Raw genomic sequence first — 57,671 nt, forward strand, 5'->3', positions numbered from 1 at the left:
ACGAGGAGGCCGACGCCGACGGCGCCGCAGCAGCCGCCCGTACCGCAGGGCGCGCCGACCGCGCCCGCCGCGCCGGGCGTACCCCCGCAGGGGCAGCCGGCGTACGGCTATCCCCAGCAGGGCTACGGCTACCCGCAGCAGCAGCCCCCCGCCGGAGCCGGCGCCCCGCCGTCCTACGGGGCCCCCACGACCCCCATGTACGCGGCCCAGTCCCCGGCCCCGGCCGGCGCGGGCGGCGGCAACGACGTGCGCAACCAGCTGATGATCGTCGGCGCGGCCCTGGTGGCCATCGTCCTGATCATCGCGGGCGGCTTCTGGTACGTCTCCGGCGACGACGGCGGCAGCGACGAGCAGCCCGTCGCGAACGGCACCACCGGCGGCGACAAGCCCGGCTCCGGCACCCCCGGTGCGGAGAAGGCGCCCGCCAGCACCAAGTCGAAGCCGCTGTTCAACCAGCCGAACCCGACCCCGGAAGAGGTCGTCACGGTCGCGGGCTCCTGGCTCACCGACTCGACCTACATCAAGTCGGACGTGGCGAAGGTCGTCGGCTACAACACCGTCGACGGCGGCAAGAAGTGGGAGATCCCGCTCCCGGGCGAGCTCTGCGGCGCCACCAAGCACGTCAGCGACAACAAGACGGCGGTCCTCTTCCGGCCCACCAAGCCGACGCCCGACAACAAGTACCCGGCGTGCACCGAGGTCGGCGTCATCGACCTGAACGCCGGCAAGCTCGTCTGGTCCGGCAACGCCAAGGGTGCCACCACCGGCGACAGGCCCGCCTCCTACTACGAGGTCACGCTCAGCGGCCAGACCGTCGCCGCGGGCGGCACCAGCGGCGGCGCCGCCTGGAACCTCGCCGACGGCAAGTCCCTGTGGACCCCCAAGGTCGACGGCGAGGGCTGCTACGACAGCGGCTACGCCGGCGGCGAGGCCCTCGCCGTGATCCGCAAGTGCGGCCGCGGCGACAACCAGACGCTGTACGCGCAGACCCTGGACCCGGCCACCGGCGCCCAGACCTCCTCGTACAAGCTCTCACCGGGCATCGAGTGGGCGTCCATCGTCTCCACCAAGCCCCTGATCGTCGCCGCCGACGTGGGCAAGACCGCCAAGAACGCCACCGGTGTCAGCGACCTCTTCGTCGTCGACCCCAAGGGCGAGCTGAAGGCGCGCATCTCGCTCGCCTCCGGCAACTTCGGCGGCAAGTGCGGCGGCACCGAGGTCGAGAAGTGCGCCGGCTTCGTGGTCGGCAACGGCAAGGTCTACCTGCCCTCGATCGAGCACCAGGGCAAGGCGGAGGTGGGCCGCACGAACGAGCTGGTCTCCTTCGACCTGGAGACCGGCAAGCAGACCACCGACCGCGCCGACGCGGGCGAGCGGTACACCATGTTCCCGCTCCGCATGGACGGGCCGAACATCATCGCGTACAAGGAGCCCCCGTACGACAAGGGCGGCCAGATCGTCAGCATCGACGGTACGACGATGAAGGAGACCGTCCTCATGGAGAACCCGGCGGAGAAGGCGAGCCGCACCGCCGAGACCGGTTTCTCGCCGGACTACTCCGAGTACCGCTACCACAACGGCAAGCTCTTCATCTCCCGGACGACGGCCAGGAAGCCGTACTCCGACAAGGGCGACCCCGAGTACCTGTTCGTCTCCTTCAGCGCCAGCTGATCCCCGGCCGATCCCGGCCGTTCACCGCAGCGGGCGGAAGCCCCCGGAAGGTCCGCCTTCCGGGGGCTTCTGCGCGGTAACCGCCGCGCACCGTCGAACAAGCGTGTAGCTTGCCGGGTCAGAAGGGTCGGGGGTGGGTGCGCGATGGGCGTACGGGTCATGGTGCTCGACGAGCACCGGCTGCTGGCCGAGGCGCTGGCCTCGGCCCTCAAGCTGCGCGGACACCGGGTGCTGGCCGCGGCCGCCCCGGCCGCGGGCGCCGCCGAGCTGGTCATCAGCCGGGCGCCGGAGGTCTGCCTGCTGGGCACCGCGACGCCCGCCGAGCCGGGGGTCTTCGAGCCGGTCGTCCGCATCAAGCGGGAACGGCCGCAGATCGCCGTGGTCGTCCTCGGCCCGGTGCCGAGCCCGCGCGGGATCGCGGCCGCCTTCGCCGCCGGCGCCTCGGGGTACGTCCGCCACGACGAGCGGATCGAAGGGGTGGAGCGGGCGCTGGCCAAGGCCCGGGCGGGGGAGGTGGCGATCTCCCCGCAGCTGCTCCAGGGGGCCTTCGCGGAACTCCTCAACCCCGCGGCCCAGCCCGACGACGAGGGCAGCCGGCTGCTGCGGCTGCTCACCCCGCGCGAGGTGGAGGTGCTGGTCCGGGTCGCCGAGGGCGAGGACACCCGGCTCATCGCGGCGGGCATGGAGATCGCGCCGAGCACCGCCCGTACGCACGTGCAGCGGGTGCTGATGAAGCTGGGCGTCGGCTCCCGGCTGGAGGCGGCCGCGCTGGCCGCCCGTACCGGCCTGCTGGACCGGGTGGGGCTTTCGGCGGTGGCCGCCGATTTCCCCGCGGGCCCGTAATCCGGTAAGCCAGTGACCGGCATGTGCACGCGCCCGCGTGCATCCCCCCGCGAGAGGCAGTAGACGAGTGAGCAAGACGGCGACGTTCAAATACATGGTCACCGGCGGCGCCGGATACGTCGGCAGCGTCGTCGCGGCGCACCTCCTGGAGGCCGGGCACGAGGTCACCGTCCTCGACGACCTCTCCACCGGCTTCCGCGAGGGCGTCCCCGCCGGCGCCGCCTTCATCGAGGGCCGGATCCAGGACGCCGAGCGGTACCTGGACCCCTCCTACGACGCGGTGCTGCACTTCGCGGCCTCCTCGCAGGTCGGCGAGTCCGTCGCCAACCCGGGCAAGTACTGGGAGAACAACGTGGGCGGCACGCTCGCCCTGCTGGCCGCGATGCGCACCCACGGGGTGCGCAAGCTGGTGTTCTCCTCCACCGCCGCCACCTACGGCGAGCCCACCGAGGGCCTGCTCACCGAGGACTCGGTCACCAAGCCCACCAACCCGTACGGCGCCTCGAAGCTGGCCGTCGACCACATGATCGCCGGCGAGTGCGCGGCGCACGGCGTCGCGGCGGTCTCGCTGCGCTACTTCAACGTGGCCGGCGCGTACGGGGAGTTCGGCGAGCGGCACGACCCCGAGACCCACCTGATCCCGCTGGTGCTCCAGGTGGCCCTGGGCGAGCGGGAGTCGATCTCGGTGTTCGGCGAGGACTACCCGACCCCTGACGGCACCTGCGTGCGCGACTACATCCACGTGGCCGACCTGGCGGAGGCCCACCTGGCCGCCCTGGAGGCGGCCACCGCGGGTGAGCACCTGATCTGCAACCTCGGCAACGGCAACGGCTTCTCGGTCCGCGAGGTCGTCGAGACGGTCCGCAAGGTCACCGGCGCGGAGATCCCCGAGGTCGTCGCCCCGCGCCGGGCCGGCGACCCGGCGGTGCTCGTCGCCTCCGCGCGCGCCGCCCACGAGCGGCTCGGCTGGACCCCGGCCCGCTCGGACCTCACCGGCATCATCACGGACGCCTGGAACTTCACCCGCAAGCACCGTTCCTGACCCGCCGCCCCGCCCTCACCCGCGCCCCCCGCACCCGAGCGTGCGGGGGGCGCGGTGCGTACGGGGCCGTACGTGCCGAGGCGCGCGCGGGGGAGCGCGGACGGGCGGGGGGCGCCGTGGGAGGGCGCGGTGCGCGGGCGCCCGGCGCGCGCACGCCGGGTGAAATGCCCCCCGTGCAACTGCCCGCGGCACAGGCGTGCCGGAAACCCTCTTCCAGACCGTGCAGGTGGTCGAATTCAGGCCATCGAAAACCCGGTTCACGCCTGCCCAGCCGGAAAATCGCTCGGAAAACTTCTGCTATTCGGCCAACCGCGAGCCGTCACCCGTTCTACGCTGATGCGTGACACCGGTGGGGGCCGGTGTTGATTCAGGGGTCGAGACACGCCGGGTACGGCGTCCGGTCCGGGGTAGTGCAGAGATGTCTCGGCGGCGGCCGCGGCAGCTGCGGATCACCCGGTCCGGGCGCCGTACCCGCAGTCGTCCGTTCCCCGACCCTTGGGGGTTTTGTGGTTCGCATCCGGGTTCTCGTGGTCGACGATCACCGCATCTTCGCCGAATCGCTCGCAGCCGCGCTCGCGGCCGAGCCCGACGTGGACGTGTCCGCGGCGGGCAGCGGTCCCGCCGCGCTGCGCTGCCTCGAACGTGCGGTGGCCGAGGGCCGCCGCTTCGACGTCCTGCTCGTCGACGCCGATCTCGGCGCCGCCGCGGGGGCCGTGCCCGCCCAGCGCGAATCGGGCTCCGGCCCGCCGCCGGGCGCGGACGGGATCGCGCTGGTCGCCGGGGTACGGGTGTCCCACCCCGGGGTCCGTACCGTCGTGCTCGCCGAGCGCGACGATCCGCGCCGGGCCGCGCACGCCCTCCAGGCAGGGGCCTCCGGCTGGGTGGCCAAGGACTGCTCGCTCTCGCGGCTGCTGGCCGTCATCCGCGGAGTCCTGCGCGAGGAGACGCACCTGCCGCCCGCGCTGCTCACCGGAGTCCTGCGCGAACTGACCGCCGCGCGCAAGCACCGTACGGACAGCGAGCGGCTCGTCGAGTCCCTCACGCCGCGCGAACACGAGGTGCTGCGCTGCATGGTGGCGGGGCTGGGCCGCAAGGACGTGGCGGCGCGGCTGTTCCTGTCCCCGCACACCGTCCGTACGCACATGCAGAACGTGCTGGGCAAGCTCGGCGTGCACTCCACGCTCGCGGCGGTGGCGCTGGCCCGACGGGCCGGGGTGCGGCCGGCCGACCTAGCCGGGGATGTTGTCGAACGGAGCGGTCAACTGGCGTAGCAGCGCCGCCAGATCGCCGCGCTGGGCCTGGGAGAGCTGGGCGAGGATCGCCCTCTCCTGGGCCAGCAGGCCGGCCAGGGCCTGGTCGGCGCGGTCACGCCCCTCGGGGGTGAGCCGGACCAGTACCCCGCGGCGGTCGTTGGGGTCGGGCAGCCGCTCGACGAGGCCCTTCTTGGCGAGCCGGTCGATGCGGTTGGTCATGGTGCCCGAAGTGACCAGGGTCTGCGTCAACAGCTGGCCGGGGGAGAGCTGGTAGGGGGCGCCGGCGCGGCGCAGCGACGTCAGGACGTCGAACTCCCAGGGCTCCAGGCCGTGCTCGGAGAAGGCCAGCCTGCGGGCGCGGTCGAGGTGACGGGCGAGCCTGCTGACGCGGCTCAGCACTTCGAGCGGTTCCACGTCGAGGTCAGGGCGCTCCCGCCGCCATGCCGCGACCAATCGGTCGACCTCGTCCTCCATGCGGATCAGTGTAAGGGGTCTGTCGATGTGAAGTCTCTTCAAATCGAGGATCTCGGGCATGCACATCTCGATCTCATGAATCTTGACGTCGAGATATATTCTGGGTGACGATGGGCATGGAGCGTGCCGGAACGGCTTCCGCTTCCGCCCGCCCCGCCAGCAGGGAGGCTCGAACATGCATTCCGATACCGCGTCGGCAAGGACCCCCGCAGCACCCACCACCCATGCCGCGCCCACCTGGGACCCCCAGCAATACCTGCGCCACTCCGGACACCGGACCCGGCCCTTCCTGGACCTCCTGAACCGGATACCCGAACTCCCCACACGCCCCGCCCGTATCGCCGACCTCGGCTGCGGCCCCGGCAATGTCACCGCGCTCCTCGCCGAACGCTGGCCCGAAGCCGACGTCACGGGCTTCGACCTCTCCCCGGAGATGCTCCGCCGTGCCACCGACGAGTACGCGGGCCGGACCTCCCGCGGCGGCCGCCTCGACTTCCGCCACGGCGACCTCGCGAGCTGGCTCCCCGAGGAGCCGTACGACCTGATCGTCTCCAACGCGGCCCTCCAGTGGGTCCCGAGCCACCCCGGCTCCTTCGCCGCCTGGATCAACGGACTGCGCCCCGGCGGCACCTTCGCCTTCCAGATCCCCGCCAACTTCTCCGCCCCCAGCCACGCCCTGCTCGCCCGGCTCTGCGAGACCCCGCGCTGGCGCGGCCGCCTGGCCGGCCACGGCGCCCGCTACATACACATCCTCGAACCCGCCGAGTACCAGGCCCGGCTCATCGAGCTGGGCTGCGCCGTCGACATCTGGGACACCACGTACCACCAGCTGCTCACGGGCACCGACCCGGTGCTCGACTGGGTCAAGGGGACCGCCCTGCGGCCCGTCCTGACCGCGCTCGGGGACGACCGGGGGGCCGTGGAGGCCTTCCTCGCCGAATACCGCGACCTGCTGCGCGAGGCCTACCCGCCCGGGCCGTGCGGCACCGTCTTCCCCTTCCGCCGCATCTTCGCCGTCGCCCGCAAGGAGCTCTGACCGTGCTGAACGCAGTCGACCACGTCCAACTCGCCGCGCCGCCCGGCTCGGAGGACCGGCTCCGCGCGTACTACACGCACGTCCTCGGCATGACCGAGGTGCCCAAGCCGCCCGCCCTCGCCGCCCGCGGCGGCTGCTGGTTCGCCGCCGGCCCGGTGCAGCTGCACCTGGGCGTCGAGGAGGACTTCCGGCCCGCCCGCAAGGCCCACCCGGGGCTGCGGGTGACGGGGGTCGACGCGTACGCGCGGAGACTGGAGGAGCGCGGGGCCACGGTCGTCTGGGACGACAGCCTGCCGGGACACCGCCGCTTCTACTCCGAGGACCCGGTGGGCAACCGGCTGGAGTTCCTCGAACCCCTCGGCTGAGGGCCGCGACGCGACGGAGCCCCGCCACCGCATCTCCGGTGGCGGGGCGCCGTCGCGTCGCGCTTCGCGCCGCCGCTCAGCTCTTGCGGTGGCCCACCAGGCGGGGCTTCGACTCCAGCCCGTCCAGACCGTGCCAGGCCAGGTTCACCAGGTGCGCCGCGACCTCCGCCTTCTTCGGCCGGCGCACGTCCAGCCACCACTGCCCGGTCAGCGCGACCATCCCGACCAGTGCCTGCGCGTACAGCGGGGCCAGCTTCGGGTCGAACCCGCGCGCCTTGAACTCCAGCCCGAGGATGTCCTCGACCTGCGTGGCGATGTCGCTGATCAGCGAGGCGAAGGTGCCCGTCGACTGGGCGACCGGCGAGTCCCGGACGAGGATGCGGAAGCCGTCCGTGTACGACTCGATGTAGTCGAGCAGCGCGAAGGCCGCCTGCTCCAGCAGCTCCCGCGGGTGCCCGGCCGTCAGCGCGCCGGTCACCCCGTCCAGCAGCTGGCGCATCTCCCGGTCCACGACGACCGCGTACAGGCCCTCCTTGCCCCCGAAGTGCTCGTACACCACCGGCTTGGAGACCCCGGCCTTCGCCGCGATCTCCTCCACCGAGGTGCCCTCGAAGCCCTTTTCCGCGAACAGGGTGCGGCCGATGTCCAGCAGTTGCTGGCGCCGTTCGGCGCCCGTCATCCGGACCCGGCGGCCGCGCCGGGGCTTGTCGCTGCTGGAACTGCTGCCGTCGATCGCCACGTCCCCCATCATGCCGCGTTCGACGCGTTTTCCCTGCGCCGGGCGTCGACGCGGCCCTTGGACGGCCAGCGCACGTCCGTCGCCCAGCCCGCCAGCTCGAACCACCGGATCAGGCGGGCACTGGAGTCGACCTGGCCGCGCAGCACGCCGTGCCGGGCCGAGGTCGGGTCCGCGTGGTGCAGGTTGTGCCAGGACTCCCCGCACGAGAGGACCGCCAGCCACCACACGTTGCCCGAGCGGTCCCGGGACTTGAAGGGGCGCTTGCCCACCGCGTGGCAGATCGAGTTGATCGACCACGTCACGTGGTGCAGCAGCGCGACCCGGACCAGCGAGCCCCAGAAGAACGCGGTGAACGCACCCCACCACGACATCGTCACCAGGCCGCCGACCAGCGGCGGGATCGCCAGCGACACGATCGTCCACAGGACGAAGTCACGCGAGATCCGCCGGATCGCCGGGTCCTTGATCAGGTCCGGGGCGTACTTCTGCTGGTTGGTCTGCTCCTCGTCGAACAGCCACCCGATGTGCGCCCACCACAGCCCCTTCATCAGGGCCGGGACCGTCTCGCCGAACCGCCACGGCGAATGCGGGTCGCCGTCGTGGTCGGAGAACTTGTGGTGCTTGCGGTGGTCCGCCACCCAGCGCACCAGCGGGCCCTCCACCGCCATCGAGCCCATCACGGCCAGCGCGATCCGCAGCGGCCGCTTCGCCTTGAAGGAACCGTGGGTGAAGTACCGGTGGAAGCCGATGGTGATCCCGTGGCAGGTCAGGAAGTACATGAACACCATCAGGCCGAGATCCAGCCAGCTCACCCCCCAGCCCCAGACCAGCGGAATGGCCGCGAGAAGCGCCAGGAAGGGAACGGTGATGAACAACAGCAGGGCGATCTGCTCCACGGACCGTTTGCTCTCGCCCCCGAGCGTCGCGGAGGGCGCGGCGGAACCGGAATCGGAATCGGAGGCCGCCGAGGCGCCTTCGATCAACTCGGGACTGGTGGTCATGAGCATCCCCTGAGGGTGAGGAATCGGCAGGCACCTGGCGCCTGCCCAGGCTACGGATGCGTAACCTACGGCATCGTAAGTATGGCAAAGCCTGAGCCCGCGACAAGAGGAGCACGGCCGCGCCCGAGGCGCTCTCAAGGGCGCCCGCATCAACCCGCGCGCCGCCTGGTGAGACGTTTAGCGAGGCACGAGGCCCGGACACCTATCCTGGTGTCGTCGGACAGCGCGGTCCGCACGGGCAGCCGAGCTGCGCATCAGGTGGGGGACACCCCCCTGGGCCCTCCCAGCGACAGCCGGGGAGGAGTCCAGACGCCCCCGCGCACCCCGGAGCCCACCTCCCAGTAGCGCTCGAACACTGCAAGGAGCCGCACCTGTGAGCAGTGCTGACCAGGCCTCCTCCACCCCGGCCAAGGCCCCGGCCACCGCCGTCGCCGCCGCCAACGCGGAGCTGCGGGCGGACATCCGCCGCCTCGGCGACCTCCTCGGCGAGACCCTCGTCCGTCAGGAAGGCCAAGAACTCCTCGACCTCGTCGAACGAGTGCGCGCCCTGACGCGCACCGACGGCATCGCTGCCGCCGCACTGCTCGGCGACACCGACCTGGAGACCGCCGCCAAGCTCGTACGGGCCTTCTCCACCTACTTCCACCTCGCCAACGTCACCGAACAGGTGCACCGCGGCAAGGAGCTGCGCGCCCACCGCGCCGCCGAGGGCGGTCTCCTCGCCCGCACCGCCGACATGCTCAAGGACGCCGACCCCGAGCACCTGCGCGAGACGGTCAAGAACCTCAACGTCCGCCCGGTCTTCACGGCGCACCCCACCGAGGCGGCCCGCCGCAGCGTCCTCAACAAGCTGCGCCGCATCGCGGCCCTGCTGGAGGAGCCCGTCGCCGGCGCCGGCGAACGCCGCCGCCACGACCTGCGCCTCGCCGAGAACATCGACCTCGTCTGGCAGACCGACGAGCTGCGCGTCGTGCGGCCCGAACCCGCCGACGAGGCCCGCAACGCGATCTACTACCTCGACGAGCTGCACGCGGGCGCGGTGGGCGACGTACTCGAGGACCTCGCCGCCGAGCTCCAGCGCGTCGGCGTCGAGATCCCCGCCGGCACCCGCCCGCTCACCTTCGGCACCTGGATCGGCGGCGACCGCGACGGCAACCCCAACGTCACGCCCGAGGTCACCCGCGACGTCCTGATCCTCCAGCACGAGCACGGCATCACCGACGCCCTCGAACTGATCGACTTCCTGCGCGGACTGCTGTCGAACTCCATCCGCTACACCGGCGCCACCGAGGAGCTCCTCGCCTCGCTCCAGGCGGACCTGGAGCGCCTCCCCGAGATCAGCCCGCGCTACAAGCGGCTGAACGCGGAGGAGCCGTACCGCCTCAAGGCCACCTGCATCCGGCAGAAGCTCGTCAACACCCGCGAGCGCCTCGCCAAGGGCACCGCCCACGAGGAGGGCCGCGACTACCTCGGCACCGCCGAGCTCCTCACGGACCTCACCCTCATCCAGACCTCCCTGCGCGAGCACCGCGGCGCCCTCTTCGCCGACGGCCGCATGGACCGCACCATCCGCACGCTGGCCGCCTTCGGCCTCCAGCTCGCGACCATGGACGTCCGTGAACACGCCGACGCCCACCACCACGCGCTGGGGCAGCTCTTCGACCGGCTCGGCGAGGAGTCCTGGCGCTACGCCGACATGCCGCGCGACTACCGGCAGAAGCTCCTCGCCAAGGAGCTGCGCTCGCGCCGCCCGCTGGCCCCCACCCCGGCGCCGCTCGACGCCGCGGGCCAGAAGACCCTCGGCGTCTTCTCCGCCATCAAGGACGCCTTCGAGAAGTTCGGCCCCGAGGTCATCGAGTCGTACATCATCTCGATGTGCCAGGGCGCCGACGACGTCTTCGCCGCCGCCGTCCTCGCCCGCGAGGCCGGCCTCGTCGACCTCCACGCGGGCTGGGCCAAGATCGGCATCGTTCCGCTCCTGGAGACGACCGACGAGCTGCGCGCCGCCGACGTCATCCTCGACGCGATGCTCGCCGACCCCTCCTACCGGCGCCTCGTCTCGCTCCGCGGCGACGTGCAGGAGGTCATGCTCGGCTACTCGGACTCCTCCAAGTTCGGCGGCATCACCACCAGTCAGTGGGAGATCCACCGCGCCCAGCGCCGGCTGCGCGACGTCGCCCACCGCTACGGGGTGCGGCTGCGCCTCTTCCACGGCCGCGGCGGCACCGTCGGCCGCGGCGGCGGCCCCTCGCACGACGCGATCCTCGCGCAGCCCTGGGGCACCCTGGAGGGCGAGATCAAGGTCACCGAGCAGGGCGAGGTCATCTCCGACAAGTACCTCGTACCGTCGCTGGCCCGCGAGAACCTGGAGCTGACCGTCGCGGCCACCCTCCAGGCCTCCGCACTGCACACCGCCCCCCGGCAGTCCGAGGACGACCTCGCCCGCTGGGACGCGGCCATGGACACCGTCTCGGACGCCGCGCACACCGCGTACCGGGAGCTCGTCGAGGACCCGGACCTGCCGGCGTACTTCTTCGCCGCGACCCCCGTCGACCAGCTCGCCGACCTCCACCTGGGCTCCCGCCCCTCCCGCCGCCCCGACTCGGGCGCGGGCCTCGACGGCCTGCGCGCCATCCCGTGGGTCTTCGGCTGGACCCAGTCCCGTCAGATCGTCCCCGGCTGGTACGGGGTCGGCTCGGGCCTGAAGGCCCTGCGCGAGGCCGGTCAGGGCGACGCCCTCGCCGAGATGGGCGCGCGCTGGCACTTCTTCCGCAACTTCCTGTCCAACGTCGAGATGACGCTGGCCAAGACCGACCTGCGGATCGCCCGCCACTACGTCGACACCCTCGTCCCGGACGACCTCAAGCACGTCTTCGCCCGCATCGAGGCCGAACACGAGCTCACCGTCCGCGAGGTCCTGCGGATCACCGGCGGCCAGAGGCTCCTGGACTCCAACCCGGTCCTCCAGCAGACCTTCGCCGTCCGCGACGCCTACCTGGACCCGATCTCCTACCTCCAGGTCTCCCTGCTGGCCCGCCAGCGCGCGGCCGCCGCCCGCGGAGAGGACCCGGACCCGCTGCTGGCCCGGGCCCTGCTGCTCACGGTCAACGGCGTGGCCGCGGGCCTGCGCAACACCGGCTGAGCGCTCCCGGGGCCCGTACCGGCCCGGAACACGGGGAAGCCCCCGCACCGGCCGGTGCGGGGGCTTCCCCGTGTCGCGCCCGTCAGGAGTTGTAGGCGGACTGGGCCCGCTCCAGGCCCTCCGCGATCAGGCACTCCACGGAGTCCGCGGCCCGGTCCACGAACCAGTCGAGCTCCTTGCGCTCCGTGGACGAGAAGTCCTTCAGCACGAAGTCCGCGACCTGCATGCGGCCCGGCGGGCGGCCGATGCCGCAGCGCACCCGGTGGTACTCCGGCCCCATCGACTTCGTCATCGACTTCAGGCCGTTGTGCCCGTTGTCCCCGCCGCCCAGCTTCAGCCGCAGCGTCGGATAGTCGATGTCCAGCTCGTCGTGGACCGCCACGATCCGGTCCAGCGGCACCTTGTAGAAGTCGCGCAGCGCGGTCACCGGCCCGCCCGACAGGTTCATGAACGACATGGGCTTGGCCAGCACCACCCGGCGGTTCGCCGGTCCCGGCGGGCCCATGCGGCCCTCGACCACCTGCGCCCGTGCCTTGTGCGCCTTGAACTTCCCGCGCATCCGCTCGGCCAGCAGGTCCACCACCATGAACCCGATGTTGTGGCGGTTGCCCGCGTACTCCGCACCGGGGTTACCGAGGCCGACGATCAGCCACGGCGCCGCGTCGTCAGACATCCATGCTCCTTAAACGAGGACGACCGCCGTCCCGCTCCCAGTGGAGCCGGACGGCGGTCGGTCAGCAAGTGCTGAGGGGGAAGGGCGAGGCTCAGGCCTCGTCGCCCTCGGCGGCCTCGGCGGCCGGCTCCTCGGCCTGCGGGGCGACGACCTGCAGGACGGCGGTGTCGCCGTCGACGGCCAGCGTGGTGCCGGCCGGCAGGACCAGGTCCTTGGCGTGGATGGAGGCGCCGGCCTCGAGGCCCGCGATGGAGACGGTGACCTCGGTCGGGATGTGGGTGGCCTCGGCCTCGACCGTGATGGTGTTGAGGAGGGTCTCCAGCATGTTGTTGCCGGGGGCCAGGTCACCCTCGGTGACGACGGCGACCTCGACGGTGACCTTCTCGCCCTTCTTGACGATCAGGAAGTCGACGTGGGAGATCGAACGCTTCAGGGGGTGCTTCTGCACGGCCTTCGGGATGACCAGCTCGGTGCCGTCGCCCGCGATGTCCAGGGAGATCAGGACGTTCGGGGTACGCAGCGCCAGCGCCAGGCCGTGGCCCTCGACGTTGACGTGCTTCGGGTCGTTGCCGTGGCCGTAGATGACGCCGGGAACCATGGCGTCGCGACGGGCCTGGCGGGCGGAGCCCTTGCCGAAGGTGGTGCGGAGCTCGGCGGAAAGCTTGACCTCGGACATGCTCACTCCTCGTGGGGTGACGGAAATTGGACGACGGTCACCCGGCCTGAACGGCCTGCTACGAAGAGCGCGTCGATAACGGAGCACCGGCACCGAAAAGGTGCGGCCTCCCTCGCCGAGCAACTCGTGGAGTCTACCCGGCGCGGAGGCCGCACCCAAAAGGATCTCTGCGCTACCGGTTACTGCTGCTCTTCGAACAGGCTGGTGACCGAGCCGTCCTCGAAGACCTCGCGCACCGCGCGCGCGACCATCGGGGCGATCGACAGGACCGTGATCTTGTCGAGCTCCAGGTCGGACGGGTCCGGCAGGGTGTTCGTGAAGATGAACTCGCTGACCTTCGAGTTCTTCAGGCGGTCCGCCGCCGGCCCCGAGAGGATGCCGTGCGTGGCCGTCACGATGACGTCCTCGGCGCCGTGCGCGAAGAGCGCGTCGGCAGCGGCGCAGATCGTGCCACCCGTGTCGATCATGTCGTCGACCAGGACGCAGACGCGGCCCCGGACCTCACCGACGACCTCGTGGACCGTCACCTGGTTCGCGACGTCCTTGTCGCGGCGCTTGTGCACGATCGCCAGCGGCGCGTCCAGGCGGTCGCACCAGCGGTCGGCGACGCGCACGCGGCCGGCGTCCGGGGAGACGATCGTCAGCTTCGAGCGGTCCACCTTGGCGCCCACGTAGTCCGCGAGGACCGGCAGGGCCGACAGGTGGTCCACCGGGCCGTCGAAGAAGCCCTGGATCTGGTCCGTGTGCAGGTCGACCGTGAGGATGCGGTCCGCACCCGCGGTCTTCAGCAGATCGGCGACCAGGCGGGCCGAGATGGGCTCGCGGCCCTTGTGCTTCTTGTCCTGGCGGGCGTACCCGTAGGAGGGGATGATCACGGTGATGGAGCGGGCCGACGCGCGCTTCAGCGCGTCGATCATGATCAGCTGCTCCATGATCCACTTGTTGATCGGAGCCGTGTGGCTCTGGATCAGGAAGCAGTCCGCGCCACGAGCCGACTCCTGGAAGCGGACGTAGATCTCACCGTTCGCGAAGTCGAAAGCCTTGGTCGGCACGAGGGCGACGCCCAGCTGATGCGCAACCTCCTCGGCCAGCTCGGGGTGGGCGCGGCCGGAGAAGAGCATCAGCTTCTTCTCGCCGGTCGTCTTGATCCCGGTCACAGCACAGTCTCCTCAGACGTGTTGAAAGCTGCTCGCCCCCGTGTGCGTCCGTCCCGCACACGGTGAGCCAGCCGAATTGCGTGCACCTATCACGGTACGCCCTGCCGGGCCTACCTGTTTCCGGTCAGTTCACCTCAACGAGGCCTCAGCGGGGGTCGGAGTCTTCCCGGACCACCGACTGGGCCGCCGTCGCCGCGGCGCTTCCCGGACGCTTGCGGGCCACCCAGCCCTCGATATTGCGCTGCTGACCGCGTGCCACGGCCAGCGCGCCCGGCGGGACGTCCTTCGTGATCACCGAACCGGCGGCCGTGTACGCGCCGTCCCCGATGGTGACGGGCGCCACAAACATGTTGTCCGAGCCCGTCTTGCAGTGTGAGCCGACGGTGGTGTGGTGCTTGTGCTCGCCGTCGTAGTTCACGAACACGCTCGCGGCGCCGATGTTCGTGTATTCGCCGATCGTCGCGTCGCCCACGTACGACAGGTGCGGCACCTTCGTGCCCTCGCCGATCGTCGCGTTCTTCATCTCCACGTACGTGCCGGCCTTCGCCTTCAGGCCCAGGTTCGTACCGGGACGCAGGTACGCGTACGGGCCGACGGACGCCGACTCGCCGATGACCGCCGTGTCCGCCACCGTGTTGTCCACGCGCGCCCGCGGGCCCACCTGCGTGTCCTTGAGGCGCGTGTTCGGGCCCACCTCGGCGCCCTCGGCGACGTGCGTCGCGCCGAGCAGCTGCGTACCGGGGTGGATCAGGGCGTCCTGCCCGAAGGTCACCGTCACGTCCACGAACGTGCTCGCGGGGTCGACGACCGTCACGCCGGCGAGCATCGCCTGCTCGAGGAGGCGGGCGTTGAGCAGCGCGCGGGCCTCGGCGAGCTGGACGCGGTTGTTGATCCCGAGGATCTGGCGGTGGTCGCCACCGACGGCCGCGCCGACGCGGTGACCGGCCTCGCGCAGGATGCCGAGCACGTCGGTGAGGTACTCCTCGCCCTGGCTGTTGTCCGTGCGCACCTTGCCGAGGGCGTCCGCGAGGAGGGCGCCGTCGAAGGCGAAGACCCCGGAGTTGATCTCCCGGATCGCGCGCTGGGAGTCCGTGGCGTCCTTGTGCTCGACGATGGCCGTGACGGCGCCGTCCGCGCCGCGGATGATCCGGCCGTAGCCGGTGGAGTCCGGCACCTCGGCGGTGAGCACGGTGACGGCGTTGCCGTCGGCCTCGTGCGTCCGCGTGAGCTGAGCGAGGGTCTCGCCCGTCAGCAGGGGGGTGTCGCCGCAGACGACGACCACGGTGCCGCTCTGCTGGCCGCCGAGCTCTTCGAGGGCCATGCGGACGGCGTGTCCGGTGCCGTTCTGCTCGTGCTGGACGGCGGTGCGGACGCCGGCGTCGATGTCGGCGAGGTGCGCGGTGACCTGCTCGCGGGCGTGGCCGACGACGACCACGAGGTGTTCGGGGTCCAGCTCGCGCGAGGCGGCGACGACGTGGCCCACGAGCGAGCGCCCGCAGATGTCGTGCAGAACCTTGGGAGTGGCCGACTTCATGCGGGTGCCTTCACCCGCTGCGAGTACGACGACGGCTGCCGGGCGGTTGGCGCTCACGGGTGTGCCCTTCGGCTTCGGGTGGTGGACCCGTGAAGGATACCGGGGGGCCGCACCCCGGAAACGAAGCCGGGTCCCGACCGACCGGTCAGGACCCGCGTGTACAAGAGCTCCCCCGCCAGGACTCGAACCCGGACATAAGGCACCAAAAGCCTCAGTGCTGCCAATTACACCACAGGGGATCATTCCGACTAAACCGGATATTACTGCCTGGTGGTCGAGTCGACGGCACCTACTATGCCGCACCACCGCCCCTCGATGCGACGGTAAAGATCGGCGCTTTGCGTCGCCTTCGGTCTGCCGGAATTCGGTTCGCCTGTGCGCCGGGGGCGCTGCGTACGCTGGACGGCATGACCGATACGGGGGAAGAGCAGGGCGGGGCCGGGCGCGACGGGCCGTGGTGGTGGGACCGGCCGCGGGGGGCCGTGCTCGATGTGGGGCTGGCGGCGGTCTCGGCCGTCGAGTGCGCCGTCGAGGGGGTGCCCTTCGCGCGCGAGGCCGGGCTCCCGGTGCCGGTCGGGGTGCTGTTCGGGCTGCTCGTGGGCTCCACGCTCGTACTGCGGCGGCGCTGGCCGATCGCCGTGGTGCTGGTCGGGATCGCCGTGTCGCCGGCCGCGATGGGCTTCCTGCTCGGGGTGGTCGGGCTGTACACGCTCGCCGCCTGCGAGGTGCCCCGGCGGATCACCGCGACGCTGGCCTCGATGTCGCTGGTCGCGACCCTCGTGGTGATGTACGTGCGCACCAGCGGGGACCAGGGGGCCTCGCAGTCGCTCGTCATCGTGCTGTCCGTGTTCGTGGCGGTGGCGCTGACCGTGCCGCCGGTGCTGCTCGGCCTGTACATAGGGGCGCGGCGGCGGCTGATGGAGAGCCTGCAGGAGCGGGCGGACTCCCTGGAGCGGGAGCTGTCGCTGCTCGCGGACCGGGCGGAGGAGCGGGCCGAGTGGGCCCGTACCGAGGAACGGACGCGGATCGCGCGGGAGATGCACGACGTCGTGGCGCACCGGGTGTCGCTGATGGTGGTGCACGCGGCGGCGCTGGAGGCGGTGGCGGCCAAGGACCCGGAGCGGGCGGCGAAGAACGCCGCGCTCGTGGGGGACATGGGGCGCCAGGCGTTGACGGAGCTGCGGGAGATGCTGGGCGTGCTGCGGGCGGCGGAGTCGCCGAAGCGGGTCCCTGCCGCTGCGGCGGCAGCGGCGGCCGTGGTGCCGGTGGCCGCGCTGGTGGGTGGTTTCGAGGACGGGCCGGGGCCCTCGCTGGCCGAGCTGGAGGCGCTGGTCGGGCAGTCGCGCGCCGCCGGGATGGTCGTGGAACTGGACGTGCGGGGTGCGGGGCCGGGGTACCCGGCGGAGGTGGAGCAGACGGCGTACCGGGTGGTCCAGGAGGCGCTGACGAACTGCCACAAGCACGCGCCGGGCGCGCGGGTGGTGGTGCGGCTGGCCCACCGGGAGGGTGAGGTGGCCATGCAGGTGGAGAACGGGCCGTGCGGGGCGGACGTGGTCCAGCCGGGCCTGCCGAGCGGGGGGAACGGGCTGGTCGGCATGCGCGAGCGGGTGCTCGGCCTGGGCGGTGTCTTCGTATCCGGCCCGACGGACGAGGGCGGCTTCAAGGTCTCGGCGGTCCTGCCGCGCGGCCCCTACGAGGCCGTGGTGAGGCGGGTGGGCTGGAGGCCCGTGAGGAGGAGGGTGAGGGCTTCGTCCACGGCGCCGCCCAGGTACCAGTCGCCGGTGTGGTCGATCCCGTAGACGCGGCCCTCGCGGTCGATGGCGAGGTGGGAGCCGGCGTCGGCGTCGACACCGAGGGGGCAGAGCTCCGTGGACAGGGCGCGGCCGAGGTCGGCGAACGTGCGGGCGAGGTGGAGGCCCGTGAGCGGGTCGAGCCGGACGGGGGTGGGGGCTATCTGGCGGCCGGGGCCGGGCGCGGTGACGTGGAGCCCGCCGAACTCGGCCCAGGCCTCGACCGCGGCCGGGAAGACCGTGTGCCGGTGGCCGGCCGGGGTGGTGTGGTCGCGCAGCGCGTCGGCCCAGAACTCGGCCTGCTTGATGTCCCACCGGCCGGGCTCCCAGCCGGCGGTGCGCAGGGCGGTGTCCACGGCTCCCGGGAAGCGGGTGGCCGAGGAGCGGTCGTAGGAGGCGGAGGAGGTGGTCATGGTGTGGGAGGTCAGGCCTTCTCTGACGCGGGGGTGAGGTCGACGGCGCGTACGCCGAAGTGGGCGAGGAGCGCTTCGCAGGAACGGCAGGGAGGTGCGTAGCTGCCGTGGAGCGGGTCGCCGTCCTCGCGGATGTGGCGCGCGGTGATCTTGGAGTGCTTCAGGGAGCGGCGCGCTTCGCCCGCGGTGAGGGGCTTGCGCGCGGCGCGCCTGCTGCGGGCGCCTTCCGCGGCCGTGAGGTGGCGGGAGAGCAGTATCGCTTCCGGGCAGCGGCCGGTGAAGCGTTCCCGCTGGCCGCTGGTGAGGGTGTCGAGGAAGTCCTGGACGAGCGGGTGCAGGGCGGGTGGCTGGTCGGCCTTGCCCGCGGTGCCGGTGAGGGTCTCGCCGCGTACCGAGAGGGCGGCGGCGACGGTGGGCAGGATGCCGTCGCGGCGGAAGCGCAGGACGGGTGCCACGGGCCGGCCGTCGGTGCTGCTCCAGCGCAGGCGGGGGTCTCCGGCCGCGGACGATCCCCCGGCCGGCTGCCCGGCCGCCGGGTCGCCCTGGTCGCCCGGTGCCGAGGCGCCGTCGGCCCTGTCCGTGCGTGTCGCCGTGTTCTGCATGGTCGCGTCTTCCCTCCCGTGGCGGCGGTGGTGGCCGCTGTCGCGCACGCCCCCGTGCTGAGGGGACAGCCTGTCAAATGTCCCCTGTCGTGTGGAAGCGGGGTCGAATATTCGTATCAATTCGGATGTTCCTGGCCCTCGCGCGGGCGCGGGGGTCGCGTGCGGTCGAGGCTCTTGCCCGACCACATAGGCTGTGGTGCACCAGCCAGATCCAGCAGGGGGCTACCGCCATGACGACAGGTCGGCTCGGGCAGCAGGCCGTGCCACCCAACGCCGCGTACTCCGGGCAGGTCGTGCATTTCCCGGACCCGGTCCGGGCCGCTCGGCATCCCCACGGGGTACGGATGGACGCGGACGGACATCCCGACTTCTCCCCGTACGCGCGCGCGGCGGTGGAGATCGCCGAGCCGCCGGAGGGCTTCGGCGTCGACGAGCTGCGGCTGACGGACTGCGTGTCCGCGAACGCGGCGATGCACGCGGCCGGCCACGCGCTGTGGGACACCGTCGGACCGGTGGCGACCCCGCACGGCTGGACCTGGCACCACGTGGCCGGGACGCGGCGGATGGAGCTGGTCCCGGTCGAGGTGAAGGCGCTGCTGCGGCACCACGCGGGGCTGGCGACGGCCCCGGTCGACCACGGCAAGCGCGGCACACGGCCGTTGCAGGAGCTGCGCCCGGTGCACCTGGGGCTGCCGAAGACGGTCGTGTCCGTCTCCGAGGAGGCCGTGCAGGGCGTCGAGGAGGACCTCGGCTACCGGCTGCCTGAGGCGTACCGCGCGTTCCTGAAGGCGGCGGGCGGCTGCGCGCCGGTGGGCGCCGGGCTCGACGTGGACCTCGGTCTGCTGGTGGACCAGCCCTTCTTCACGGTGCGTGAGGAGGCGGCGGTCAACGACCTCGTGTACGTCAACAAGTGCCTGCGGGACCACCTGACGAAGGACTACCTGTGCGTGGCCTTCGTGCAGGGTGGTCTGCTCGCGCTGAAGGTGAAGGGCGCGGCGATCGGCTCGGTCTGGTTCTCCCCGTACGACGACGCCCGCGACCAGGACGGATGGTCGGTGCAGGAGCGCGTGGAGCGTCTGTTGCTGCCGTGCGGTGCCGATTTCGATGCCTTTCTGGAGCGGTTGGCGGGCAATCCGCCGGAGTTGGAAACGGTGGCCGGTCTGATGGTGGACGGCGGATTCGCACGCTCGGTTCCCGTGTCCGGCGCGGCACCGGTGGAGGGGTGACGGCGCGATGGTGACGTTTGCGCAGGCGCAGGAGCGCGCCGAGGAGTGGATCAACGGGGACGTGCCCGCGTACCAGCACCGGGAAGTGCGCGTACGGGAGTTCGGACTCGGGTTCGTGGTGTGGGCGGAGGACCGCGCGGCCGGTCCGGTGTCCGGTGGCGGCCGGCAGCGGCTGGTCATCGCGCGGGACAGCGGTGAGGTGACGCTGTGGCCCGGACTGCCGGTGGGTGAGGTGATCCGCCGGTACGAGGAGGAGTACGGGGCCGCGGCCGCGCCGGTGGCGGAGGCTTCGGTGCCGACGCCGCGGATCGACTCGGAGCAGACCTCGTTCATGCTGAGTCCGCCGGAGTGGCTGCAGGAGGCGGCGGACCGCGCGGGGATTCCGCCGGCGCCGACGCCTGCGCCGACGCCGCTTCCCGCGGAGCCCGTGGCCGCCGCGCCCGCGCCCGTTCCGGCTCCGGAGCCTGCTGCTCCGGCTCCCGCGCCGGTGGAGGCGGTTCCGCTGCGCCGCGAGGTGCCGTACGAGCCGACCGCGAACGACGGGGTGCCGGCCGGGGCCACGCCGTGGGCCGGGACCGATGTGAACCCGGGAGCCGACGACGTGTCCGTGCCGCTGCCCGCGACGGTGTTCGCGCCGCCGCTCTCGGGCTCGGACCTGGAGGACATGGCTCCGCCGTCCGGCGGGTCCTCGGAGGCCAAGACCGCCCTGATTCCCGGGGGCAGCCGGCTCCCGAAGACGGCGATCGCGCCCGCGCTGGACCTGGGGCCGGATGCGGGCGGCGGTCCGGATTCCGGGTCGATCGCCGACGCGCCGACGAGCAAGGCCCAGGTCTCCCGGCCGGGCGCGGCGCCTGCGACGCCTCCGGGTCCGCCCGGGGCTCCCGGTTCGCTGGGGCGTGGGTTGGACCATGCCGCGACGATGTTGGCGGGTCCTGCTGTCACGGGTCAGCCGCCGGCTCCTCCGGGTCCGCCCGGTGCTCCGGGTGCGGGTCAGCCGCCGGCTCCTCCGGGTCCGCCCGGGGCTCCCGGTTCGCTGGGGCGTGGGTTGGACCATGCCGCGACGATGTTGGCGGGTCCGGCCGTGACGGGTCAGCCGCCGGCTCCTCCGCGACGATGTTGGCGGGTCCGGCCGTGACGGGTCAGCCGCCGGCTCCTCCGGGTCCGCCCGGTGCTCCGGGTGCGGGTCAGCCGCCCGCTCCTCCGGGCCCGCCCGGGGCTCCCGGTTCGCTGGGGCGTGGGTTGGACCATGCCGCGACGATGTTGGCGGGTCCGGCCGTGACGGGTCAGCCGCCGGCTCCTCCGGGTCCGCCCGGTGCTCCGGGTGCGGGTCAGCCGCCCGCTCCTCCCGGCCCGCCCGGGGCCCCCGGGGGCTCGGCCCATCAGGCCGCCACGATGCTCGCCGGTCCCGGCGTACCCCAGCCGCCCGGTCCGCCGGGGGCTCCCGGTGCGCCCGGCGGCGGGCTCGACCACGCCGCGACGATGCTGGCGGGTCCGGCCGTCACGGGTCAGCCGCCCACGCCTCCCGGCCCGCCCGGGCAGCCGCAGGCCGGTCCCGGTCCCGTCGCGCAGACCCCGGCGCCCACCGGTGCGCCCACGGTCGGCCCGGGCTACCAGGCCGTACTGCGCTACCGCGCGCCCGACGGCTCCGAGCAGCAGCTCATCCGGCGTTCCGCGCCCGGTACCCCGCACCCCGAGTGGCAGATCCTGTACGAGCTGCGCGCGATGAACGTGCCGCCGCAGCAGGTGCTGGAGCTCCACACCGAGCTGGAGTCCTGTGAGCTGCCCGGCGGTTACTGCGCCCGGATGATCCGGGAGACCTGGCCGCAGGTCCGGATCACGAGCGTGGCCCCGTACGGCAAGGACCACGCGGGCCGTCAGCAGGGCATGCGGCACCTGCTGACCCATCAGGGTGAGCTGCACCAGGTGGCGGACGGCCCGGCGCGCCCCGCGCCGGTACGGGTGCCGGTGCAGCAGGTGCCACTGCAGCCGGCGATCCCGCTGGACGCCATCGGCGCGGAGCTGGCCGGGGCCTTCGGCCCGCAGGGCGTGTTCCGCTTCGATCAGCGTGCGGTGTCGCGCCAGGGCGTGCCGGAGATCGTGGCGCAGACCCTGGTGTGGGCGGGTCTGCCGACGGACTTCGGTCCGTTCTTCTGGGCGCAGGCGGTGCCGGGCCAGCCGGTGCCGACGCTGGCGGAGCTGGCGGCGCAGCGGCAGGTCCAGCCGGCGTCCGACGCGGGCTCGTACCTGGTGGTGGGCAGCGACTTCGGCAAGGCGCTGTGCGTGCAGTACGGGACGGCGCACATAGTGGCGGTTCCGGTGGAGGCCGGTCCGGGCGGTGCTCCGGTGCCGCCGCAGTTCGTGAACTCGAGCCTGCCGCAGTTCGCCCGCTCGCTGGCGATGCTGGGTCACATGTGGCGGCTGCGGCAGCATCTGACGCCGGAGCAGGCGGGGCGCTGGACCGTCGATTTCCAGACGAATCTGGCGGGGCTGGACAGCGCGGCGCTGGCCTCGCCGGAGAGCTGGTGGTCGGTGCTCCTGGAGCAGATGTGGGACGGGTTGCTCTGATCGGATGATCGGGCGGATGGCCGGGCCGGGACCCTCGTCGGGGGTCCCGGCCCGGCCATTCCGGCTTCTGGCCGCAAATGGCGCATCCTTGACAGGAATCCCCCCGAGAGAGGCGCTTCCAGGATGACTGCACCCATGTCACCTCACGGACCGGGTTTCGCGACCGTGCGAGGTCGCGGCTACCGCACGGAAGAGGTCGACCGGTATCTCGCCCGGCTCTCCGGCAGCCGGGACGAGGCGTGGGAGCGGGTGGCGCGCCTGACGGTCCTCGCGAAGCGGATGGAGGCGGAGGCGGAGCGGCTGCGCGAGGCGGTGGCCGCGCTGGCTCCGCAGACGTACGACGAGCTGAGCGAGCGGGCGCGGCGGATCCTCGCGCTGGTGGAGGAGGAGGCGGACACCGTGCGCCGGGACGCGCGGGCCGACGCGGTGGACGCGATGGGCGCGGCCGAGGCGTACGCGGACCGGGTGGCGGAGCTGGCGCGGCAGGACGCGGACGCGGTGCGCGAGCAGACCGAGGTCCGGGCGCGGCAGGGGCTGCTGCGGGCGGGGCGGGAGGCCGACGCGATCCGGGCGGAGGCGAAGGACGACGCGGCGGAGTGGCGGACGCAGGCGCAGGTCGCGCTCACGGAGATGCGGCGCCGGTCGGACGCGCTGCTGGCCGACCGCGAGCAGGAGCACGTGGAGCGGTGGGACGCGGCGGAGCGGGAGCTGGCGGCCAGGGAGGCCGATCTGGAGGCCCGCCACGCGGAGCTGGAGCGGTACGCGGAGGTCCGGCTGGCGGAGGCGCGCCGCGGGTACGCGGAGGTGGAGGAGTCGGCGCGGCACGGGCAGGAGGACGCGGAGGCGCGGGCGGCGGAGCTGCTGGCGGAGGCCCGGGTGCAGGAGGAGCGGACGGGCCGGGAGACGGAGCGGATCCTGCGCGAGCACGGGGAGGCGCAGGACGAGATGCGGGCGCACATGAACCACGTCCGCTCCAGCCTGGCGGCACTGACGGGCCGGGCCCCGGCCGAGGGCTGACGGCCGGTCGCTCAGGGCTTGTGGCGGGCGTAGTAGCGGGCCACGCGGGCGCGGTTGCCGCAGGCCGAGGCCACGCACCAGCGGCGCCTCGGGTTGGCGGGGAGGAACAGCAGGACGCAGTCCGCCCCCTCGCACTCCCGTACGTCCCGCACCCGGGGGTCCGTCAGGAGTTCGGCCGCGGCGTCGGCCAGTTCCGCCGCGAGCCGCCGGGCCGGGGTGCCCGTACGGTGCGGGGCCGCCGTCAGCCCGGTTTCCCGGGCCCAGGTGAGCTCCGGGCTGCCGGGCCGGGCCGACGCGCAGGCCGACCTCGCCTTCGACTACTCCTCGAACTTCACCCGGTACCCCGTCTGGCAGGCCTGGCTGCGGGCCTCCCGGGTGCCGGTCCTGGTCGTCTGGGGAGCCGGGGACCCGTTCTTCGTCCCGGCGGGGGCCAAGGCGTACCTGCGGGACGCGCCGGACGCCGAGGTGCACGTCATCGACGGGGCGGGGCACTTCGCGCTCGAGACGCACCTCGGGGAGATCGCCCCGCTGGTCGGGGGGTTCCTCGCGAAGCTCCCGTGACTGCCCCCGGCCTCCGGCCTCCCCGTGACAGGGTCTAGCCGGCCGGCCGTGGGGCCGCGGCCGCGGCCGGCTCCGGGGACGCCGCCGCGTGCCGGTACGGGTCGCTGCGCAGGCCGCGGGAGGTGACCACCACCGTGAACGCGGCGGGTGCCCCGGCGGCCGGGAGCCGCGCGGTCAGGATGCCCGTCGCCGGGTCGTACTCGGTGGGCAGGACGGTGGAGTCGAGCTCGACCCGGGCCTCCGGGCCGAAGCCGCCGCCCTCCACGACCAGCGCGCCGTCCGCCGGCACCACCCGCGTGATCACCGGATTCGCGCGCGTGGCCATCTTGTTCACCAGGTACGCCCCGGCCGGGGCGCCCGTCAGCGCCCAGATCTCGGCGGGGAGGCGGGGGAGCCCGCCGCCCACGTCGGAGAGGAAGAACAGCACCACGTAGAGCATGGTGACCGCGCTGAGCACCACGTACTGGAGGTCGACGAGGTCGGTGCGCCCGCTGTCGTTCGCGATGAGCTCGCGCAGCGGCCGCTGCCCGGAGCCGGTGGGCTTCGGGGCGGGCTTGGCCATGCTGCCGTTCTCGACCCGGATCCCGACGACGGTCTTCGCCGCGATCATCGCCACGTAGGGGCCCCCGAGCAGTGGCAGGTACACCGTGGTCAGGGGGGACAGCGGGCCGCGCTCCCCGGAGAACCAGCCGACGCCGCCGCCCGCGGTGAGCCCGTACGCGAGGATCGTGAGCAGGAGCCAGACCAGGATCACCGTCCAGGCCAGGGCCAGGGTGGTGGAGGTGGAGAGGCGGCCGTCGCGGCCGGTGACGAACCCCGGGTGGCGGCGCAGCCGCAGGCCGATCGGCCCGGCCAGGGCGGCCAGTAACGCCAGTGCGAAGAGTGCGGAAGCCATGTCGTCCCCCCGGAAACGGATCTCGGATGCAGGACTCGAGGTCTACTCCGTTGACCGGGGTCATGACAAGCGGGACCCGCGTGGGACAGCCCTTAGGTGTCGGTCCGCGCCCGCTCCTGGTGCTCCTCCAGGATCGGGAACCGCCGCGGTGCCACGAAGAGCAGGACGAGCAGCGCGGCGACCGCCGCGGCGGTCGCGCCGAGGAAGACGTGGTCCACGGCGGTGGCCACCGACCGGCGCAGGTAGTCGGCGGCGGGCCGGGGGATCAGGTCCGGCCGGTCGAGGGCCTTGGACACGTCGTCGAGGTGGTCCGGCAGCCCGGACACCGGGGCGTGCGCCAGCCGGGCGGCGATCGTCGCGTTGGCGACGGCGCCGAGCAGCGCGGCCCCGAGGCTCTGGCCGACCTGGCGGCAGAAGAGCACGGAGGCCGTCGTCGTGCCCCGCTCGGACCAGCCCACGGTGGACTGGACCCCGACGATCAAGGGCAGCTGGAACAGGCCGAGGGCCGCGCCCAGCAGCAGCATGACCAGCGTGGGCTGCCAGGGCCGGGCGGGGTACGGGAGCAGCGTGAACGAGAACAGGATCACGGCGGCCAGCGAGATCCCGACGGCGGCGGAGTTGCGGAAGCCGATGCGCCGGTAGACGTGCTGGCTGAAGGCGGCGGACACCGGCCAGGTGAGGGTCATCGCGGACATGACGAGCCCGGCGCTGACGGCCCCGAGACCGAGCACGGACTGGGCGTAGGTGGGGACGAAGACCATCGGGGCGATCATGAGCACCCCGAGTGCGCCGAGGGCCAGGTTCACGGCGGCGATGGTGCGCCGGCGCCAGACCCACCCCGGAATGACCGGCTCTGCGGCCCGGCGTTCGATCCGGACGACCACGGCCGCCAGCAGCGCGCTCGCGCCCAGCAGTCCGAGGGAGGGCGCGGACAGCCAGGGCCAGGCGACCCCGCCCTGCACGAGGGCGAAGAGCAGCAGGCCGCCGCAGGCGAAGACGCCGAGGGCGCCCGCCCAGTCGATCGGGCCGCGGCGGCCGGGGGACCGTACGGGTTCCACGAGGTGGCGGGCCAGCATCCACAGGGCCAGGCCGCCGAGCGGCAGGTTGATCAGGAAGATCCAGCGCCAGTCGGCGTACGAGGCGATGAGCCCGCCGAGCGCCGGGCCGGCCACGGCGGAGGCGGCCCAGACGGAGGACATCCGGGCCTGGATCCTCGGGCGGTCCTTGAGCGGGTAGAGGTCGGCGGCCAGGGTCTGCACCGTGCCCTGCAGGGCGCCGCCGCCCAGTCCCTGCACGAGGCGGAAGGCTATGAGGGCGGCCATGTTCCAGGCGAGCGCGCACAGCAGTGAGCCGAAGACGAACAGGGCTATGCCGAAGAGGAGCACGGGCTTGCGGCCGAGGGTGTCGGAGAGCTTGCCGTAGACGGGGAGCGTGACGGTGACGGCGAGCAGGTAGCCCGCGAAGAGCCAGGAGAAGACGGAGAAGCCGCCGAGGTCGCCGACGATCTGCGGGACGGCGGTGGAGACGATGGAGCTGTCGAGGGCGACGAGTGCCATCGCCAGCATGAGGGCACTGACCAGGGCGGTACGGGGCGTCCGCGCGCTCGGTGCCGCCGCGCCGGTCTCCGGTCCGGTCCCCGGTCCGCTGCCGGTGCGTTCGCCCGTGCTCTCCTCCGCGCCCACCAAGATCCTTTCACCGTGCACGTATCCGCGGGGAACACCTTCTCACCGCGGGGTATCCGGCGGTATCCCCCCGGTATCCCCCAGAGGTGATCCGCCAAAGGGTGCAGAACCCCTAGGGGTTGCTCCTCACAAGGGTCCAGGGGTCATTCGTCCCGGCGGAGGAGGAGGTCCGCCCGGCGAGGTCCTTAACTGGTTCCTACGGGCAGGGGTGGGGTTAACCCCCCGGTGGATACGGCGATGGGCACCAGCGCGCCGGGCGCCTCCGCCCCGCAGACTTCACGACGGCAAGACAGCGGAAACCAGCCAGGTGCGCGGCAGCGCAAGCGGCGAATCAACGAGGGGAAGCACCGTGACAACGGCTATGACCGAAACCAGGCACGGGGGTACTGGAGGGCATGAAGCCGTCGCGGCCCGGGCGCGCAAGGTCGTCAAGGCCTACGGCGCCGGGGAGACCCGCGTGGTCGCCCTCGACGAGGTCGACGTGGACATCAAGCGCGGCCAGTTCACGGCGATCATGGGCCCTTCCGGCTCCGGCAAGTCCACGCTGATGCACTGCCTCGCCGGCCTCGACACGGTGACCAGCGGGCAGATCCACCTGGACGACACCGAGATCACCGGGCTGAAGGACAAGAAGCTCACGCAGCTGCGCCGCGACCGGATCGGCTTCATCTTCCAGGCCTTCAACCTGCTGCCCACGCTCAACGCCCTGGAGAACATCACGCTCCCCATGGACATCGCGGGCCGCAAGCCGGACGCGGAGTGGCTGAACCGGGTCGTCGAGACCGTCGGCCTCGCCGGGCGCCTCAAGCACCGCCCGACCGAACTCTCCGGCGGCCAGCAGCAGCGCGTGGCCGTGGCCCGCGCCCTCGCGGCCCGCCCGCAGATCATCTTCGGCGACGAGCCCACCGGAAACCTGGACTCCCGGGCCGGCGCCGAGGTGCTCGGCTTCCTGCGCCGCTCGGTGGACGAGCTCGGCCAGACCATCGTGATGGTCACGCACGACCCGGTGGCCGCCTCGTACGCGGACCGAGTGATCTTCCTCGCCGACGGCCGGATCGTGGACGAGATGTACGCGCCCACCGCCGAGCAGGTGCTCGACCGGATGAAGGACTTCGACGCGCGCGGGCGGACCTCGTGAGCGCGGGCACCGTACTGAAGACCTCGCGGCGCAACTTCGTCGCGCACAAGGGGCGGATGGCGCTCTCGGCCGTCGCGGTCCTGCTCTCCGTGGCCTTCGTCTGCGGCACCCTGGTGTTCACCGACACCATGAACACCACCTTCGACAAGCTGTTCGGCGTCACCACCGCCGACGTCACGGTCAGCCCGAAGGAGGCCAAGGGCGGCGAGGACAACCCGAACCGCGGCAAGCCCGAGATGCTGCCGGCCTCCGCCGTCGAGCAGGTGCGCAAGGCCGAGGGCGTCAAGAGCGCCGAGGGCGCCGTCGTCTCGATGTCGGTCACGGTCGTCAACGCCGAGAACGAGAACATGGGCTCGACCACCGGCGCCCCGACCATCGCGGGCAACTGGAACGACAACGAGCTCAAGTCGATGAAGATCACCTCCGGCCAGGCCCCCCGCGGCCCGACCGAGATGATGGTCGACGCAGACACCGCGAAGAAGCACCACCTGAAGCTCGGCGACGAACTGCGCACCATCGCCATCACCGGTGACATCCGCGCGAAGATCAGCGGTATCGCCACCTTCACCGTGACCAACCCGGGTGCGGCGATCGTCTACTTCGACACCGCGACCGCGCAGGAGAAGCTGCTCGGCGGCCCCGGCCTCTTCACGCACGTCAACGTCACCGCCAAGGACGGGATCGGCGACGAGCAGCTGAAGACGAACGTCGCGACGGCCGTCGGCGCGGACACGTACAAGCTCCAGACCGCCAAGGAGTCCGCGGACGCCAACCGCAAGGACGTCGGCTCCTTCCTCGACGTCATGAAGTACGTGATGCTCGGCTTCGCCGGGATCGCCTTCCTCGTCGGCATCTTCCTCATCTTCAACACCTTCTCGATGCTGGTGGCCCAGCGCACCCGCGAGATCGGCCTGATGCGCGCCATCGGTGCCGACAGCGGCCAGGTGCTCAAGTCCGTGATCGTCGAGGCCTTCCTGCTCGGCCTGGTCGGCTCGGTCCTCGGGGTCGGCGCCGGCGTGGGCCTGGCCGTCGGCCTGATGCAGCTCATGGGCCAGATGGGCATGCACCTGTCCACCGACGACCTGACCGTCGCCTGGACCACCCCGGTCGTCGGCCTGGTGCTCGGGATCATCGTCACCGTCGTCTCGGCCTTCATCCCGGCCCGCCGGGCCGGCAAGGTCTCCCCGATGGCCGCCCTGCGCGACGCCGGCACCCCCGGTGACAAGAAGGCCGGTCGCATCCGGGCCGCCGTGGGCCTGGTCCTCACCGGCATCGGCGGCGCGGGCCTGTTCCTCGCCGCGGCCGCCGACAAGGCCGCCGCAGGCTCGCTCTGGCTCTCCCTGGGAGTGCTGTTCACCCTCATCGGCTTCATCGTGATCGGCCCGCTGCTCGCCGCCCTCGTGGTCCGGCTGCTCTCCGGCATCGTGCTGCGGCCCTTCGGGTCCGTCGGCCGCCTCGCCGAGCGCAACGCGCTGCGCAACCCGCGCCGCACCGGCGCCACCGCGGCCGCCCTGATGATCGGACTGGCGCTGGTCGCCTGCCTGTCGGTGGTCGGCTCCTCGATGGTGGCCTCCGCCACCGACGAGCTCGACAAGTCGGTCGGCGCGGACTACATCGTCCAGTCCCAGACCGGCCAGCCGATCATGCCGCAGGCCGAGCAGGCGCTGCGCGCCACCCAGGGCCTGGACCACGTCACCGCGTACCGGGAGGTGGAGGCGAAGATCACCGCCCCCGACGGATCCGTGAAGGAAGACGGCATCAGCGTCAACGACCCCACGTACGCCCAGGACGTCCGGCGCAAGATGATCGCCGGTGAACACGCGGCGGCGTACGGCAAGGACGCGATGTCGGTCGGCTCGATCTACGCGAACGAGCACCACGTCAAGGTCGGCGACGAGCTGACGGTCGCCTTCACCGGCGGCCGGACCGCCAAGCTGAAGGTCGCCGCGATCACCTCCGACGAGGGCAACCTCGACAAGGGCGTGATGTACATCAGCACCGCGACCGCCGAGCAGTTCCTGCCGGCCGACCGGATGCCGCGGCCGTTCATGCTGCTGGCCAAGGCGGCCGACGGCAAGGCGGACGCCGCGTACACCGCCGTCAAGGGCGCGCTCGCGCAGTACCCCCAGTACCAGGTGCAGAACCAGACCGACTACAAGAAGTCCCTCAAGGACCAGGTCGGCCAGCTGCTGAACATGGTCTACGGGCTCCTCGGCCTCGCGATCATCGTCGCGGTGCTGGGCGTCGTGAACACCCTGGCCCTCTCGGTGGTCGAGCGGACCCGCGAGATCGGCCTGATGCGCGCCATCGGCCTCTCCCGCCGCCAGCTGCGCCGCATGATCCGCCTGGAGTCGGTGGTCATCGCCCTCTTCGGCGCCCTGCTCGGCCTGGGCCTGGGCATGGGCTGGGGAGCCACCGCGCAGCAGCTGCTCGCCCTGGAGGGCCTGAAGGTGCTGGAGATCCCCTGGCCGACGATCATCGGCGTCTTCGCCGGGTCGGCCTTCGTGGGCCTGTTCGCCGCACTGGTCCCGGCCTTCCGGGCAGGGCGGATGAACGTACTGAACGCGATCGCGAGCGAGTAACCGGCTCGGCGTTCGTTCGGGGGACCGCCGGCCCCGGCCGGCCCTTCGGGGCCGTCCGGGGCCGACGGCCGTCCCCGCGCCCCGCGGTGGCCGCAATCCCCCGCGCGGGGGACCGGGGCGCGTCGTAGGGTGGGAAGCCCCGGCCCGTGAGACGTGTCGGGTCCTTCGCGTTGCCCCTTCACCGGACGGAAGCCTCCTTTCATGAGCCTGCACGGACTGCTCGACGCCGTCACCCGGGACCCGGCCCTCGCCGAGGCGGTCACCGCGGCCGGGGACGGCAACCGCATGCACGTGGACCTCGTCGGACCCGCGGCCGCGCGGCCCTTCGCCATCGCCGCGCTGGCGGCCAGGACCGAGCGGACCGTGCTCGCGGTCACCGCCACCGGGCGGGAGGCCGAGGACCTGGCCGCAGCGCTGCGGTCCTTCCTGCCGCCCGACGAGGTGGCCGAGTACCCGTCCTGGGAGACCCTTCCGCACGAGCGGCTCTCCCCGCGCAGCGACACCGTGGGCCGGCGCCTCGCCGTACTGCGCCGGCTCGTACACCCGAGCAAGGACGATCCGGCTGCGGGGCCCGTCTCCGTCGTCGTCGCGCCGATCCGGTCCGTGCTCCAGCCGCAGGTCCAGGGGCTCGGGGACCTGGTCCCGGTCAGCCTGCGGCACGGCGAGGGCGCCGATCTGGGCGAGGTGACCGAGGCGCTGGCCGCGGCCGCCTACGCCCGCGTCGAGCTCGTCGAGAAGCGCGGGGAGTTCGCCGTGCGCGGCGGCATCCTCGACGTGTTCCCGCCCACCGAGGAGCACCCGCTGCGCGTGGAGTTCTGGGGCGACGAGGTCGAGGAGATCCGCTACTTCAAGGTCGCGGACCAGCGTTCCCTGGAGGTCGCCGAGCACGGGCTGTGGGCCCCGCCCTGCCGGGAGCTGCTGCTGACCGACGAGGTGCGGGAGCGGGCCGCGGCCCTCGCCGAGGCCCACCCCGAGCTCGGCGAACTGCTGAACAAGATCGCCGAGGGGATCGCGGTCGAGGGCATGGAGTCCCTCGCGCCGGTCCTCGTCGACGACATGGAACTGCTGATCGACGTCCTGCCGGCCGGGTCCATGGCCGTCGTGTGCGACCCCGAGCGGGTCCGCACCCGCGCCGCCGACCTCGTCGCGACCTCCCAGGAGTTCCTGATGGCCTCCTGGGCCGCGACCGCCGGCGGCGGCCATGCCCCGATCGACGTCGGCGCGGCCTCGCTGCGCGGGATCGCGGACGTACGCGAGCACGCGCGCGAGCTCGGCATGATGTGGTGGTCGGTCTCCCCGTTCGCCGCCGACGAGGCCGAAGGCGGCGGGGACACCCTCAAGCTCGGCATGCACGCCCCCGAGGCCTACCGCGGCGACACCGCCCGGGCGCTGGCCGACACCAAGGGCTGGATCGCCGACGGCTGGCACACCGTCTACCTCACCGAGGGCCACGGCCCGGCCGCCCGCACCGTCGAGGTGCTCGGCGGCGAGGGCATCGCGGCCCGCCTGGAGGCCGACCTGCGCACCCTGGAGCCGTCGATCGTCCACGTGACGTGCGGCTCCCTCGACAACGGGTTCATCGACCCGGCGCTGAAGCTGGCCGTCCTCACCGAGACCGACCTGACCGGCCAGCGCACCGCCACCAAGGACCTCGGCAGGATGCCGACGCGGCGCCGCAAGTCCGTCGATCCCCTCACCCTGGAGGTCGGCGACTACATCGTCCACGAACAGCACGGCGTCGGCCGCTACATCGAGATGGTGCAGCGCACCGTCCAGGGCGCCACCCGCGAGTACCTCCTCGTCGAGTACGCCCCCGCCAAGCGCGGCCAGCCCGGCGACCGGCTCTACATCCCCACCGACCAGCTGGAGCAGGTCACCAAGTACGTCGGCGGCGAGGCCCCGACCCTGCACCGGCTCGGCGGCGCCGACTGGACCAAGACCAAGGCGCGCGCCAAGAAGGCGGTCAAGGAGATCGCCGCCGACCTCATCAAGCTCTACAGCGCCCGCATGGCGGCCCCCGGCCACACCTTCGGCCCGGACACCCCCTGGCAGCGCGAGCTGGAGGACGCCTTCCCGTACGCGGAGACGCCCGACCAGCTCACCACCATCGCCGAGGTCAAGGAGGACATGGAGAAGTCGGTCCCCATGGACCGCCTGATCTGCGGCGACGTCGGCTACGGCAAGACCGAGATCGCCGTGCGAGCGGCCTTCAAGGCGGTCCAGGACGGCAAGCAGGTCGCCGTGCTCGTCCCGACCACGCTGCTCGTGCAGCAGCACTTCGGGACCTTCTCGGAGCGCTACAGCCAGTTCCCGGTCAACGTGAAGGCGCTGTCCCGCTTCCAGAGCGACACCGAGTCCAAGGCCACCCTGGAGGGGCTGAAGGAAGGCTCGGTCGACATCGTCATCGGTACGCACCGGCTGTTCTCGCAGGAGACCAAGTTCAAGGACCTGGGCCTGGTCATCGTCGACGAGGAGCAGCGCTTCGGCGTCGAGCACAAGGAGCAGCTGAAGAAGCTGCGCGCCAACGTCGACGTACTGACGATGTCCGCGACCCCGATCCCGCGCACCCTGGAGATGGCGGTGACCGGCATCCGCGAGATGTCGACCATCACCACCCCGCCGGAGGAGCGCCACCCGGTGCTCACCTTCGTCGGCCCGTACGAGGAGAAGCAGATCGGCGCGGCCATCCGGCGCGAGCTGCTGCGCGAGGGCCAGTGCTTCTACATCCACAACCGGGTCGAGTCCATCGACCGGGCGGCCGCCAAGCTGCGCGAGATCGTGCCCGAGGCGAGGATCGCGACGGCGCACGGGCAGATGTCCGAACAGGCCCTGGAGCAGGTCGTGGTGGACTTCTGGGAGAAGAAGTTCGACGTGCTCGTCTCGACGACGATCGTCGAGTCCGGCATCGACATCTCCAACGCCAACACCCTCATCGTGGAGCGCGGCGACAACTTCGGCCTCTCCCAGCTCCACCAGTTGCGCGGCCGTGTCGGCCGGGGCCGCGAGCGCGGGTACGCGTACTTCCTCTACCCGCCGGAGAAGCCGCTGACCGAGACCGCGCACGAGCGGCTCGCGACCATCGCCCAGCACACCGAGATGGGCGCGGGCATGTACGTGGCGATGAAGGACCTGGAGATCCGCGGCGCGGGCAACCTGCTCGGCGGCGAGCAGTCCGGCCACATCGCGGGCGTCGGCTTCGACCTCTACATCCGCATGGTCGGCGAGGCGGTGGCCGACTACCGGGCCGCCGTCGAGGGTGGTGTGGAGGAGGAGCCGCCGCTGGAGGTCAAGATCGAGCTGCCGGTCGACGCGCACGTCCCGCACGACTACGCGCCGGGCGAGCGGCTGCGCCTGCAGGCGTACCGGTCCATCGCGTCGGCGAACTCCGAGGCGGACATCAAGGCCGTACGGGAAGAGCTGCACGACCGCTACGGCAAGCTGCCGGAGCCCGTGGAGAACCTGCTGCTGGTGGCGGGGCTGCGGATGCTGGCGCGGGCCTGCGGGGTCGGCGACATCACCCTCCAGGGTCCCAACATCCGCTTCGGTCCGGTGGAGTTGCGCGAGTCGCAGGAGCTGCGCCTCAAGCGGCTCTACCCCGGCACGGTGCTCAAGCCCGCCACTTCGCAGGTGCTGGTCCCGCGGCCGAAGACGGCCCGGGTGGGCGGGAAGCCGCTGGTCGGGCGGGAGCTGCTGGCCTGGACCGGGGAGTTCCTCACCACGATCCTCGGGTCGTGAGACACGTGCGGCCGGGGACCGCTCCTGCCCGGAGCGCCCCGGCCGCGCGGGCTCAGACCGATTCGGCCGGGCCGCCGTGCCCCAGCTTGGACAGGTCCAGGACGTCCGCGCCCTCCGGCAGGGCCGTGTCGACGGGCGTGCCGAAGGCGGAGAAGAGGACCTCCCCGGTCTCGTCCCCCGAGACGGTGGACTTGAGGACGTACGGAGTGCCCTGGGTGGCTATGTAGTCGGTCTCCGTGCCCTCCTTGGCCGCCGTGACGACCGCCAGCGCCTGCTTGCCGTCGATGGTGGCCGTCTCGCCCTTGCGGGCCAGCGGGTTGGGCCGGCCGCCGCCGTCCGTCAGCTTGTCCAGATCGCAGATGTGGCCCATCGCGGCGGCCTTGGGGTCCGAGACCGGCATCTTCAGCCAGCGGTCGGCGAGCATCGTGACCATCGCGTCCGTCTGCTTCTTGGACGCGTGCTCCTTCGAGGCCGTGCCCCGCCAGTAGTCGGCGTCGCCCTTGAAGTGGATCAGCTCGGTGGACTTGATGAGGTCCACCTTGCCCATCCCCTCGTACCGGATCGTGCCGTTGCAGCTGCCCTTCTTGTCGAGGGAGAGCTCGAACTCGACCGGGATGCCGCCGTCGCGCATCTTCGCGACGACACGGGCCGATTCCACCTTGCGCATCGCCTCGTGCGCCTGGCTCAGGACCTCGGCGCCCGACAGGTCCGCGAGCATGCCGGTGCCCTTGCCGGCCCCCTTGCCCTTCGCGGCCGGTGCGGGCGTGGCCCCGGCCGGGGCCGAAGCGGCGGCGCGGGCCGCCCGGCCGATGTCGGCGGCCTTGCTCTCGCCGACCGGCGCGCAGGCCGTCGTCAGTCCGAACAATGCCGTCGTGGTCAGCGCCGACACGCCGATGGTCCGGCTTCGCATGTGGATTCCCCCCTGGAACAACAACTCGACTGCCGAGGGTAGTCGCCCCCGGTCAGGGGGCGTCCGCGATTTACGCGCGCCCCCCGCGGGCCGCGTCCGCCGGGAGGTGTGCGGCGACCCTGCAACGGTTGCGCACATCCCCTCACTGACGGCCGGAAACGCTGTATACGCTCAGACCCGAAACTTCGTCGACACGGTCCGTCAGGAGCAGCGATGCACGGCCCCGGCCTCCCGCCGCAGCAAGGCCCCCAGCCCAGTACCGGGGGAGTCGTGGCACTGCGCGTGCTGTTCGCCCTGCTGCCCGTCCTGAGCTGCGGCTTCCTGGGCTGGGGCACGATGCTGCGGCTGGCGGTCGTCACCCGCAAGCCCCGGGACTGGTGGCTGCTGGCCGTCAACTGCGTGCTCACCGTCGCCTGGATCGCGCTGATCGGCGCCGACCCGACGCCCGAGACCGACGGCTGGCAGGGCAATACGGGCGCCTTCGGCGTCATCATCACCGGGTTCCTGACCTGCGTGTACTTCCTCGTCGCCGACATCCAGCACCACGCGGCCAGGGCGTCGGCCCCGACGGCCTCCTGGTACCCGGCGCAGCCCGCGCCGTACGTACCGCCGCAGCAGCACCCGCAGCGCCCGGCGTACGGGTATCCGCCGGTGCAGCAGCAGCATCAGACGCCCACCCCCACCCCCACCCCCACGCCGACCCCCGGACCTACCACCCCGCCGCGCATCGGGCAGGTGCGCGCCGAGCTCGACGAGCTGAGCGAACTGCTGCGCAAGCAGACGCCGCACCCGCACCCCGGTCCCAACCCGCAAGCCCCCGGCAACGACGGTGAGGGCCCGGCCCGGTGACGGACGACGACCGGGTCATCGGCGAGCGCTACCGGCTGGCCTCCATCCTGGGACAGGGCGGCATGGGCCAGGTCTGGACGGCGTACGACCAGCGGCTGGACCGCCGCGTCGCCGTCAAACTGCTGCGCCCCGACAAGGTGGCCGGCCCCGGCTCCGTCGCCGACGAGCTGCGCCGCCGCTTCGTGCGCGAATGCCGGGTCACGGCACAGGTGGACCACCCGGGCCTGGTCACGGTCCACGACGCGGGCAGCGACGGCGACGAGCTGTTCCTCGTCATGGGCTACGTCGAGGGCACCGACCTCGCCGACCACCTCGCGCAGCACGACCCGTACCCCTGGCCGTGGGCGGTCGCGGTGGTCGCGCAGCTGTGCGGGGTGCTGTCGGCGGTGCACGCGGTGCCGATCGTGCACCGCGACCTGAAGCCGCGCAACGTGATGATCCGCCCGGACGGCACCGTGCTGGTCCTGGACCTCGGCGTCGCCTCGGTGATGGACACCGACACCACCCGCCTCACCAGCACCGGCACCCCGATCGGCAGCCCGGCGTACATGGCGCCCGAGCAGGCGATGGGCGGCGCCGTCGGCCCGTACACCGATCTCTACGCCCTCGGCGTGCTGCTGTACGAACTCCTCAGCGGCAACGTCCCCTTCGCCGGGTCCACCGCCCTCGGCGTCCTGCACCGCCACCTGTACGAACCGCCGGTCCCGGTGCGCCGGCTGCGCCCGGAGGTCCCGCACCAGCTGGAGGCGGTCCTGCTGCACCTCCTGGCGAAGGACCCGCAGGACCGCCCGGCCTCCGCACAGCACGTGTACGAGTCCCTGACCTCGCTGCTGCCCCAACAGGGCACCCCGGCCGGCGCGCTCGACCCGACCCGACCCTTCCTGCGCCCGCAGGCCCCCTGGCCGGACCGCGCCGCCACCATCCCGCCGCAGCCGACCTCCCCGCCCACGCCGACGCCGCCCAAGCCGGACATCCCCGCCGCGGTGGACGAGGCCCGCAGCCTCCTGGAGCAGGGCCGCCTCACCCAGGCCGTGGACATCCTCGGCGGGATCCTGCCGGCCGCGGCCGCCGAGCACGGCGAGCACTCCACGGTGGTCCGCTCCCTGCGCAAGCAGTACGCGGCCACACTGATGGACGACGGCCAGTACCGCCGCGCCCTGCCCGAGCTGCGGCGCCTCGCGGACGAGTTCCCGGCGGGCGACCCCCAGTCCCTGCGCTTTCGCTACGACGCGGCGCAGTGCCTGGAACAGCTCGACGCGCCGGGGGCGGCCCTGGCCGAATACCGCTCGCTGCTCCCGCTGTTCGAGAACCACTACGCGAACCCGGACCCGGGGCTCCCGCTGGAGGTCCGGCGCCGGATAGCGCACCTGCTGCTCTCCCTGGGCGACCGGCCGGCGGCCCACGACACCCTGGTCCGCCTGCTGTTCGACGCGGACCGCGTCCACGGCCCGAACCACCCCTTCTCGACGGAGGTCCGCCGCACCCTGCAATGGCTCAGCCAGGTGCGCTGAGCCGGGTCCGCCGAAGCCCGGGCGCCGGGTCCGCCGCAGGCCCCGGCCCCAGGACCCGGTCTCAGGCCCCGGCCGGGACGAGCTCCGCGGGCGCGCCGGCCTCCGGGCCGCCCGGACCGGTGCTCCCGCCGGTCCGGGCCCTGCGGCGGCGCTCCGCAAGGAGCAGCCCGGCCAGGACGAGCAGGGACGTCCCCGCGACCGCCGTCCCCGGGACGAGGCCCGGGGGCCGGAAAGAGCAGGTGATGCCGGTGGTGGCGGGGGTCAGCGGGACGGAGACCAGCCCCAGGTAGGGCGTGGCCGGCCGGCCGTTGCAGGTCCAGCCCGCGATCGCCGGGGAGGAGAGGACCGCCGTGCCCGCGGTGCCCGCCGGGACCCTGGCGCTGACGGTCGAGGAGCCGACGCGCAGCCCCGTCGGCGCCGACGTCCGCAGGGCGGCCACCGCCGGGTCCAGACGGGCCCGGTCCAGGCAGGACAGGACCCAGCGCGGCGGCGCCGGTGCGTCGAAGACCAGCGCCGAGGAGGCGCCCCGGGAGGCGCCGAGCGGCTGGAGGGCCGCCCGGTTGCGGGGGGCGTTGCCGTTCAGGCGGAAGGCGCGGCCGTCCGCGAGGCGGGCCGTCGCGTTGTACTCCGGGGCCCACAGGTAGGCCTCCGTGCCCGCGCGGCACACCCCGGGCGCGACGGGGTCCTCGTACACCTTGGCGCCCAGCAGCAGCTCCTGGTTGGCGAACGGGGGCCCGTCGAACGCCCCGTACGAGGGCGCGGGCCCCGGCGGGCGGACCGTGAGCAGCGGCGGGACGACCCGCGCGCGGCCGACCGTGCCGTCGGGCCGCAGGCGGGCGCCGACCGCGAAGACCGCGTCCGTCACCGGGTTGTCGATGCTCTGCACGTTGCGCCCGCGTGAGGTCCAGCCCGCGCCGAGGGCCACCATCGTGCGCGTGAACACGTCCGGGGTGTGGCTGCTGTAGTACGCGCCGCCCTCCCCGCCCAGCAGCAGCGGATCGTTGCCCGTCAGGGCCGGCCGGCTCGGGTCCGTGCGGTACGCGGGCCAGCCCTCGGCGCCGGCCAGCGCCTCGGAGCGCGCCGTGTGCGCCGTGCCCCACGAGGGGTAGTCGTCCAGCCCGCCGAGCTTGCCCCGGTGCCCGAACGCCGTCGTCGCGGCCGCCTGCCCGATCAGTACGAGCGCCAGCACCCCGGCCGCCGGGAGCACCAGCCTGCGGTGGCGCAGGGACCACCAGGCCACCGCCGCCACGGCCGACCCGCCGCAGAACAGCGCGAGGCCCCAGGCCGTGGCCAGCGTGCTGCCGCTGGCCGCCACGGCCGCCGCGGCCAGCACCGCGGCCCCCGCCGCCAGCGCCCGCGGCTTCGGCAGCCCGGCGGCCAGCCCGGTCCACGCGGCGATCACGGCCACCCCGGCCAGCACGAACGTCTGCCGGTACGGGCTCCCGTTCGGGGTCGCGAAGACGTGCCAGGCCAGGTGCGTCGGCGTCCACTGGAAGGAGATCAGCACGGCCGCCGTCAGCCCCGCCCACCACAGGCGGGTGCGTACCGGGAGCGCCCCGTGGAACGGCAGGGCCGCCACCAGCAGCAGCGTCCCCGTGCCCACGAACAGCGCCGGCGAGGAGAAGGAGTACGTCGCGGGCAGGAGCCGCGCGAACAGGTCCGGCCAGGACACCGGGTCGAACCGCCGCGTCCACCCCGGGTACGCCTGCTTCGAGCTCAAGAACAGCGGGACGAGCACCGGCGCGGACACCGCGATGCCCAGCAAGGTCGTTCCGGCACCCCGGACGAGCACGGGCAGCCGCTCCCGTACGCCCTCGCGCGTCAGCACCACCCGTACCAGGAGCACCAGCGCCGCGCCCAGCGTCGCCATGTAGGCGGTGTAGAAGTTCGCCGCCCAGCAGAGCGCCACCACGAGGACGGCGGCGGCGAGCCGGCGGCCCCGCATCGCCCATTCACCCGTCAGACACAGGAGCGGGAACGCGATCAGCCCGTCCAGCCACATCGGGTTGTAGGAGGCCTCGATCACCGACCAGCCGCACAGCGCGTACGAGGCCCCCAGCAGGCCGGCCCCCCACCACGGCCCGCGGCGCTGCGTGCGCAGCAGCCAGGCCATCGCCGCCGCGGCCGCCGCCGTCTTGAGCACCGTCACCACGTACACCGCGAGGTCGATGTCCCGGCGCGGGAAGAGGGCGACGAGCACCGCGAAGGGGCTGGAGAGGTAGGTGCCGAAGTCGGGCAGGAAGCTCGTGCCGAAGCCGGACTGCCAGTTGAACAGCAGCCCGCCCTCCGCCCGCCCGTGCAGGAGGTCCCACAGGTGGGCGTGGAAGGGGACGAACTGGTTGCCGAGGTCGTTGACGCTGCGGTGGCGGTGTCCGTACGGGAACACGCGGGCGACCGCGTCCCCGGCGCAGACGGCCACCACCGTGATCAGGGCGGCGAGGGCCGAGCCGCGCAGGCTCAGGCGGCGCGGCGAGCGGTGCGGTGTCGACATGGTGGGCCGACTCTGGCACCGCCGGTGGACGAGGGGGTGGCCACCGGGTGGCTGTGACATCAACAGAGGCGTACCCCAACACCCCGGGAATCGTTGGTCGAACCAGTGGCTCGGATCAGCTTGACTGCATACCATCGATCACCGCACGGCCCTTGTGCACCGACGCACAATCTCCCGGCCCTGGAGGCTCCTTTGCACCGTCGCACTGCGCTCTCCGTCTCCGCCGCCCTGCTCGTGGCGGCCCCCTTGCTGTCCGCCTGCTCGGGGCAGGCCCGGCCCGGCACCGCGGCCGTCGTGGGCGGCGAACGCATCACCACCTCCGCGCTCCAGGCCCAGGTCAACGACGTCCGGGCGGCACAGAACGAGACCGGGTCCACCGCGGCCCAGCTGATCCAGTCCTCGCCCGGCCTGGAGCGCGTCAAGCTCAACAAGATGATCCAGACCGTCGTGCTGGAGCGCGCCGCGGAGGACGCCGGCGTGAGCGTCGGCGAAAAGGAGGTCCAGGACTTCCGCAAGGCCCAGCTGGAGAAGGCGGGCGGAGCCGAGAAGCTGACCGCGGCGGCCCTGGAGCAGGCCCAGCTGGCGCCCGGGCAGCTCGACGCCGACGCCCGGTTCAAGCTGCTGCGCGACAAGCTCTTCGACCACTACGGAAGCCAGGACAAGGCCGTCGAGAAGCTGGCGTCCGCCGCGAAGGCCCTGCACATCGAGGTGAACCCGCGCTACGGCGTCTGGGACGCGCAGCAGATCGTGCTCGGCGACCAGGACACCCCCTGGATCGTCCAGCGGACCCGGCCCGAGCAGGCCCCCGCCGGAGCCTGAGCCGCCCGTCCGGAGGTAGGTTCGGAGGGTGAACGACCACGCCGCCGAACCCGCCCCCGCCGTGCCCGCCCCCGCCCCGGTCCCCCCGGCCGGCCCCGACGCCACGGCCGCCGGCCGGATCGTCCTGCTGACCGCGAGCCACCGGGTCGCGCCGGGCCTGCTGTCCTGGCCGGCCTGGCAGAGCCTGCGCGCCGCGGACCGGGTGCTGTGCGCCGACCCGGGCCATCCGCAGCTGCCGTACCTGCGCGAGGCGGGGGTCGAGGTCGCGCACGAGAGCCCGGACGCGCAGGCGCTGGTCGAGGCCTGCGCCGGCGGCCGCACCGTCGTGGTGATCCCGTCCGGCGAGGGCGACCGGCGGCTCACCGACGGACTGGCCCGGCTCGCCGGCTCCGGCCGTGTCGACATGCCCGACCTCGAACTGCTGCCGGGCTCGTACGATCTGCCCGGCGCCCGCCTGCTCGACCTCGTCCAGGTGATGGACCGGGTCCGCCGCGAATGCCCCTGGACCTCGCGCCAGACCCACGAGGGACTGGTCAAGTACGCCATCGAGGAGTCGTACGAACTCGTCGAGGCCATCGAGGACGGGGACCGGGAGGCGCTGCGCGAGGAGCTCGGCGACGTACTCCTGCAGGTGGTCTTCCACGCCCGGATCGCCGAGGAAGGCCGTCCCGGCGATGGAGCCGAGCCGTTCTCCATCGACGACGTGGCCGGCGGCCTCGTCGAGAAGCTGATCCACCGGCACCCGCACGTCTTCGGGGACGCGGACGCGCAGACCCCGGAGGACGTGAACGCGCACTGGCAGCGCACCAAGGCGGTCGAGAAGCAGCGGGAGTCGGTCACCGACGGGATCCCGCTGGGCCAGCCCGGACTCGCGCTCGCGGCCAAGCTCGCCGGCCGGGTCCGTACGGGCGGCTTGGCCGTGGAACTGCCCCGCGGCGAGGGCATCGGCTACGAGCTGCTCGAACTGGCGGCGCGCGCCGAGGCGGCGGGCACCGACCCCGAGACCGCGCTGCGCGCGGCGGCCCGCGCCTACCGGGACGCGATCCGCGCGGCCGAGGGCGTCGGCGCGGCGGACGCCCACTGACCTCCGGCGGTCCTACCGGGGCGCGCGGCCCGACGGGTTGTGCCAGTGCGGCTCGGGGCGGCCGAGGAACCACTCGCCGAAGCCGAGGGGCCGGCCGCCCGTGCCGTGGCCGGTGCCCGCGGCGGGCAGCGAGTCGTGGAAGATCCTGCCCGGCGGGGCGCCCAGCTCCTTCAGCACCCGCACGGTCTGCTCGACGAACGGCGTCGGCCCGCTGAGGTAGACGTCCTGCTCGGGCCACATGGCCCGGTGGCCGAGGGCGGTCGCGAGCCGCCCGGTGGCCTGGTCGCGGTGGAACCCGGGGGCGGGCGTGATGTAGGTGACGCCGAGCCGGCCGAAGGAGGCCGCGTACTCGTCGATCAGCGGGCGGTCGTACAGGTGCGCCGGGTCCCGGGCGACGACGAAGAGCCGTACGTCCCGGTCGGGAGGCTGCCCGGCGAGCTCCTCCACCATGGCCCGGATCGGCGCCCACCCGGTGCCCGCCGCGATGAGGCTGACGGGCCGGTCGGCGCGGCGCAGCGTCAGCTGCCCGCCGGCCGCGCCGAGCCGCAGCACCTCGCCGGGCCGGGCCTCGCGGACCAGGGCGGTGCTGAGCCGGCCGCCCTCGATGCGGCTGACGTGCAGGTCGAGGGTGCCGTCCGGGCGCGGGGCGTTCCCGATGGAGTACGTGCGCCAGACCCTGGGGACCCGCTCGCAGCTCACGCTCGCGTACTGGCCGGGGAGATGGGGGAAGGGGGCGTGCGGGCGCAGGGTCAGCACCCCGATGTCCTCCCCGTACTGGAGGTGGCGCACGATCTCGGCGTCCCACCACGGCGGGTCCTCGCCGGCCGCGGCACCGGCCGTCATGGCGTCGGCGATCAGTTGGTACGCCTCGGACCAGGCCTTCTCCACGGTCGGGGTCCAGGCCTCGCCGCAGGTCCGGGCGAGTGCGGCGAGGAGGCTGGCGCCGAGGGCCGCGTAGTGCTCGGGGCCGGCGAGGAACTTGCGGTGGTCGCGGCCGAGGTCGTGGAGATAGGGGAGCAGGCTCTCCTCGTCGTCGAGGCGGGCGACCACGTGGGTCAGCGCGGCGAAGAGCCGGTCGCGCTGGCGTTCCATGTCCTCGGCGGAGGCCGGGAAGAGCTCGCGGATCCCGGGGTTGTGCCAGAAGAGGTGGGAGTAGAAGTACTTGACCGCGTGCTCGGCCCTTCTCTCCACCACCGCGAAGCTGCTCTTCAAGATCCTCACATCCACAAGACCGAAAGTAGGAACGCCGGGGAAGGTGAGGTCAAGCGATGGCGGATCTGCGGACAGCCGCGGCGAACCACCCATATGGGATGGCGGTGGGCGCGCGGGATACGGTCAGCGGGTGCATGAGCCGATCCCCGCAGCCCCCGCAGCCCCCGAAGACGGCACCCCTCCCCAGGGCCCGACCCTGTTCGACTGGGAGTTCGCCACCGATCCGTACCCGGCGTACGCCTGGCTGCGCGAGCACTCCCCGGTGCACCGCACCAAGCTGCCGAGCGGGGTCGAGGCCTGGCTGGTCACCCGGTACGCGGACGCCCGCCAGGCCCTCGCCGACCAGCGGCTCAGCAAGAATCCGGCGCACCACGCGGAGCCGGCGCACGCCAAGGGCAAGACCGGCATCCCGGGGGAGCGCAAGGCGGAGCTGATGACGCATCTGCTCAACATCGACCCGCCGGACCACACGCGGCTGCGGCGGCTGGTGTCGAAGGCGTTCACCCCGCGCAGGGTGGCCGAGTTCACCCCGCGGGTGCAGGAGCTGACCGACCACCTCATCGAGCAGTTCGCGAGCCGGGGCGAAGCGGACCTCATCCACGAGTTCGCCTTCCCACTCCCCATCTACGCCATCTGCGAGATGCTCGGCGTACCGCGCGAGGACCAGGACGACTTCCGCGACTGGGCCGGGATGATGATCCGGCACGGCGGCGGTCCGCGCGGCGGGGTCGCCCGCTCCGTGAAGCAGATGCGGACCTATCTCGGCGAACTCATCCACCGCAAAAGGGATGATCTGGGCAACGACCTTATTTCGGACCTGATCCGCGCGAGCGACCACGGCGACCACCTGACGGAGGCCGAGGCCACCGCGATGGCCTTCATCCTCCTGTTCGCCGGATTCGAGACGACGGTCAACCTCATCGGCAACGGTGTCCACTCCCTCTTCATGAACCCGGATCAGCGCACCCGCCTCCAGGACTCCCTCGCCGCCGGCGAGAGCGGCCTGCTGGAGACCGGCATCGAGGAACTGCTGCGCTACGACGGGCCCGTCGAGCTGGCCACCTGGCGGTTCGCCACCGAGCCGCTGACCCTCGGCGGCCAGGAGGTCGCGGCCGGTGATCCGGTGCTCGTCGTCCTCGCCGCGGCCGACCGGGACCCCGAGCGGTTCGCCGATCCGGACACCCTCGACCTCTCCCGTACCGACAACCAGCACCTCGGATACGGGCACGGGATCCACTACTGCCTGGGCGCTCCGCTCGCACGACTTGAGGGACAGACGGCGCTTGCGACTTTGCTGACGCGTCTGCCAGATCTGGAACTCGCTGTTCCGCCCAACGAGCTTCGCTGGCGCGGGGGTCTGATCATGCGTGGCCTGCGCACCCTTCCCGTCAAGTTCACAGCCCGAAACCCCTGAACGCCCGCTGACCGTAAGTCAGCCCCCGTCAAGAGTTGTTACTCGCGTGCTAAGACGGCTAGGTTCTGCCGTTACCCAGCCGTTATGCGAAAGGTGCAGCTCATGCGTTCCGGGAACGGCCGCCACAGACGCCCCCGCCAGGTACCCGCGATAGTCGTCACCGCCGGGGTCACCGGTTCCGCTTTGGCTCTGCCGCTGCTCGCCGCCACCGGCGCGAGCGCAGCCGAGACCTCCACGTGGGACAAGGTCGCCGAGTGCGAGAGCGGCGGCTCCTGGAGCGCCAACTCCGGCAGCGGGTCCTACGGCGGACTTTCGTTCACGCAGGAGGAGTGGAAGGCCTCGGGCGGCCTGGAGTTCGCCGAGCGCCCCGACCTCGCCAGCCGTTCACAGCAGATCGCCGTCGCCGAGCGCGTGCTGGGCACCCAGGGCGCCCAGGCGTTCGGACACTGCTCGGAGTCGGCCGGACTGACCCAGCAGGGCCCCGCGGCGACCGTGGACCCGGGCCTGCCCGGCACGCTCACCCCGATCGCTCCGAGCGCCTCGCGCCCCGACGACTCGGTCCCGGCCGGCGGTTCCGGCGCGAAGGCGCGCGACTTCGGCGCCCCCACCCCGGCTCCGGCCCCGGTCTTCACGCTTCCGCCGGCGCCGCTCGCGCCCAGCAGCGGACTGCCCGTCATGCCCGACCCGGACGTGCCGTCCACCTCGCCGACCGCCCCGGTGCTCCCGGGCACCCCCGGCGACCCGACGGGCCCGGGCACCCCGACCGCGCCCGCCGACCCGACCGCTCCGGGGAACGCGACCGCGCCGGGGAACCCGACCGTGCCCGGCAGCCCGGCCGACCCGAACGCTCCCACCGCCCCCGCGGCCCCGGGCACCCCGGGTGCCACCACCGACCCGGCGGGCATCCCGGACCCCTCCGGCACCGGTAAGCACCGCGGTACGCCCGCTCTTGAGGCCCCCGTCACATCTGGCGCGGCGTCGGATCCCTCGTACACGGTCCAGGCGGGCGACAGTCTGGCGACCATCGCGTCCGCCAAGGGGGTAAAGGGCGGCTGGAACGCGCTCTACCAGGCCAACGAGCAGGTCATCGGCGATGACGCCAATCTGATCAAGCCCGGTCAGAATCTGGATCTAAGTTAGAAACAGCGGCACTTCGGACATCCGGAAAAGGCTGAATGTCCGTTATCTGCAAGTGAGACATGTGTCTCTTCAGGTCAACTGGCGTGTCCCGCCCGGAGCCTTCTGCAAACCCCGCCCTCACCTGCGCAAATGCACGTAAGGAGGGCGCAAGTAGGGGCCGTTTCTCCCCGGTGTTCCTCGTTGAACATCGGGGAGAGACCTGTCTACCTTCTGAGTCGCCCGCCACCGCGGGCTCCTTCGACCGCATCGCCGAATCCTGCCGGCGGACGGAGGGAACAGTCGTCGCGTCAAGCGCCGAAGGCAGGAGCGGGGGAACCAAGGTAGGCGCCGGGACCGGCCGTTGAGAGACGGCAAGGAAACGGCTAGGGGTTAAGTCGTGCGCCACGTCGCACGGCCGGGCACTCATCAGCCCGAACCCGACAGCTCACCTCGTAGGCGTCGGTGAGGAGAACTCCATGCTGATTTCCGGCAAGGGCAAGCACCGCCGCGCCTCCAAGGCCGCTCGCATCGTCACGCTCGCCGGTGTCACCGGTGTCGTCGTCGCCGCCCCCCTGATGGCGGCCGGCTCGGCCTCCGCCGCCACCGCCGGCGAGTGGGACCGCGTCGCGCAGTGCGAGTCCGGCGGCAACTGGTCGATCAACACGGGCAACGGCTACTACGGCGGCCTGCAGTTCTCGTCCTCGACGTGGGCCGCGTACGGCGGCAAGGCGTACGCCGCGCAGGCCAACCAGGCCTCCAAGTCGCAGCAGATAGCCATCGCCGAGAAGGTCCTCAAGGGCCAGGGCAAGGGCGCGTGGCCGTCCTGCGGCGTCGGCCTCTCCAACTCCTCTTACACCGGTGGTGGCACGACCGACACCCCGAAGAAGACGGAGACGAAGACCGAGACCAAGAAGACCCAGCCGAAGAAGACCGAGCCGAAGAAGGAGACCAAGCGCGAGACCCCCGCGCCGGTCACCCGCTCCGAGCGCTCCGAGGCCGCCCCGGTCGTGAAGACCGGCAACGGCTCGTACGAGGTCAAGCCGGGCGACACCCTGGGCACCATCGCCGAGGCCAACGGCGTCAAGGGCGGCTGGGAGAAGCTCTTCGAGCTCAACAAGGACATCGTGTCGGACGCCGACCTGATCTTCCCGGGTCAGAAGCTGAAGCTCAGCTGAATCCTGCAGTGATGACCGCGGCCGCCCCGAGCGGCGCCGCGGCAGCCCGACCGCCCGGCGCGTCTTCCCCCCACGCGCCGGGCGGCGGCGTTTGTGCCGGTGGTCGAGGTCCCTATGTGCCGGAAGGCGGGTATTCGGGCCCTTTTTCGTCCCAGGGGGCGGGCGGTCGGCCGGCCGAGTGCCCGGAGCCGGTTAGGCTCTAGGCGGCGGGGCCATCCCACGGCCCGACATGCCACCGCACACCCAGCGTCACATCCCAGAAGGAGATGCTCGTGCCGTCCATCGACGTCGTCGTAGCCCGGGAAATCCTGGACTCCCGAGGCAACCCCACGGTCGAGGTCGAGGTGGGCCTCGACGATGGCAGCACCGGCCGTGCTGCAGTTCCGTCCGGCGCCTCCACCGGTGCCTTCGAGGCCGTCGAGCTCCGCGACGGTGACCCCAACCGTTACATGGGCAAGGGTGTCGAGAAGGCCGTCCTCGCCGTCATCGAGCAGCTCGGCCCGGAGCTCGTCGGCTACGACGCCACCGAGCAGCGCCTGATCGACCAGGCCATGATCGACCTGGACGCCACCGAGAACAAGGGCTCCCTCGGCGCCAACGCCATCCTCGGCGTCTCCCTGGCCGTCGCGCACGCCGCGTCCGAGGCCTCGGACCTCCCGCTCTTCCGCTACCTCGGCGGCCCGAACGCGCACCTGCTGCCCGTTCCGATGATGAACATCCTCAACGGTGGGTCGCACGCCGACTCCAACGTGGACATCCAGGAGTTCATGATCGCCCCGATCGGCGCGGAGTCCTTCTCCGAGGCCCTTCGCTGGGGTGCCGAGGTCTACCACACCCTCAAGAAGGTCCTGCACACCAAGGGCCTCTCCACCGGTCTCGGCGACGAGGGCGGCTTCGCGCCGAACCTGGAGTCCAACCGCGCCGCGCTCGACCTCATCGTCGAGGCCATCAAGCAGGCCGGCTACGTCCCGGGCAAGGACATCGCGCTCGCGCTCGACGTCGCCGCGTCCGAGTTCTACAAGGACGGCAAGTACGAGTTCGAGGGCCAGTCCCGCTCGGCCGCCGAGATGACCGAGTACTACGAGGAGCTCGTCTCCGCGTACCCGCTCGTCTCCATCGAGGACCCGCTGTTCGAGGACGACTGGGCCGGCTGGAAGATCATCACCGACCGCATCGGCTCCAAGGTGCAGATCGTCGGCGACGACCTCTTCGTCACCAACCCGGAGCGCCTGGCCCGCGGCATCGAGGAGGGCTCCGCGAACGCCCTGCTCGTGAAGGTGAACCAGATCGGTTCGCTGACCGAGACCCTCGACGCCGTCGAGATGGCCCAGCGCAACGGCTTCAAGTGCATGATGTCGCACCGCTCCGGCGAGACCGAGGACGTCACCATCGCCGACCTCGCCGTCGCCGTGAACTGCGGCCAGATCAAGACCGGCGCCCCGGCCCGCTCGGACCGCGTCGCCAAGTACAACCAGCTGCTGCGCATCGAGGAGATCCTCGACGACGCCGCCGTGTACGCGGGCCGCTCCGCCTTCCCGCGCTTCAAGGGCTAATCACGGCAGGCCCTCCGGGGCTGGCCTCCGTACGTCCCCGCACTCGGTCCCGTACCGTGTGCGGGGACGTATTGCGTAGCGCGCACCACGCACCCAGGGACAGAGGGACACAGGGGAGGCGGGATCAATGGCCGGGAACCGGGATCGGTTCTCCACCTTCTCGACCGCGACCAGGCTCAAGCAGCTCGGTGAGCGGACCGCCGCCCACGTCTACCGTTCGCAGACGCGCCGTCAGGTCCGCCGCAGCCGGCTCACCGGCCGCGCCGCGCTCCTGGTGCTCGTCCTCTGTACGCTGGTCGTCGCCCTCGCGTATCCGATGCGCCAGTACGTCTCACAGCGCTCGGAGATCGCGGAGCAGCGGAAGGCCGCCGAGGCCGCGGGCCGGCGCCTCGAACGCCTCCGCGACGAGAAGGCCCGCTGGCAGGACAACGCGTACGCGGAGCAGCAGGCGCGCAAGCACCTGCACTTCGTCCGCCCGGGCGAGATCAGCTACATCATGACCGACCCCGGGGCCGGGGCCGCCGAGCGGCACCGCACCGGAATGGCCGGATCCGACCGGCCCTGGTACTCGAACGTCTGGGACGGCGTCGACAAGGCCGACCGCCCCGGCGAGTGACGAGTACCCGCACCCATCCACGAGAACGAAGAGACTTCCTCCAGGCATGCAGACGCCCCCGCCCCAGACCGACCGGACCGAGCCGACCGACGCGGACATCGAGGCGTTCGAGCAGCAGCTCGGCCGCCCGCCGCGCGGGCTGCGCGCCATCGCCCACCGCTGCCCCTGCGGTCAGCCGGACGTGGTGGAGACCGCCCCGCGCCTCCCCGACGGCACGCCCTTCCCGACGACGTACTACCTCACCTGCCCGCGCGCGGCCTCCGCGATCGGCACGCTCGAGGCCAACGGCGTGATGAAGGAGATGCAGGCCCGGCTCGCCGAGGACCCCGAACTCGCCGCCGCCTACCAGGCCGCGCACGAGGACTACATCCGGCGCCGCGACTCCATCGAGGTGCTCCAGGGCTTCCCGAGCGCCGGCGGCATGCCCGACCGGGTCAAGTGCCTGCACGTGCTCGTCGGCCACTCGCTGGCCGCCGGCCCGGGCGTGAACCCGTTCGGCGACGAGGCGCTGGCGATGCTGCCGGAGTGGTGGGCCAAGGGCGCCTGCGTCACGCCGTGCGCGCAGAAGGCGGAGCCGACGGAGCCGCAGGCGTGACCCGCGTCGCGGCCGTCGACTGCGGTACGAACTCCATCCGCCTGCTCGTCGCGGACTGCGACCCGGCCACCGGCGAGCTGGTCGAGCTGGACCGGCGGATGACGATCGTCCGCCTGGGCCAGGGCGTGGACAAGACGGGCCGGCTGGCCCCGGAGGCGCTGGAACGCACCTTCGCGGCCTGCCGCGAGTACGCGGAGGTCGTCAAGGAGCTGGGTGCGGAGCGCCTGCGGTTCGTGGCGACCTCGGCCTCGCGCGACGCCGAGAACCGCGAGGAGTTCGTCCGGGGCGTCCTCGGCATCCTGGGCGTCGAGCCCGAGGTGATCTCCGGTGACCAGGAGGCGGAGTTCTCCTTCGTCGGCGCCACCAAGGAGCTGACGGGCACCACCCACATGGAGAAGCCCTTCCTGGTGGTGGACATCGGCGGCGGCTCGACCGAGTTCGTGGTCGGCGAGGAGCACGTACGGGCGGCCCGCTCGGTCGACGTGGGCTGCGTCCGGATGACCGAGCGCCACCTGGTGGTGGACGGGGCGGTCACCGACCCGCCGGCCGCGGAGCAGATCGCGGCCATACGGGCCGACATCGAGGCGGCGCTGGACCTGGTCGAGCAGACGGTCCCGCTGACCGAGGCGCGCACCCTGGTGGGCCTGGCCGGCTCGGTGACCACGGTCGCCGGGATCGCGCTCGGGCTGCCGGAGTACCTCTCCTCCGAGATCCACCACGCCCGGATCCCGTACGAGCAGGTCCGCGAGATCACCGACCGCATGCTGACCTCGGTGCACGCCGAGCGCGCGGCGATCCCGGTCCTCCACCCGGGCCGGGTGGACGTGATCGGCGCGGGCACCCTGGTCCTCCTCGCCATCATGGAGCGCGTCGGAGCCCGGGAGGTCGTCGTCTCGGAACACGACATCCTCGACGGCATCGCGTGGTCCATCGCCTGACGGAGGGCTGTTTCGAAGGTCGTCCAGGGCCTTCGGGGGGCTTTCTGAGGTGCTTACGGAAGCCTTAGGTCCCCTCCTCCACAGAAACTTCGTGAAGTTCTTCACAAGGAAAAGAGGTCCGATGGGCCGCGGGAAGGGTCCTTCGGGGCACTCCGCGGGCCATCGGGCCTCTTTTGTCCGAGCGTTCGTGCGAAACGGGGGCGGGGTCCAACCCTGTCGGTAGGTATCCACCAACCCGGTGGTCTACTCCGCTTGCGGGCCTGGAGGCCAGTTCAGGACGGGTGAACAACGAATCCCGTTACACCCTGGTTCCCGTTCCGCGCCATGACCTCTGTCACGTGGGCCGCGCAGTGTAGCAGAGGCCCTCCGTCACCTTGTGAAGGGGCTCACGAGCGTCACCCCTGTGGGTGCTGGATACTCGTTCCATGAGCACCACGGAGCGTCCCAGGATCCTCGTTGTAGGAGGTGGGTACGTAGGCCTGTACGCGGCCAAGCGGATCATGAAGAAGATGCGCTATGGCGAGGCGACCGTCACGGTCGTCGACCCGCGGTCGTACATGACCTACCAGCCCTTCCTCCCCGAAGTGGCCGCAGGCAGCATCTCGCCTCGGCACGTCGTCGTCCCGCTGCGACGCGTGCTGCCCAAGGCAGAGGTTCTCACCGGCCGGGTCACCAGCATCGACCAGGACCGCAAGGTCGCCGTCGTCACGCCGCTCGTCGGCGAGGCGTACGAGCTGCCCTTCGACTACCTGGTGATCGCGCTCGGCGCCGTCTCCCGCACCTTCCCGATCCCCGGCCTCGCCGAACAGGGCATCGGTATGAAGGGCGTCGAAGAGGGCATCGGCCTGCGCAACCACGTCCTCGAGCAGCTCGACAAGGCCGAGTCCACGACGGACGAGAACGTCCGCCGCAAGGCCCTCACCTTCGTCTTCGTCGGCGGCGGCTTCGCCGGTGCCGAGACGATCGGCGAGGTCGAGGACATGGCCCGCGACGCCGCGAAGTACTACACCACCATCAAGCGCGAGGACATGCGCTTCATCCTGGTGGACGCGGCCGACAAGATCCTCCCCGAGGTCGGGCCCAAGCTCGGCACCTGGGGCAAGGAGCACCTCGAGTCCCGCGGCATCGAGATCTACCTCAACACCTCGATGGACTCCTGCGTGGATGGCCACGTGGTGCTGAAGAACGGCCTCGAGGTCGACTCCGACACCCTCGTGTGGACCGCCGGCGTCAAGCCCAACCCGGTGCTGGCCCGCTACGGCCTGCCGCTGGGCCCGCGCGGCCACGTCGACACCGCCCCGACCCTCCAGGTCCAGGGCACGGACTACATCTGGGCCGCGGGCGACAACGCCCAGGTCCCGGACGTCGCCGCCCGCAAGGCCGGCGTCGAGAACGCCTGGTGCCCGCCGAACGCCCAGCACGCGCTGCGCCAGGCCAAGGTCCTCGGCGACAACGTCATCTCGGGCATGCGGGGCTTCCCGCAGGCCGAGTACTCGCACTCCAACAAGGGTGCGGTGGCGGGCCTCGGCCTCCACAAGGGCGTCGCGATGATCGTCATGGGCAAGACGAAGATCAAGCTCAAGGGCCGGCTCGCCTGGTACATGCACCGTGGCTACCACGGCATGGCCATGCCGACCTGGAACCGCAAGATCCGCGTCTTCGCCGACTGGACCCTCGCCATGTTCCTCAAGCGCGAGGTCGTCTCCCTCGGTGCGCTGGAGACCCCGCGCGAGGAGTTCTACGAGGCCGCCAAGCCGGCTCCGGCCGCCGCTGCCCCGGCCGCGAAGGCCAAGGCCTCCTGACCCGGGCCTGACCGGCAACACCTCCAGCACGTCCCCGAAGGGGCCGCCCGCCATCCGTGGTGCGGGCGGCCCCTTCGGCGTGTCCCCCGCCCCGTCCCTTCGGCATGCCCCTGTTCGGGGTCGTCGTAGACCTGTTCGGAGTGTCGTCCGATTGAGGCCCGCCCGAAATGGGTAGGCCGATCGGTCGGATCATTACCGGAGGTGCCTACGATGACCGAAGCCGCGCCGCGGCTGGCCGCTCTTGCCGAGACCCTGCTGGGCGCCCCCCTGCCCGTCCGGATTCGTGCCTGGGACGGCAGCGAGGCCGGGCCGCCCGCCGGACCCACCCTGGTGCTGGCCAACCGGCGCGCCCTGCGCCGCGTGCTGTGGCGGCCGGGTGAACTGGGCCTGGCCCGGGCCTGGGTGGCCGGGGACCTGACCGTGGAGGGCGACCTCTTCGAACTGCTGGACCGGGTGGCGGGGCTGCTCTGGGAGCGCCCGCCCGCAGCCGTCCCCGAGACCCCGCCGGCCCTGCGCCGCTCGGGCCTGGGCAAGCTCGGTGCCCTGCGCCCCCAGCTCCCGCAGCTGCCGGACCGGGCCGCGGGCGCCGCCCAGACCGCCGCGCTGCTGCGCGACCCCGAGGCCCGCTCCGCCCTGCGCGACCTCGTCGCCCTGGCCCGGCCGTGGCCGGCGCCGGCGCCGCCGCCCGAGGAGGCGGCCGGCCGACGCGGCGGTCCGATCCACAGCAAGGGCCGTGACAAGCAGGCGATCAGTCACCACTACGACGTCGGCAACGAGTTCTACGAGCGCGTCCTGGGGCCCTCGATGGTGTACTCCTGCGCCTACTGGAGTCCCGGCTCCACCTTGGAGGAGGCCCAGCGGGACAAACTCGACCTGGTCTGCCGGAAGCTGGGCCTGCGGCCCGGCGAGCGCCTCCTCGACGTCGGCTGCGGCTGGGGTTCCATGGCCCTGCACGCCGCCCGGGAGTACGGGGTCCGCGTCACCGGCATCACCCTCTCGCGCGAGCAGGCCGTGTACGCCCGCAAGCGGGCCGCGGAGGAGGGTCTGGCCGACCGGATCGACATCAGGATCCAGGACTACCGGGACGTCAAGGACGGCCCGTACGAGGCCATTTCGTCCATCGGCATGGCCGAGCACGTCGGCGCGGAGCGCTACCGCGAGTACGCCCGCACCCTGCACGCCCTGCTGGCGCCCGGCGGCCGGCTGCTGAACCACCAGATCGCGCGCCCGCCGGAGCCGGACGAAGAGGCGTACCGGATCGACGAGTTCATCGACGCCTACGTCTTCCCCGACGGTGAACTCTCCCCGCTGGGCACGACGGTGGGCGAGCTGGAGCGGGCCGGCTTCGAGGTCCGGGACGTGGAGGCGCTGCGCGAGCACTACGCGCTGACCCTGCGGGCCTGGGTGGCGCGGCTGGAGAAGCACTGGGACGAGGCCGTACGGCTGACCTCGCCCGGGCGGGCCCGGGTCTGGCGGCTGTACATGGCGGCCTCGGCACTGGGCTTCGAGCACGGCCGGCTCGGCGTCAACCAGGTCCTCGCGGTGAAGCCCGCGGCGGCCGGGCGCTCGGGGCTGCCGCTGAGGCTGCGCACCTGGGGCGCGTGAGCCCGTACGACACGGGAAGGGCCCCGGGGCGTGTGCCCCGGGGCCCTTCCGTGTCCCTGCCGTGAAGCGCGCCGCCTACTCGGTCTTGATGGCGGTGAGCATGTTCAGCCGGGCGGCGCTGCGGGCGGGCCACATGGCCGCCAGGACGCCGACCACGCCGGCCAGCAGGAGGAAGATGCCGATCCGGTCCCAGGGGAGGACCAGGGCGTAGTTCGGGACCCCCTTGGCGATGGTGCTGCCCACCGCCCAGGCGAGGAAGACGCCGATGGCGACACCGAGCACTGCGCCGAAGAGCGAGATGACCACGGCCTCCAGGCGGATCATGTTCTTGACCCGGCTGCGGTCGAGGCCGATCGCCCGCAGCATGCCGATCTCCTGCGTCCGCTCGAAGACGGACATCGCCAGGGTGTTGACCACGCCGAGCACCGAGATGATCAGGGCCATGCCGAGCAGCCCGTACATGATGTTCAGCATCGTGTTGATCATGCCGCCCATCTCGTTGCGCATGTCCTCCTGGGTGGCGACCTTGATCGCCGGGTTCTTGCCGAGGGCGTCGACGACGGTCTGCTGCGCGGCCTTCGAGGCGCCGGCGGTGGTGTTGACGTACACCTCGCGGATGTACTGCTCCTCGCTGTGCGAGCTGAGGATCTTGTTGTCGAGCACGTACGGGGAGAGCAGGCCCTCGAGGTCCTTGTAGACGGCGCCGACCTTGAGGGCGCCCTTCTGGCCGTCGTCGTACTGGACTTCGAGCGCGGAGCCGACGGAGAGGTTCTGCTTCTTCGCGGTGGTCTCGGCGACGGCCACCTCGCCCTTGGCGAGGCTGTCCATCGAGCCGCTGAGGGTGTCGATGTTGAGCATCTGGCCGATGGCGGAGGGGGTGACGCCGGAGGCGGAGCGGAACTGGCCGCCGATCCTCAGGTAGCCGTCGGCCTGGGGGGAGACCGCCTTGATGCCCGGGGCCTTGGCCAGGGTCTCGGCGACCGACTTGTCCAGGCTCATGCCCTCGGCGGCCATGGAGACCCTGTAGTCGGCCTTCAGCTTGTCCGTGCTCATCTTGTCGACGGCCGTGCCCATGGTGATGCCGAGCACCGAGAGGGTGGTGACCAGGGTCAGGCCGATCGACAGGGAGGCGGCGGTGACCGCGGTGCGGCGCGGGTTGCGCACGGCGTTCTGCGCGGCCAGCTTGCCGGGGACGCCGAAGACCTTCTGCAGCGCGGGGCGGATCGCTCCGATGACCGGCTTGGAGAGCAGCGGCAGCACCACGATCAGGCCGATGAGCATGAAGAACGCGCCGGCGCCGAGGGTCAGGCGGCCGTTCTGACCGCCCATGGAGACGCCCAGCAGGACCAGGCCGATGCCGCCGAGGCTGATGACCGAGCCGAGGATGTTCCGTACGACCAGGGACTTCGCGGTGGCCGGGAGGTGGGCGCTGCCCATGGCGGCGACCGGGGCGATCCGGCCGGTGCGCCAGGCGGGCAGGAGGGCGGCGAGGGTGGTGACGAGGACGCCGATGACCACGGCCGCGACGACGGTGCCCGGGGCGATCACGAGGTCGCCGGCCGGGAGCTTGGCGCCGAAGGCCTCGATCGCGGAGCGCATGGCGACCGCCAGGCCGGTGCCGGCGACCAGGCCGACGACGGCGGAGACGACGCCGACGACCAGGGCCTCGGTGAGGACCGAGCGCATGACCTGTCCGCGGTTGGCGCCGACGGCGCGCAGCAGGGCCAGCTCCTTGGTGCGCTGGGTGACCAGCATGGTGAAGGTGTTGTAGATCAGGAAGATGCCGACGAAGAGCGCGATGCCCGCGAACGCGAGCAGCATCTGGTTCATGTTGGACATGCCCCGCTCGACGTCCTTCGCCTGCTCGGCGGCGAGGGCGGCGCCGGTCTGGGCCTTGGTGTGCTGGGAGTCGAGCAGCGGCTTGATGTCGGTGAGCAGCTGGTCGGCGGAGGTCCCGGCCTTGGCGGCGACCGACAGTTCCTCGTAGTAGCCGGGCTTGAGGTACAGCTCCTGGGCGACGGCGGTGTCGAAGAGGACCAGGCTGCCGCCGGCGCTGACCGCGCCGTCCTCGGTGGTGAAGACGCCGGAGAGGGTGTACTCCTTCACCGGGCCGTTGGTGGCGACGCGGACCTTGTCGCCGACCTCGTACTTGCCGGTGGCGGCGGTCGCCTTGTCGAGGGCGACCTGGTCGGCCTTGGCCGGGCCGGTGCCCTCGGTGAAGGCGTAGCGCGGGTCCTTGCCGTCCTTGACGGGGGCGTAGTTGGAGCCCTTGTTGGACCAGCCGGAGCCGATCAGCTCGCCCTTCTCGTCACCCACGCCGGCGAAACCGGAGACGCGGCCGGAGACGGAGTCGACGCCCTTGACGGCCTTGACCTTGTCGAGGGTCTGCTGGCTGAGGCCGACCTCGCCCTCCTTCTGGCCGTCGTCGCCCCGGCCCTGGCCGTAGGAGGTCACGGAGACGGCGACGCCGTCGTAGCTCTTGGCGGACTGGCTGGAGAGGGCCTTGCTGAGGGTGTCGGTGAAGACGAGGGTGCCGGAGACGAAGGCGACGCCGAGGACGACGGCGAGCACCGTCATCAGCAGCCTGGCCTTGTGCGCGAGCACGTTGCGCAGCGCGGTACGGAACATGGTGGAGGAGTCCAGGTGGTAAGGGGTCAGCGGGGACGGGGAGGGAACGTCCCTCAGCTGGTGCGGCCCTTGGCGTCGAAGGCCTTCATGCGGTCGAGCACGCCGTCGGCGGTGGGGCCGTACATCTCGTCGACGATGCGGCCGTCGGCGAGGAAGATGACGCGGTCCGCGTAGGAGGCGGCGACCGGGTCGTGGGTGACCATGACGACGGTCTGGCCGAGCTCGCGCACGGAGTTGCGCAGGAAGCCGAGGACCTCGGCGCCGGAGCGGGAGTCCAGGTTTCCGGTCGGCTCGTCACCGAAGATGATCTCGGGGCGGGAGGCCAGGGCGCGGGCCACGGCCACGCGCTGCTGCTGGCCGCCGGAGAGCTGGGTGGGCCGGTGGCCGAGGCGGCCGGAGAGCCCGACCATCTCGATGACGGTGTCCAGCCACTGCTTGTCGGGCTTGCGGCCCGCGATGTCCATCGGCAGGGTGATGTTCTCCAGCGCCGTCAGCGTCGGCAGCAGGTTGAAGGCCTGGAAGATGAAGCCGATCTTGTCCCGGCGCAGCTGGGTCAGCTGCTTGTCCTTGAGGGTGCCGAGCTCGGTCTCGCCGATGCGGACGGAGCCGGCGGAGAAGGTGTCCAGACCGGCGACGCAGTGCATCAGGGTGGACTTGCCGGAGCCCGAGGGGCCCATGATCGCGGTGAACTGGCCCTGGCCGAAGTCCACGGAGACGTTGTCGAGGGCGACCACCTGGGTCTCGCCCTGGCCGTACACCTTGGAGAGGCCGGTGGCCCGGGCGGCCACGGCCTGGGTGGTGTGCGGGGCGTAGTTCATGGTGGTCACGGAAGCGACTCCTCGGGCTGCGGACCGGTGTGCGGTCTGCGGATCGGCGGGACCCTCCCATCGTCGCCGCGCGTACCCCCGCGGGGGATCAGCCGAGGTGCCCGTTCCCTGGCCCACTGGAGTCTGATCACGGGGCCGGCCGCCTCCTCCTCTGGTATGACGGCGGCCCCGGGGAGGTGTCCGGGGAAGGCCTCCGGACGGCTTCCGGCGGCCGGGGTGGCCCGGGGTGGCGCGCGGGTGGCGCAGGCCGTCGAAATCCCGTCAATCCCGCGTCGCGGGTGATCGCCGTCCGTAACGGGCCCACCGTGTGTTCTGGTGCCTGACGGCCCCTCAAGCGCCAATAAAATCAGACAACATCGGATAGACGGTCCACTGCCGACCAGGATGATCCGGATAGGCTCGGCACAGCGTTCAGTGCTTTTGTGCGGGAGCCGCTACGCCCCGCCCGGATGGTGGAATGCAGACACGGCGAGCTTAAACCTCGCTGGCTTAGGCCGTGCCGGTTCAAGTCCGGCTCCGGGCACGAGTACGTTCCGCACGCACCGGAACACACGAACGGCGGGGGCGCCCAGAGGGCACCCCCGCCGTCCTTGTTCTCCCCTCGCGGCTACGTGAAGTGGAGCCGCTCCTTCTTCTCCTGTCCGCCGACGTGGAGTGTCACGTCGAGGTCGCCCTTGGGCGCGTCAGGCAGCTGCACGTAGTAGAGGTCCC

The 57,671-nt window shown here is 72.2% G+C and carries 45 protein-coding genes, 2 tRNA genes, 1 pseudogene and 1 riboswitch (1 of these 49 cut by a window edge); of the genes and pseudogenes, 29 read left to right on the forward strand and 19 right to left on the reverse strand.

The features are described 5' to 3' along the window. The 4 genes from K7B10_RS24245 to K7B10_RS24260 all read left to right on the forward strand — a co-directional run. On the forward strand, window positions 1–1,671 hold a 1,671-nt coding region (locus K7B10_RS24245), incomplete at its 5' end, for an outer membrane protein assembly factor BamB family protein (protein WP_308284632.1). Window positions 1,672–1,815: 144 nt separating this feature from the next. Then, on the forward strand, window positions 1,816–2,514 hold the full coding sequence (locus tag K7B10_RS24250) for a response regulator transcription factor (RefSeq protein ID WP_229339062.1): 699 nt from the start codon (window positions 1,816–1,818) through the stop codon (window positions 2,512–2,514). 94 nt (window positions 2,515–2,608) lie between these two features. Further along, complete coding sequence (gene galE / locus K7B10_RS24255; protein ID WP_229345344.1) at window positions 2,609–3,556, forward strand: UDP-glucose 4-epimerase GalE; 948 nt, start codon at window positions 2,609–2,611, stop codon at window positions 3,554–3,556. A gap of 506 nt (window positions 3,557–4,062) precedes the next feature. Then, window positions 4,063–4,827, forward strand: coding sequence for a response regulator transcription factor (locus K7B10_RS24260; RefSeq protein ID WP_030156558.1), 765 nt, complete (start codon window positions 4,063–4,065; stop codon window positions 4,825–4,827). On the opposite strand, the gene K7B10_RS24265 is transcribed toward K7B10_RS24260, so the two are convergent. Then, complete coding sequence (locus K7B10_RS24265) at window positions 4,786–5,283, reverse strand: MarR family winged helix-turn-helix transcriptional regulator (RefSeq protein ID WP_030297045.1); 498 nt, start codon at window positions 5,281–5,283, stop codon at window positions 4,786–4,788. The genes K7B10_RS24260 and K7B10_RS24265 overlap by 42 nt on opposite strands. Before the next feature lie 175 nt (window positions 5,284–5,458). On the opposite strand from K7B10_RS24265, the gene K7B10_RS24270 reads away from it, so the two are divergent. Together K7B10_RS24270 and K7B10_RS24275 are read left to right on the forward strand one after the other, a co-directional pair. Next, window positions 5,459–6,319 (forward strand): trans-aconitate 2-methyltransferase, encoded by an 861-nt coding sequence (locus tag K7B10_RS24270; RefSeq protein ID WP_229339064.1) that lies wholly within the window; start codon window positions 5,459–5,461, stop codon window positions 6,317–6,319. 2 nt (window positions 6,320–6,321) lie between these two features. Then, complete coding sequence (locus K7B10_RS24275; protein WP_229339066.1) at window positions 6,322–6,684, forward strand: VOC family protein; 363 nt, start codon at window positions 6,322–6,324, stop codon at window positions 6,682–6,684. A gap of 76 nt (window positions 6,685–6,760) precedes the next feature. On the opposite strand, the gene K7B10_RS24280 is transcribed toward K7B10_RS24275, so the two are convergent. After that, window positions 6,761–7,432 carry a TetR/AcrR family transcriptional regulator gene (locus K7B10_RS24280; protein ID WP_030865813.1) on the reverse strand — a complete coding sequence of 224 codons (672 nt, stop codon included), beginning with the start codon at window positions 7,430–7,432 and terminating at the stop codon, window positions 6,761–6,763. Next, complete coding sequence (locus K7B10_RS24285; protein ID WP_229339068.1) at window positions 7,432–8,424, reverse strand: acyl-CoA desaturase; 993 nt, start codon at window positions 8,422–8,424, stop codon at window positions 7,432–7,434. The genes K7B10_RS24280 and K7B10_RS24285 overlap by 1 nt, the downstream gene beginning before the upstream one ends. A 373-nt stretch (window positions 8,425–8,797) precedes the next feature. Between K7B10_RS24285 and ppc the strand changes: the two genes are divergently transcribed. After that, window positions 8,798–11,566, forward strand: a complete 2,769-nt coding sequence (ppc, locus tag K7B10_RS24290) for a phosphoenolpyruvate carboxylase (RefSeq protein WP_372481453.1) — start codon at window positions 8,798–8,800, stop codon at window positions 11,564–11,566. An 82-nt stretch (window positions 11,567–11,648) separates the two neighbouring features. Here the strand turns inward: ppc and pth are convergent, their stop codons facing one another. The 5 genes from pth to K7B10_RS24315 all read right to left on the reverse strand — a co-directional run bounded on the left by pth (window position 11,649) and on the right by K7B10_RS24315 (window position 15,845). Next, a complete protein-coding gene (pth, locus tag K7B10_RS24295; protein WP_030865821.1) occupies window positions 11,649–12,239 on the reverse strand; it encodes an aminoacyl-tRNA hydrolase in 591 nt (196 codons plus the stop codon). 91 nt (window positions 12,240–12,330) lie between these two features. Continuing rightward, window positions 12,331–12,915, reverse strand: a complete 585-nt coding sequence (locus K7B10_RS24300) for a 50S ribosomal protein L25/general stress protein Ctc (protein ID WP_229339070.1) — start codon at window positions 12,913–12,915, stop codon at window positions 12,331–12,333. 179 nt (window positions 12,916–13,094) lie between these two features. Continuing rightward, the gene (locus K7B10_RS24305) at window positions 13,095–14,072 is read right to left on the reverse strand and encodes a ribose-phosphate diphosphokinase (protein WP_030156542.1); all 978 of its coding nucleotides are present in this window, start codon (window positions 14,070–14,072) and stop codon (window positions 13,095–13,097) included. 145 nt (window positions 14,073–14,217) lie between these two features. Continuing rightward, a complete protein-coding gene (gene glmU / locus K7B10_RS24310) occupies window positions 14,218–15,663 on the reverse strand; it encodes a bifunctional UDP-N-acetylglucosamine diphosphorylase/glucosamine-1-phosphate N-acetyltransferase GlmU (protein WP_229339072.1) in 1,446 nt (481 codons plus the stop codon). 110 nt (window positions 15,664–15,773) lie between these two features. Continuing rightward, window positions 15,774–15,845, reverse strand: a tRNA-Gln gene (locus K7B10_RS24315). A 168-nt stretch (window positions 15,846–16,013) separates the two neighbouring features. Here K7B10_RS24315 and K7B10_RS24320 point away from each other — a divergent pair. After that, on the forward strand, window positions 16,014–17,405 hold the full coding sequence (locus K7B10_RS24320) for a sensor histidine kinase (protein WP_229339074.1): 1,392 nt from the start codon (window positions 16,014–16,016) through the stop codon (window positions 17,403–17,405). On the opposite strand, the gene K7B10_RS24325 is transcribed toward K7B10_RS24320, so the two are convergent. After that, window positions 17,297–17,809 carry an SUKH-3 domain-containing protein gene (locus K7B10_RS24325; RefSeq protein ID WP_229339076.1) on the reverse strand — a complete coding sequence of 171 codons (513 nt, stop codon included), beginning with the start codon at window positions 17,807–17,809 and terminating at the stop codon, window positions 17,297–17,299. The genes K7B10_RS24320 and K7B10_RS24325 overlap by 109 nt on opposite strands. A gap of 11 nt (window positions 17,810–17,820) precedes the next feature. Further along, a complete protein-coding gene (locus tag K7B10_RS24330) occupies window positions 17,821–18,411 on the reverse strand; it encodes a YwqJ-related putative deaminase (RefSeq protein ID WP_229339078.1) in 591 nt (196 codons plus the stop codon). Between the two features lie 230 nt (window positions 18,412–18,641). Here K7B10_RS24330 and K7B10_RS24335 point away from each other — a divergent pair, with 230 nt between their 5' ends. From K7B10_RS24335 to K7B10_RS24345, 3 genes and pseudogenes are all read left to right on the forward strand, one after another. After that, window positions 18,642–19,637: an SMI1/KNR4 family protein gene (locus K7B10_RS24335; RefSeq protein WP_229339080.1), complete on the forward strand. Its 996-nt coding sequence runs from the start codon at window positions 18,642–18,644 to the stop codon at window positions 19,635–19,637. Between the two features lie 7 nt (window positions 19,638–19,644). Beyond that, window positions 19,645–22,202 (forward strand): annotated as a pseudogene (locus tag K7B10_RS24340) (SUKH-4 family immunity protein). A gap of 135 nt (window positions 22,203–22,337) precedes the next feature. Next, the gene (locus K7B10_RS24345; RefSeq protein WP_229339082.1) at window positions 22,338–23,219 is read left to right on the forward strand and encodes a coiled-coil domain-containing protein; all 882 of its coding nucleotides are present in this window, start codon (window positions 22,338–22,340) and stop codon (window positions 23,217–23,219) included. Between the two features lie 11 nt (window positions 23,220–23,230). On the opposite strand, the gene K7B10_RS24350 is transcribed toward K7B10_RS24345, so the two are convergent. Continuing rightward, the gene (locus tag K7B10_RS24350) at window positions 23,231–23,371 is read right to left on the reverse strand and encodes a CGNR zinc finger domain-containing protein (protein WP_229339084.1); all 141 of its coding nucleotides are present in this window, start codon (window positions 23,369–23,371) and stop codon (window positions 23,231–23,233) included. Window positions 23,372–23,483: 112 nt separating this feature from the next. Here K7B10_RS24350 and K7B10_RS41335 point away from each other — a divergent pair, with 112 nt between their 5' ends. Continuing rightward, a complete protein-coding gene (locus K7B10_RS41335; RefSeq protein WP_229339086.1) occupies window positions 23,484–23,780 on the forward strand; it encodes an alpha/beta fold hydrolase in 297 nt (98 codons plus the stop codon). Window positions 23,781–23,814: 34 nt separating this feature from the next. Here the strand turns inward: K7B10_RS41335 and K7B10_RS24365 are convergent, their stop codons facing one another. Together K7B10_RS24365 and K7B10_RS24370 are read right to left on the reverse strand one after the other, a co-directional pair. Continuing rightward, window positions 23,815–24,675 carry a hypothetical protein gene (locus K7B10_RS24365; protein WP_229339089.1) on the reverse strand — a complete coding sequence of 287 codons (861 nt, stop codon included), beginning with the start codon at window positions 24,673–24,675 and terminating at the stop codon, window positions 23,815–23,817. 92 nt (window positions 24,676–24,767) lie between these two features. Next, window positions 24,768–26,357, reverse strand: a complete 1,590-nt coding sequence (locus K7B10_RS24370; protein WP_229339091.1) for an MFS transporter — start codon at window positions 26,355–26,357, stop codon at window positions 24,768–24,770. A gap of 361 nt (window positions 26,358–26,718) precedes the next feature. Here K7B10_RS24370 and K7B10_RS24375 point away from each other — a divergent pair, with 361 nt between their 5' ends. The 3 genes from K7B10_RS24375 (at window position 26,719) to mfd (ending at window position 33,812) form a co-directional block, all read left to right on the forward strand. Further along, window positions 26,719–27,495, forward strand: coding sequence for an ABC transporter ATP-binding protein (locus tag K7B10_RS24375; protein ID WP_267501453.1), 777 nt, complete (start codon window positions 26,719–26,721; stop codon window positions 27,493–27,495). Window positions 27,496–27,551: 56 nt separating this feature from the next. Continuing rightward, window positions 27,552–30,077, forward strand: a complete 2,526-nt coding sequence (locus K7B10_RS24380; protein WP_229345349.1) for an ABC transporter permease — start codon at window positions 27,552–27,554, stop codon at window positions 30,075–30,077. A 201-nt stretch (window positions 30,078–30,278) separates the two neighbouring features. Next, window positions 30,279–33,812, forward strand: coding sequence for a transcription-repair coupling factor (mfd, locus tag K7B10_RS24385; RefSeq protein ID WP_229339095.1), 3,534 nt, complete (start codon window positions 30,279–30,281; stop codon window positions 33,810–33,812). A 52-nt stretch (window positions 33,813–33,864) separates the two neighbouring features. Here mfd and K7B10_RS24390 read toward each other — a convergent pair whose 3' ends face one another. Then, complete coding sequence (locus K7B10_RS24390) at window positions 33,865–34,722, reverse strand: hypothetical protein (RefSeq protein WP_229339097.1); 858 nt, start codon at window positions 34,720–34,722, stop codon at window positions 33,865–33,867. Window positions 34,723–34,992: 270 nt separating this feature from the next. On the opposite strand from K7B10_RS24390, the gene K7B10_RS24395 reads away from it, so the two are divergent. Continuing rightward, window positions 34,993–35,571 carry a hypothetical protein gene (locus tag K7B10_RS24395; protein WP_229339099.1) on the forward strand — a complete coding sequence of 193 codons (579 nt, stop codon included), beginning with the start codon at window positions 34,993–34,995 and terminating at the stop codon, window positions 35,569–35,571. After that, window positions 35,568–37,082 carry a serine/threonine-protein kinase gene (locus K7B10_RS24400; protein WP_308284633.1) on the forward strand — a complete coding sequence of 505 codons (1,515 nt, stop codon included), beginning with the start codon at window positions 35,568–35,570 and terminating at the stop codon, window positions 37,080–37,082. The genes K7B10_RS24395 and K7B10_RS24400 overlap by 4 nt, the downstream gene beginning before the upstream one ends. Before the next feature lie 61 nt (window positions 37,083–37,143). On the opposite strand, the gene K7B10_RS24405 is transcribed toward K7B10_RS24400, so the two are convergent. Further along, window positions 37,144–39,573 carry a YfhO family protein gene (locus K7B10_RS24405; protein ID WP_229339101.1) on the reverse strand — a complete coding sequence of 810 codons (2,430 nt, stop codon included), beginning with the start codon at window positions 39,571–39,573 and terminating at the stop codon, window positions 37,144–37,146. Between the two features lie 192 nt (window positions 39,574–39,765). Here K7B10_RS24405 and K7B10_RS24410 point away from each other — a divergent pair, with 192 nt between their 5' ends. Further along, window positions 39,766–40,392 (forward strand): SurA N-terminal domain-containing protein, encoded by a 627-nt coding sequence (locus K7B10_RS24410; protein ID WP_229339103.1) that lies wholly within the window; start codon window positions 39,766–39,768, stop codon window positions 40,390–40,392. A gap of 61 nt (window positions 40,393–40,453) precedes the next feature. Continuing rightward, entirely contained in the window at window positions 40,454–41,476 is a 1,023-nt protein-coding gene (locus K7B10_RS24415) for a nucleoside triphosphate pyrophosphohydrolase (RefSeq protein ID WP_229345351.1), read from the forward strand. A 12-nt stretch (window positions 41,477–41,488) separates the two neighbouring features. Here the strand turns inward: K7B10_RS24415 and K7B10_RS24420 are convergent, their stop codons facing one another. Continuing rightward, window positions 41,489–42,697, reverse strand: coding sequence for a globin domain-containing protein (locus tag K7B10_RS24420; protein ID WP_229345352.1), 1,209 nt, complete (start codon window positions 42,695–42,697; stop codon window positions 41,489–41,491). A gap of 121 nt (window positions 42,698–42,818) precedes the next feature. Here K7B10_RS24420 and K7B10_RS24425 point away from each other — a divergent pair, with 121 nt between their 5' ends. The 9 genes from K7B10_RS24425 to K7B10_RS24465 all read left to right on the forward strand — a co-directional run bounded on the left by K7B10_RS24425 (window position 42,819) and on the right by K7B10_RS24465 (window position 53,505). Then, window positions 42,819–44,102 (forward strand): cytochrome P450 family protein, encoded by a 1,284-nt coding sequence (locus tag K7B10_RS24425; RefSeq protein WP_372481454.1) that lies wholly within the window; start codon window positions 42,819–42,821, stop codon window positions 44,100–44,102. Between the two features lie 102 nt (window positions 44,103–44,204). Further along, window positions 44,205–45,242, forward strand: coding sequence for a LysM peptidoglycan-binding domain-containing protein (locus K7B10_RS24430; protein WP_229339105.1), 1,038 nt, complete (start codon window positions 44,205–44,207; stop codon window positions 45,240–45,242). Window positions 45,243–45,524: 282 nt separating this feature from the next. Continuing rightward, window positions 45,525–45,695: riboswitch (cyclic di-AMP (ydaO/yuaA leader) on the forward strand. A 2-nt stretch (window positions 45,696–45,697) separates the two neighbouring features. Next, window positions 45,698–46,396 (forward strand): LysM peptidoglycan-binding domain-containing protein, encoded by a 699-nt coding sequence (locus K7B10_RS24435; protein ID WP_229339107.1) that lies wholly within the window; start codon window positions 45,698–45,700, stop codon window positions 46,394–46,396. 266 nt (window positions 46,397–46,662) lie between these two features. Continuing rightward, window positions 46,663–47,949: a phosphopyruvate hydratase gene (eno, locus tag K7B10_RS24440; RefSeq protein ID WP_229339109.1), complete on the forward strand. Its 1,287-nt coding sequence runs from the start codon at window positions 46,663–46,665 to the stop codon at window positions 47,947–47,949. Between the two features lie 127 nt (window positions 47,950–48,076). Further along, window positions 48,077–48,565 (forward strand): FtsB family cell division protein, encoded by a 489-nt coding sequence (locus K7B10_RS24445; protein ID WP_229339111.1) that lies wholly within the window; start codon window positions 48,077–48,079, stop codon window positions 48,563–48,565. Window positions 48,566–48,611: 46 nt separating this feature from the next. Continuing rightward, window positions 48,612–49,160, forward strand: a complete 549-nt coding sequence (locus K7B10_RS24450) for a DUF501 domain-containing protein (RefSeq protein ID WP_229339113.1) — start codon at window positions 48,612–48,614, stop codon at window positions 49,158–49,160. After that, window positions 49,157–50,098 carry a Ppx/GppA phosphatase family protein gene (locus K7B10_RS24455; protein ID WP_229339115.1) on the forward strand — a complete coding sequence of 314 codons (942 nt, stop codon included), beginning with the start codon at window positions 49,157–49,159 and terminating at the stop codon, window positions 50,096–50,098. The genes K7B10_RS24450 and K7B10_RS24455 overlap by 4 nt, the downstream gene beginning before the upstream one ends. A 425-nt stretch (window positions 50,099–50,523) precedes the next feature. Further along, window positions 50,524–51,900 carry an NAD(P)/FAD-dependent oxidoreductase gene (locus K7B10_RS24460; RefSeq protein WP_229339117.1) on the forward strand — a complete coding sequence of 459 codons (1,377 nt, stop codon included), beginning with the start codon at window positions 50,524–50,526 and terminating at the stop codon, window positions 51,898–51,900. A 210-nt stretch (window positions 51,901–52,110) separates the two neighbouring features. After that, complete coding sequence (locus K7B10_RS24465; protein ID WP_229339119.1) at window positions 52,111–53,505, forward strand: SAM-dependent methyltransferase; 1,395 nt, start codon at window positions 52,111–52,113, stop codon at window positions 53,503–53,505. A 75-nt stretch (window positions 53,506–53,580) separates the two neighbouring features. Here K7B10_RS24465 and K7B10_RS24470 read toward each other — a convergent pair whose 3' ends face one another. Together K7B10_RS24470 and K7B10_RS24475 are read right to left on the reverse strand one after the other, a co-directional pair. Beyond that, window positions 53,581–56,133 carry an ABC transporter permease gene (locus tag K7B10_RS24470; RefSeq protein ID WP_229339121.1) on the reverse strand — a complete coding sequence of 851 codons (2,553 nt, stop codon included), beginning with the start codon at window positions 56,131–56,133 and terminating at the stop codon, window positions 53,581–53,583. A 53-nt stretch (window positions 56,134–56,186) separates the two neighbouring features. Next, on the reverse strand, window positions 56,187–56,951 hold the full coding sequence (locus tag K7B10_RS24475) for an ABC transporter ATP-binding protein (RefSeq protein WP_229345355.1): 765 nt from the start codon (window positions 56,949–56,951) through the stop codon (window positions 56,187–56,189). A 452-nt stretch (window positions 56,952–57,403) separates the two neighbouring features. Here K7B10_RS24475 and K7B10_RS24480 point away from each other — a divergent pair. Further along, window positions 57,404–57,483, forward strand: a tRNA-Leu gene (locus K7B10_RS24480). Between the two features lie 84 nt (window positions 57,484–57,567). Here the strand turns inward: K7B10_RS24480 and K7B10_RS24485 are convergent. Continuing rightward, on the reverse strand, window positions 57,568–57,671 hold the final stretch of the coding sequence (locus K7B10_RS24485; RefSeq protein WP_229339123.1) for a hypothetical protein. 532 nt of this gene lie beyond the right edge of the window; 104 of the gene's 636 nt are visible here — the last part of the coding sequence; the start codon falls outside the window, past its right edge; the stop codon is at window positions 57,568–57,570.

Origin of the sequence: Streptomyces flavotricini (genome assembly GCF_020639365.1) — a bacterium.
GTDB lineage: Bacteria > Actinomycetota > Actinomycetes > Streptomycetales > Streptomycetaceae > Streptomyces > Streptomyces flavotricini.

Bases quoted from the DNA above. Each gene is read 5' to 3' on its own strand.
- galE (WP_229345344.1), top strand. From the start codon at position 2,609: ATGGTCACCGGCGGCGCCGGATACGTCGGCAGCGTCGTCGCGGCGCAC.
- K7B10_RS24460 (WP_229339117.1), top strand. From the start codon at position 50,524: ATGAGCACCACGGAGCGTCCCAGGATCCTCGTTGTAGGAGGTGGGTAC.
- K7B10_RS24270 (WP_229339064.1), top strand. From the start codon at position 5,459: ATGCATTCCGATACCGCGTCGGCAAGGACCCCCGCAGCACCCACCACC.
- K7B10_RS24375 (WP_267501453.1), top strand. From the start codon at position 26,719: ATGACCGAAACCAGGCACGGGGGTACTGGAGGGCATGAAGCCGTCGCG.
- K7B10_RS24465 (WP_229339119.1), top strand. From the start codon at position 52,111: ATGACCGAAGCCGCGCCGCGGCTGGCCGCTCTTGCCGAGACCCTGCTG.
- K7B10_RS24250 (WP_229339062.1), top strand. From the start codon at position 1,816: ATGGGCGTACGGGTCATGGTGCTCGACGAGCACCGGCTGCTGGCCGAG.
- K7B10_RS24470 (WP_229339121.1), bottom strand. From the start codon at position 56,133: ATGTTCCGTACCGCGCTGCGCAACGTGCTCGCGCACAAGGCCAGGCTG.
- K7B10_RS24265 (WP_030297045.1), bottom strand. From the start codon at position 5,283: ATGGAGGACGAGGTCGACCGATTGGTCGCGGCATGGCGGCGGGAGCGC.
- K7B10_RS24335 (WP_229339080.1), top strand. From the start codon at position 18,642: ATGACGACAGGTCGGCTCGGGCAGCAGGCCGTGCCACCCAACGCCGCG.
- mfd (WP_229339095.1), top strand. From the start codon at position 30,279: ATGAGCCTGCACGGACTGCTCGACGCCGTCACCCGGGACCCGGCCCTC.
- K7B10_RS24330 (WP_229339078.1), bottom strand. From the start codon at position 18,411: ATGCAGAACACGGCGACACGCACGGACAGGGCCGACGGCGCCTCGGCA.
- K7B10_RS24380 (WP_229345349.1), top strand. From the start codon at position 27,552: ATGGCGCTCTCGGCCGTCGCGGTCCTGCTCTCCGTGGCCTTCGTCTGC.
- K7B10_RS24430 (WP_229339105.1), top strand. From the start codon at position 44,205: ATGCGTTCCGGGAACGGCCGCCACAGACGCCCCCGCCAGGTACCCGCG.
- K7B10_RS24320 (WP_229339074.1), top strand. From the start codon at position 16,014: ATGACCGATACGGGGGAAGAGCAGGGCGGGGCCGGGCGCGACGGGCCG.
- pth (WP_030865821.1), bottom strand. From the start codon at position 12,239: ATGTCTGACGACGCGGCGCCGTGGCTGATCGTCGGCCTCGGTAACCCC.
- K7B10_RS24450 (WP_229339113.1), top strand. From the start codon at position 48,612: ATGCAGACGCCCCCGCCCCAGACCGACCGGACCGAGCCGACCGACGCG.
- K7B10_RS24285 (WP_229339068.1), bottom strand. From the start codon at position 8,424: ATGACCACCAGTCCCGAGTTGATCGAAGGCGCCTCGGCGGCCTCCGAT.
- K7B10_RS24325 (WP_229339076.1), bottom strand. From the start codon at position 17,809: ATGACCACCTCCTCCGCCTCCTACGACCGCTCCTCGGCCACCCGCTTC.
- K7B10_RS24300 (WP_229339070.1), bottom strand. From the start codon at position 12,915: ATGTCCGAGGTCAAGCTTTCCGCCGAGCTCCGCACCACCTTCGGCAAG.
- K7B10_RS24435 (WP_229339107.1), top strand. From the start codon at position 45,698: ATGCTGATTTCCGGCAAGGGCAAGCACCGCCGCGCCTCCAAGGCCGCT.
- K7B10_RS24390 (WP_229339097.1), bottom strand. From the start codon at position 34,722: ATGCGAAGCCGGACCATCGGCGTGTCGGCGCTGACCACGACGGCATTG.
- K7B10_RS24280 (WP_030865813.1), bottom strand. From the start codon at position 7,432: ATGGGGGACGTGGCGATCGACGGCAGCAGTTCCAGCAGCGACAAGCCC.
- K7B10_RS24405 (WP_229339101.1), bottom strand. From the start codon at position 39,573: ATGTCGACACCGCACCGCTCGCCGCGCCGCCTGAGCCTGCGCGGCTCG.
- K7B10_RS24345 (WP_229339082.1), top strand. From the start codon at position 22,338: ATGTCACCTCACGGACCGGGTTTCGCGACCGTGCGAGGTCGCGGCTAC.
- K7B10_RS24365 (WP_229339089.1), bottom strand. From the start codon at position 24,675: ATGGCTTCCGCACTCTTCGCACTGGCGTTACTGGCCGCCCTGGCCGGG.
- K7B10_RS24475 (WP_229345355.1), bottom strand. From the start codon at position 56,951: ATGAACTACGCCCCGCACACCACCCAGGCCGTGGCCGCCCGGGCCACC.
- eno (WP_229339109.1), top strand. From the start codon at position 46,663: ATGCTCGTGCCGTCCATCGACGTCGTCGTAGCCCGGGAAATCCTGGAC.
- K7B10_RS24445 (WP_229339111.1), top strand. From the start codon at position 48,077: ATGGCCGGGAACCGGGATCGGTTCTCCACCTTCTCGACCGCGACCAGG.